Annotated in this window: 35 protein-coding genes and 2 tRNA genes (1 of these 37 running past the window's edge); 10 read left to right on the top strand and 27 right to left on the bottom strand. The window is 57.4% G+C overall.

Features of this window, described 5'->3' with window-relative positions; genetic code table 11:
* Positions 1–1,037, bottom strand: partial view of an NUDIX domain-containing protein gene (locus tag VL688_02660; protein ID HTL46946.1) — the 5' portion only. Its footprint begins 802 nt before the window's first position; 1,037 of the gene's 1,839 nt are visible here — the first part of the coding sequence; it begins with the start codon at positions 1,035–1,037; the stop codon falls past the left edge of the window.
* Positions 1,038–1,336: 299 nt separating this feature from the next.
* On the opposite strand from VL688_02660, the gene VL688_02655 reads away from it, so the two are divergent.
* Entirely contained in the window at positions 1,337–2,065 is a 729-nt protein-coding gene (locus VL688_02655) for a cytidylate kinase-like family protein (GenBank protein ID HTL46945.1), read from the top strand.
* A 59-nt stretch (positions 2,066–2,124) separates the two neighbouring features.
* Here VL688_02655 and VL688_02650 read toward each other — a convergent pair whose 3' ends face one another.
* The 4 genes from VL688_02650 to VL688_02635 form a co-directional block, all read right to left on the bottom strand.
* Positions 2,125–3,198: an EamA family transporter gene (locus VL688_02650; GenBank protein HTL46944.1), complete on the bottom strand. Its 1,074-nt coding sequence runs from the start codon at positions 3,196–3,198 to the stop codon at positions 2,125–2,127.
* Positions 3,171–4,070, bottom strand: a complete 900-nt coding sequence (locus VL688_02645; GenBank protein HTL46943.1) for a cation diffusion facilitator family transporter — start codon at positions 4,068–4,070, stop codon at positions 3,171–3,173. Before VL688_02645 ends, VL688_02650 begins: the two co-directional genes overlap by 28 nt.
* Positions 4,071–4,149: 79 nt before the next feature.
* Entirely contained in the window at positions 4,150–5,247 is a 1,098-nt protein-coding gene (locus VL688_02640) for a Rieske 2Fe-2S domain-containing protein (protein ID HTL46942.1), read from the bottom strand.
* A gap of 101 nt (positions 5,248–5,348) precedes the next feature.
* A complete protein-coding gene (locus VL688_02635; GenBank protein HTL46941.1) occupies positions 5,349–5,519 on the bottom strand; it encodes a hypothetical protein in 171 nt (56 codons plus the stop codon).
* 133 nt (positions 5,520–5,652) lie between these two features.
* On the opposite strand from VL688_02635, the gene VL688_02630 reads away from it, so the two are divergent.
* The 4 genes from VL688_02630 to VL688_02615 all read left to right on the top strand — a co-directional run bounded on the left by VL688_02630 (position 5,653) and on the right by VL688_02615 (position 10,618).
* The gene (locus VL688_02630) at positions 5,653–6,849 is read left to right on the top strand and encodes an arabinose transporter (GenBank protein HTL46940.1); all 1,197 of its coding nucleotides are present in this window, start codon (positions 5,653–5,655) and stop codon (positions 6,847–6,849) included.
* Between the two features lie 234 nt (positions 6,850–7,083).
* Complete coding sequence (locus VL688_02625; GenBank protein ID HTL46939.1) at positions 7,084–7,938, top strand: fatty acid desaturase; 855 nt, start codon at positions 7,084–7,086, stop codon at positions 7,936–7,938.
* 214 nt (positions 7,939–8,152) lie between these two features.
* On the top strand, positions 8,153–8,446 hold the full coding sequence (locus tag VL688_02620) for a cupin domain-containing protein (GenBank protein HTL46938.1): 294 nt from the start codon (positions 8,153–8,155) through the stop codon (positions 8,444–8,446).
* Between the two features lie 24 nt (positions 8,447–8,470).
* The gene (locus VL688_02615; GenBank protein HTL46937.1) at positions 8,471–10,618 is read left to right on the top strand and encodes an acetate--CoA ligase family protein; all 2,148 of its coding nucleotides are present in this window, start codon (positions 8,471–8,473) and stop codon (positions 10,616–10,618) included.
* 33 nt (positions 10,619–10,651) lie between these two features.
* Here the strand turns inward: VL688_02615 and VL688_02610 are convergent, their stop codons facing one another.
* From VL688_02610 to VL688_02590, 5 genes are all read right to left on the bottom strand, one after another.
* A complete protein-coding gene (locus VL688_02610; GenBank protein ID HTL46936.1) occupies positions 10,652–11,260 on the bottom strand; it encodes a dihydrofolate reductase family protein in 609 nt (202 codons plus the stop codon).
* Between the two features lie 3 nt (positions 11,261–11,263).
* Positions 11,264–11,542, bottom strand: coding sequence for a DUF1232 domain-containing protein (locus VL688_02605; protein HTL46935.1), 279 nt, complete (start codon positions 11,540–11,542; stop codon positions 11,264–11,266).
* Between the two features lie 12 nt (positions 11,543–11,554).
* Positions 11,555–12,466: a DUF1259 domain-containing protein gene (locus VL688_02600; GenBank protein ID HTL46934.1), complete on the bottom strand. Its 912-nt coding sequence runs from the start codon at positions 12,464–12,466 to the stop codon at positions 11,555–11,557.
* 264 nt (positions 12,467–12,730) lie between these two features.
* A complete protein-coding gene (locus tag VL688_02595; GenBank protein HTL46933.1) occupies positions 12,731–13,819 on the bottom strand; it encodes a diguanylate cyclase in 1,089 nt (362 codons plus the stop codon).
* Positions 13,820–14,080: 261 nt separating this feature from the next.
* The gene (locus tag VL688_02590) at positions 14,081–15,175 is read right to left on the bottom strand and encodes a HAMP domain-containing sensor histidine kinase (protein HTL46932.1); all 1,095 of its coding nucleotides are present in this window, start codon (positions 15,173–15,175) and stop codon (positions 14,081–14,083) included.
* A gap of 152 nt (positions 15,176–15,327) precedes the next feature.
* Here VL688_02590 and VL688_02585 point away from each other — a divergent pair, with 152 nt between their 5' ends.
* From VL688_02585 to VL688_02575, 3 genes are all read left to right on the top strand, one after another.
* Complete coding sequence (locus VL688_02585) at positions 15,328–16,515, top strand: fatty acid desaturase (GenBank protein ID HTL46931.1); 1,188 nt, start codon at positions 15,328–15,330, stop codon at positions 16,513–16,515.
* A 158-nt stretch (positions 16,516–16,673) separates the two neighbouring features.
* Entirely contained in the window at positions 16,674–17,405 is a 732-nt protein-coding gene (locus VL688_02580; protein ID HTL46930.1) for a sensor histidine kinase, read from the top strand.
* Positions 17,406–17,436: 31 nt separating this feature from the next.
* Positions 17,437–18,054: a response regulator transcription factor gene (locus VL688_02575; GenBank protein HTL46929.1), complete on the top strand. Its 618-nt coding sequence runs from the start codon at positions 17,437–17,439 to the stop codon at positions 18,052–18,054.
* A gap of 39 nt (positions 18,055–18,093) precedes the next feature.
* Here VL688_02575 and VL688_02570 read toward each other — a convergent pair whose 3' ends face one another.
* A complete protein-coding gene (locus VL688_02570; GenBank protein HTL46928.1) occupies positions 18,094–18,387 on the bottom strand; it encodes an HPr family phosphocarrier protein in 294 nt (97 codons plus the stop codon).
* A gap of 107 nt (positions 18,388–18,494) precedes the next feature.
* On the opposite strand from VL688_02570, the gene VL688_02565 reads away from it, so the two are divergent.
* Positions 18,495–18,890, top strand: a complete 396-nt coding sequence (locus tag VL688_02565) for a DUF488 family protein (GenBank protein HTL46927.1) — start codon at positions 18,495–18,497, stop codon at positions 18,888–18,890.
* A gap of 148 nt (positions 18,891–19,038) precedes the next feature.
* Here the strand turns inward: VL688_02565 and VL688_02560 are convergent, their stop codons facing one another.
* The 14 genes from VL688_02560 to nusA all read right to left on the bottom strand — a co-directional run bounded on the left by VL688_02560 (position 19,039) and on the right by nusA (position 32,557).
* On the bottom strand, positions 19,039–19,458 hold the full coding sequence (locus VL688_02560) for an arsenate reductase ArsC (protein HTL46926.1): 420 nt from the start codon (positions 19,456–19,458) through the stop codon (positions 19,039–19,041).
* The gene (locus VL688_02555) at positions 19,455–19,766 is read right to left on the bottom strand and encodes an aquaporin (GenBank protein ID HTL46925.1); all 312 of its coding nucleotides are present in this window, start codon (positions 19,764–19,766) and stop codon (positions 19,455–19,457) included. Before VL688_02555 ends, VL688_02560 begins: the two co-directional genes overlap by 4 nt.
* Positions 19,767–19,848: 82 nt before the next feature.
* Positions 19,849–20,199, bottom strand: a complete 351-nt coding sequence (locus tag VL688_02550; GenBank protein ID HTL46924.1) for a metalloregulator ArsR/SmtB family transcription factor — start codon at positions 20,197–20,199, stop codon at positions 19,849–19,851.
* Between the two features lie 79 nt (positions 20,200–20,278).
* Positions 20,279–20,351: transfer RNA gene (locus VL688_02545), tRNA-Asn, on the bottom strand.
* 187 nt (positions 20,352–20,538) lie between these two features.
* Positions 20,539–22,944, bottom strand: coding sequence for a DNA translocase FtsK 4TM domain-containing protein (locus VL688_02540; protein ID HTL46923.1), 2,406 nt, complete (start codon positions 22,942–22,944; stop codon positions 20,539–20,541).
* Positions 22,945–22,988: 44 nt separating this feature from the next.
* A complete protein-coding gene (dut, locus tag VL688_02535) occupies positions 22,989–23,438 on the bottom strand; it encodes a dUTP diphosphatase (protein HTL46922.1) in 450 nt (149 codons plus the stop codon).
* Between the two features lie 3 nt (positions 23,439–23,441).
* Positions 23,442–25,634: a polyribonucleotide nucleotidyltransferase gene (pnp, locus tag VL688_02530; protein ID HTL46921.1), complete on the bottom strand. Its 2,193-nt coding sequence runs from the start codon at positions 25,632–25,634 to the stop codon at positions 23,442–23,444.
* A gap of 38 nt (positions 25,635–25,672) precedes the next feature.
* A complete protein-coding gene (rpsO, locus tag VL688_02525; protein ID HTL46920.1) occupies positions 25,673–25,942 on the bottom strand; it encodes a 30S ribosomal protein S15 in 270 nt (89 codons plus the stop codon).
* Positions 25,943–26,058: 116 nt separating this feature from the next.
* Positions 26,059–27,057, bottom strand: a complete 999-nt coding sequence (ribF, locus tag VL688_02520) for a riboflavin biosynthesis protein RibF (protein ID HTL46919.1) — start codon at positions 27,055–27,057, stop codon at positions 26,059–26,061.
* Complete coding sequence (truB, locus tag VL688_02515; GenBank protein ID HTL46918.1) at positions 27,041–27,772, bottom strand: tRNA pseudouridine(55) synthase TruB; 732 nt, start codon at positions 27,770–27,772, stop codon at positions 27,041–27,043. The genes ribF and truB overlap by 17 nt, the downstream gene beginning before the upstream one ends.
* Complete coding sequence (locus VL688_02510; protein HTL46917.1) at positions 27,769–28,761, bottom strand: bifunctional oligoribonuclease/PAP phosphatase NrnA; 993 nt, start codon at positions 28,759–28,761, stop codon at positions 27,769–27,771. The genes truB and VL688_02510 overlap by 4 nt, the downstream gene beginning before the upstream one ends.
* On the bottom strand, positions 28,751–29,146 hold the full coding sequence (rbfA, locus tag VL688_02505; protein ID HTL46916.1) for a 30S ribosome-binding factor RbfA: 396 nt from the start codon (positions 29,144–29,146) through the stop codon (positions 28,751–28,753). The genes VL688_02510 and rbfA overlap by 11 nt, the downstream gene beginning before the upstream one ends.
* A 60-nt stretch (positions 29,147–29,206) precedes the next feature.
* Entirely contained in the window at positions 29,207–31,258 is a 2,052-nt protein-coding gene (gene infB / locus VL688_02500) for a translation initiation factor IF-2 (protein HTL46915.1), read from the bottom strand.
* Between the two features lie 3 nt (positions 31,259–31,261).
* The gene (nusA, locus tag VL688_02495) at positions 31,262–32,557 is read right to left on the bottom strand and encodes a transcription termination factor NusA (GenBank protein ID HTL46914.1); all 1,296 of its coding nucleotides are present in this window, start codon (positions 32,555–32,557) and stop codon (positions 31,262–31,264) included.
* Positions 32,558–33,055: 498 nt separating this feature from the next.
* Here nusA and VL688_02490 point away from each other — a divergent pair, with 498 nt between their 5' ends.
* Positions 33,056–33,886 (top strand): fatty acid desaturase, encoded by an 831-nt coding sequence (locus VL688_02490; protein ID HTL46913.1) that lies wholly within the window; start codon positions 33,056–33,058, stop codon positions 33,884–33,886.
* Between the two features lie 403 nt (positions 33,887–34,289).
* On the opposite strand, the gene VL688_02485 is transcribed toward VL688_02490, so the two are convergent.
* A tRNA-Gly gene (locus VL688_02485) sits at positions 34,290–34,363 on the bottom strand.
* A 142-nt stretch (positions 34,364–34,505) separates the two neighbouring features.
* Positions 34,506–57,626, bottom strand: a complete 23,121-nt coding sequence (locus VL688_02480) for a proline dehydrogenase family protein (GenBank protein HTL46912.1) — start codon at positions 57,624–57,626, stop codon at positions 34,506–34,508.
* Between the last annotated feature and the right edge of the window lie 45 nt (positions 57,627–57,671).

The following is a 57,671-nucleotide window of genomic DNA, read 5'->3' as shown; positions in this document are numbered from 1 at the left end:
CCCGAGAGCACCCGCGTGCGCAGGATGTCGAAGATGTAATTGAATTTCCGCTTGAGCGCCCAAGCCAGTTTCAAGTCCTGGTCGCTGGCGGCCTCTTCCTCGAGGCGCGCGATGTCCTTCAGGATCTGGGCGGTCATCTTCGCCAGGCACCGTTTGGAATGCGTGTCCGCCTGGCGATGGATCCGCTTCATGTCGCCGTTCAGCCAAAGGAAATTTTCCCCGCTCTTTTTGGTAATGTAGACCGCGACGTGCCGGTGGTTTTTCCCTTCGCAGGGATCCACGCTCCGGATGTCGTCGAAGCGCGCGATTTTTTTCGTCTTGTGGTCGAAGACGTGCATGAAAACGCGCTTGTCCTTGTACACGGAGATCGTGATGTCGTAGCGCCCGGGATAGCTGTAAAAATAAGCTTTTTCGAGCGGGCACAGGAGCGGCTTCGTGGAGGCTTTGTTGATGAACCGTTCGAGCTCCTGTTCGGTCTGATGCAGGATGTCCGGATTCATGATGTAGAACCATGCGGTTTTCGTGAAGTTCTCCGGAGACTCCTTCATGCGGCGGACGTATTCCGCCCACGAAACCCATTCGAGATCGGCCACCTTGGGGTTCTTGGACCGGATGTCCCTTCTTTTGATCTGCACGAAGCTGAGGTAGATGAATTCGCGGTTGTACAAATCGGGATCCGCGGCGTATTTTTTGTAAATTTTGAGCTCCGAATGGAGGCCGAGCGGCACCGCCTCAATTTCCTCCTCGTCGATATCCAGCTCTTCCTTCAGGCCGCGGATGAGCGCGGCTCTCAAGCCTCCGCCGTCTTTGGCGAGAATCTGCGTGGCCAGGCTCTGGTCGAGCTGCCCTTTGGCGATGTCGACGACGCCCGACCGTTTTTGGACGAGCACCTCGATTTGCCCCTCTTCGTTGGTGCATACAATATAGGCCTGGATGCCGACGTGAAAATCGCCTTCGGAATGGACGAGGCGGCGGTCTTTATAGCCGATCACGTGGCCAAGGGCGGGATCAACAATGGGAATCAAGTCGCTGTTCAAAGAACGGAGAGCTCCGGTCCCCGGAACCATACCGTTAAAATGGGCATCAAAATTGGCTTTCAACGATTCCTCCCTTTTGCCCCTTCTGCCACGCGCGGACTGATCGTTTCAGACACCTGAATTATGGCCGTCCGGGAAGGGTTGAGAAATAGGGAGATTCGTAATTGGACGTAAGAAAAGCGGCCATTCTGAATTAATAAAAAGGAAGGCGCCGCCTCACACCGCTTTTATTTCGCGCCTGCGGGAAAAGTCTCTCAAAATCGGCCTGCAATGCCCGCTGAAAAATGATATTCTAGAGCATGACAGAACTGGAAAAGTGGAGGCCTTTTTTAAACAGCGTCTCCTACAAAGAAAAGAAATTCGACTCCCTCAATCTCTCCGAAAGCGCTTATCCGTTCGTGACCATTTCCAGCCAGGAAGGCGCGGGCGCTAACGAGCTCGTCGACGCCATCCTCGATCTTTTGCGCACAAGGCAGGGGGCGCTTTACCAGGGATGGACGCGGTTCAACCAGGAACTGCAGCGTGAAACCGCCAAGATCCCGGCCTTAAAACATTCGACGAAAATCGTGGTGCACGGCGAATACCTCACCGAAATCGAAGACATCTTCGATCAGCTGATTTTGGGGCATCCTTCGCAGCACACGGTTTATAAAAAAATTTTCCAAATCATCCGCGCGCTGGCATCCAAAGGAAAATTCATCGCAGTCAAAAGAGGCGGCGCCTTCATTACCTTCGGTCATCCGCTCGGCATCCACGTCAGGCTCGTGGCCCCGCTCGATTACCGCATCGCGGCAACTAGGGTCAAACTGGGCATGTCTGCTGAAAAAGCGAAGAAGTGGGTCCTTCAGAAGGACCGCGGGCTGGCAAAATTCGCGAAAGACTATTTTAACCGCAGGATTGACGACCCGCTTTCTTACGACGTGGTCTGGAACACGAAGAATACGCCGGTCAGTCAGATTGCGTGGAGTGTCGTGGCGCTGATCGAGAAAAAAGCCGAAAATTCCAGGGCGCTTTCCAAAGGCGCATAAGGTCCGGGCCCTTCCAGGCGTCTTCCCCCAAATGCCGGGCTTTCCCGCTTCCGTTCGCTCTATTTGTGATCGTGCCGATGATGGATATCTGGCGAATGGGGATGAGAATGCGTCAGCCGGCTGTGGTGATGGACATGGTCATGCGGTTCCGGGCCCTCGGTTCCATCATGCTCGTGCTGATGGTGTTCGTCGTGCACGTGCATATGCCGGTGCGTCATTTCTTCATGCGTGTGCTCATGTTCATGGGTTTCCCGGTACAAAACGCAGACTCCGATGAGCATGAAAAGCCCGGCGATCCAATGCATGAAGGGCGGACGCTCCGCCAAAAATGCGATGGAAGCCAGCATTCCGACAAAAGGGGCTGTCGCGAAATAGGTCGCTGTCCTTGAAGTGCCGATCTTGCGAAGCGCATAAACAAAGAAAACCAGACTTAGTCCGTAGCTCACAAACCCCACCGCAAAGGCAACGGTAATCGCCGGTAGATCATTCGAAGTTTGCTTCAGCAAAAGGGCAAGCGCGATGTTAAACAGCCCGGCCGCCCATCCTTTAATCCCCGCCAGTAAGGACGGTGGAATATCTTCGATGTTCCGAGTCAGATTATTGTCGATTCCCCAGAAAGTGCACGCCCCGATGATCCAGAAGCCCGAAAGGGAGAATCCCATCCCCGATTTGCCCTGCGCACCTATTAAAACGGCACCGAAGACAATGGCGGCTTTTCCGAGCCACACCCGCCTGCCGACGTGCTCATGGAAGACAAGCCACGCGATAAGGGTACTGGCCACCGTTTCTAAATTGAGAAGCGCGGAAACCTGGAATGCCGAGGAATAGAAAATTCCATAAGTGAGGCAAATGGGCGCCAGCACTCCGCCCGAAAGAACGGCAAGGGCAAGCTGTGCTTTTTGCGGTTTGGGAAGGCTTTTAAGAGGGCTGACGATCGCTTCACGGCGCGCGGCGCGCAGCGCGAGAAGGCCGATTCCCGAACCCAAATAAAGAATTCCCGCCATCAGCACAGGAGGCATTGTCCCGCCGAACACTTTGATGAGGACGGGAGAGATTCCGAAGAGCACCGCGGCCAGAAGCGCAAAAACCGGGCCGGAAACAAAAATCATATCTGGCATCCCGGCTCCTTGCATTGCTCGGACTCCGCTTCGAGCTGGATGGTCGAATGGTGGATTTTGAATTTATCCCGCAGTAATTCCCGCAAGACCGAAAGGACCCTCTCGCCGGGAACCGTATTGTCGATCGCGATATGGCTGCTCATGGCGTCAACGCCTGAAGTGATCGTCCACACGTGAAGATCGTGGATGCTTTTTACCCCTTTCACTCCCTGAATGGCCGCCTGTAATTCTCTCAAGTCAATGTGAGCCGGCGTTCCTTCCATCAAAATGTGGGCCGCTTCGTTCAATAAATTCCAGGTCCGCGGCAGAATAAAGATTCCGATTCCCGCACTGATCAAAGGATCAGCATAATACCAATGCGTCAAAAGCATGATGACGCTTGCGAGAATGACTCCGATCGAACCCAACATATCGCTTAACACTTCAAGATATGCCCCTTTGACATTCAAACTATGTTCCGAATGCTCATGCAGAATCGCCATGCTCACGAGATTCACTGCCAAACCGAAAGCCGCAACGATCAGCATCTGCTTGCTTTGAATTTCCGGCGGATTTTCAAACCGCCGCCAGGCCTCATAGAGGATAAAGAAAGAAATCCCCAAAAGCACAAGTGCATTGATAAAAGCCGCGAGAATCTCCATCCGGTAAAAACCGTAGGTTTTCTTCTCGGTGGCGGGCCGGCCGGCAAACCAGATCGCCAGCAGCGCAAGCCCGAGCGCCGCCGCGTCCGTCAACATGTGTCCCGCATCGGCCAGCAGCGCAAGGCTCTTCGTTAAAATTCCCCCGATAATTTCGGCAAGCATGTAGACGCTTGTCAGAGAAAAGACAAGGAGCAGCCTTTTGCCTTTTCCGGCAGCGTGTAAACCGTGCGAATGCGAATGTGACATTATTTATCCGTTCCTTTCTTAGAATCCGATAGAGAACCAGAAAAGACATCAAAGAAGGGTTTGGCTCCCCGAACGGTGCCTAAATATTTTCCAGTTTGTGGGCTTTGCGGCCGCCGCGTTCGATTTTTTCTGGGGAAACATCCGAGAGAAGCAGTCTTTTGGCCATGTCCACCGAACGCCGGGCAAGTTCCCTGGCGCCGTTCCGGAGTTCCCGGCTATTCTCGACGTAATCGATATTCCTTTCCATGTCTTCGGCGGACCAGCCGCGCGAGTGGGCAATGAAAGGAAAAGCAGGCGCCTGAAAGCCAAGCTCCGAAAAAAACATCAGGAGCTGGCCCGCGACGGCCTGGATGTTGTCTTGGCCGCCGGTGATGATGAAGGACGCGACTTTGTTCTGAATCAGGACCCGGTTGTTGATCGTGATCTGATTTTGAATGCAGTTGAGGCGTTCGGCCATTTTGTAATAAAGCGAGCTTGCGGATCCCCAGCGGATGGGCGTTCCGATCAGGATGACGTCCGCCCAATGGACAAGCGCTTCGTAGACAGGTGTGAGCTCGTCTTTCTTGTCCATCTGCGTAATGGAACACGGCCAAGTGCAGGCGTGCGCGCTTTTAGAATAGTAGCCTTCGCAGCTGCGGAAGTGAAGTTCATCGAGCCGGATCATTTTCGTTTCGCAGCCGAGCTCCGCGGCGGAAAAGTCCAGGGCAATTTGAAGAAGCGCTTCCGAGGTCGAGTAACGCGGGTTCTTGCGGTCCATGACCGTCGTCGAAATTCCGGCGACGCGGATCCCTCCTTTTTCCCGCTGGACCGGACGCGCGAGGGGATGGGCGGCGTGCGGCAGCCTGTTGCGCTTCGTCAGAGGCTCAGGATTCAGGAACAAATGCCCGTTTTCGACGCGGACCTCATAACTCGGGACACATTCGTCTTCGTAGCCGGGCTCTCCTTTTCCGGTCCGGCATTGGTATTTCCAATTGTGCCAGGGACAGACGATGTAGCCGTTTTCGAGGCGCCCTTTGCCGAGCGGCCCGCCTGCATGATTGCAGACGCCCGAAATCGCTCCGAATTTTCCGTCCTGATAAGAAACCGCGAATTTCTTGCCGCGGACATGGACTTCGTTCAACGGCTTCTTTTGGAAGTTCTCAACAAGCCCGAGGTCTTCCCAATTGTTTTGAGTCATAAATTACCCCTGTCCTTGCTTGGTTCGGCATTTCCGCCGGACGAATCCTGCTCCTTTTCCCGACAGTCCGTGATTTCACCCTATGCTAGTATAAAATTATATTACGCGACAAAAATAATTACGCCATTCCCGACATTGATTCGGAGCCCGCCCGGCTTTATAAGACTTTGTTCTTCGAAGATAAACGGCCGCGCATCGATTTCCCCATGCAGGGCACGCCACAAAGCCACGCGGACAGCCGTGCTTTCCGGCGCCGGATTTTGTTCGGTCATCGTTGATCCTCCGGCGGATAAACTATCACAATTTCCCGCAATTTTCTTATGAGAGAAGATGCTTTCCCGGATGCCTCCGGCTGGGATTTCGGGTAAGATGCTGGACTTTGACCTGCCTCTGGGAGCGAAGAATATGGCATCTGAAAATAAAAGAGACGCTGATCGGCAAACGCCGTCGGGTTCTGTCGTCGGCGTGCTCATTCCGATCATGGGCGCGGTCTTTACCGCGTTTCTTGTCACGGGCCTTGCTTTGCCTGTGCTTCCCCTGCACGTGAATCAAGGCCTGGGCTTCGGCGCCTTTGTCGTGGGGCTTGTCTCCGGCGCGCAATTCACCGCGTCGCTGCTCTCGCGATTCTGGTCCGGCCATTACGCGGACAGCCAGGGCAGTAAAAAAGCAGTGGTCGCGGGCCTGTGGATCGCCGTGGCCGCCGGATTTCTTTATCTTCTCTCGATGGCTTTTCACAGTTCCCCGGCCGCGGCGGTGACTATTCTCATCGCGGGACGCGGCGTCCTGGGCGCGGCGGAAAGCTGCATCGTGACAGGAGCCTTAAGCTGGGGCCTGGTGCTGGCGGGCCACCAAAACACCGGCAAAGTGATTGCCTGGATCGGGACGGCCATGTACGTAGCCTTTGCTCTGGGCGCGCCGGTAGGCTCGGCCTTGTACGGGCTTTATGATTTCACGGCCATCGCGCTGGCGACCATCCTGCTGCCGCTCCTCACGCTCGCGCTCGTGGCCTGGCAGCCCGCGGTCCCTCCGTCGGCCCGCGAACATCCCGGGTTTGCAAGCGTGGTCCGCGCGGTCTGGATGCCGGGTTTCGGCATGGCTCTCAGCAGCATTGGTTTCTGCACCATCACGACCTTCCTGGTCCTTCTTTTTGCGGAGCGGGGATGGGGCCTGGGATGGCTGGCCCTGACCATTTTTGCCGGGGCTTTCATTCTGGCGAGAATTTTTTTCGGACATCTGGCGGATCACATCGGCGGCGCGAAAGTCGCGCTCGTCTGCGTGTTGATCGAAGCCGTGGGGCAGGCCGTGATCTGGCTTTCGCCCTGGCCGGCGGCGGCGTTCGCCGGCGCGGCGATCACCGGCTTCGGTTACTCCCTCGTTTATCCCGGATTCGGCGTCGAAGCCGTGAAACGCGTGCCCGCGGAAAACCGCGGCCTTGCCATGGGCGCTTACAGCGCGTTTCTCGACGTGGCGCTCGGCTTTGCCAATCCCGCACTTGGGCTCATCGCGCACGGATTCAGCCTGAAAGCCGTTTTTTTGGTGAGTACGCTTGTCGTCATTTCGGCAGTGGGCGTCGCCGCGCGCCTTCTCAGCGACGCGGGCTGATGGCCGATCTCATCCCGCCGCTTTTGCTCCATTTTCTCTCCTGTTTTTAAGGCTGATTTTCCCGCCGATGGCCTTTTCTTTTCCCCAATCATCAGGTAGCTTTTCCTTAAGTCATTGTCTTAAGAGCAATGGGTTATAGGACTAAAGGATTTCGAGTTAATGCCCGGCATTCTTCAAAAAGACGCAGACACTCACCTTTCGGCTCTCTCCCGAAGCAAGAACGTGCCGCGATGGATGCTGGCCGTTTTAATCGATTGGTCCCTTATTGCCGCGGCCCTCGCCCTCGGAATTCATACGCGCAATGCCGGGATCTGGCTTCTCGTGCTGCTTGTCGTCGGAAACCGGCAGCATGCCTTGAGCGTGCTGGGTCATGACGGCGCCCATTTTTTAATCTGCAAAAACCGCGCTTTAAATGATTGGCTCGCCTGCCTTTTTTCCTGGTGGCCTTTAGGAGTAGGCCTTCATGGGTATCGAAAATTCCATTTCCAGCATCACCGCTATTCCGGCACGGTCCTCGATCCGGAACTGGACATCAAACGGAAAGAAAAACCGGAGTGGGACCTTCCTTTAAAGAAAAGGACGATGGGACTTTATTTTTTAAAAGATTTGCTGGGACTAAGCGCGCCGAACGTGGTGCATCTTTTCGAAGCGACGAAACCGATCAAAAAAAGCGACTGGCTGGGGCCGATTGTCGTGTGGGCCATATTTGCCGGGGCGCTTTATCACGTGCATCATCTGCGCGTGCTGCTTTTCTGGTTTGCGGCCATGCCCACGACCTTCTGGGCGATGTTCCGAGTGCGCGTGTATCATGAGCATCACGGAACCTCAAAAACGCACCGCGTTCATTTGCCTTTATGGTACCGCGAACTCTTCGCGCCCCATAATATCTGGGTCCATTACGAACATCATAAATGGCCGCACCTGCCCTATTATTTCCTTCATAAAGTGCGGCATCTCGATGCATCGGTCCCCATTATTTCCGTTTTTGAACTTTTATCGGGTTACAAGAACAGCGAAAAAATGGAATCCGGGACCGTGCTGGAGCAAGACATTCAGGCTTCACACCCCCTCGAACTCCTCCCGGAATAACTCCAAAAACCAATCTATTTTCGGCGGCTAAAAGCGGCCCTCTCCATCCAGGGCTGATAAAACCGCGGGGCCTCGCTGCCGGAATACGGCCGCCCGTCAGAGATTTTTGCCGTGAGACAGGCCTTTTGATTTTAGGCCCGTTTAGGTAGAATGATCTTCCGGCCTACCCTTAAGAGCGCGGCCGCACCTCATTCAAAACCTAAGGACGAAAGCCATGCAGCTTGCCAGCGAAATCCAGTTCAGAGAAGGCGGGATCTACAGCAAAGTCCTTGCACACGGCAAACATTTCAGCTGTACGCTGATGTGCCTTGCGAAAGGAACAGGGATGGACGAGCATTCCACGCCGCGGGCGGGAGTGCTGCACGTTATCCAGGGCCGTGGATCTTTTGCCCTCGAAGGCACTGCCCTGCGCATGGAGCCCGGCACGATTATCTGCATGAAAGCGTCCGCCCCTCATGCGCTGACGGCCGAAGAGAACGTGGCCTTTTTGCTTTATTTATACGAATAGACCTGACTGAAGACCGGAGAGTTTATGAGCACCCTTACTGAGAAAAAGACCGACCTCTCCAAGATAGCGTCCCTCTTTTCTCCCCATTCCATCGCTGTCATCGGAGCGTCGCGCAATCCCGAAACCGTGGGCCATGCCATGGTGGACAATCTCCGGCGCGGCGGGTTCAAAGGGCAGCTCCATCTCGTCAATCCGAAAGCCGACGAGATTTGCGGTCTTCCCTGCTTTCATTCGGTTGAAGCCATTCCTTCGCCGTTCGATCTCGCGGTCATCATCGTCCCGCCCGCCGCGGCCGCGGAAACCCTGCGCGCCTGCGGGGAAAAAGGGGCCAAAGCGGCCATCGTGATCACGGCGGGCTTCCGCGAAATCGGCGAAGACGGCCGCAGGCGTGAAGAGGAACTGCTGGCCGCGGCCCAGGATTACGGCATCGCGATGCTGGGCCCGAATTGCCTGGGCCTGATCAATACGGACCCTGACTTTCTCGTCAATGCAAGCTTCGCCCGCGCGATGCCCGCCGCCGGAAACATCGCTTTTGTTTCGCAGAGCGGGGCGCTTTGCACCGCCGTCCTCGACTACGCCAAAGGCGCCGGCATCGGCTTTTCGAAATTCGTCAGCCTGGGAAACAAGTCGGGACTCAACGAAATCGACATGCTGAATTACCTGAAGACGGATTCCGGGACCGACGTGATCCTCATGTACGTCGAAGACCTGGTGAACGCCCGGCGGTTCATCGATACCAGCAGCGAAATTACGGGTGACCTGGAGAAATCCAAACCCATCCTCGTCATCAAATCGGGACGTACTGCGCAAGGCGCGAAAGCAGCGCAATCCCATACCGGCTCGCTGATGGGCGCCGACGAAGTTTACGACGCGATTTTCGCGCAGGCCGGGGTGCTGCGGATGGACAGCATCCAGGAGATGTTCGATCTTGCCATCGCCTTCTCCAAGCAGCCCTTTCCCAAAGGGCCGCGCGTGGCCATCGTGACCAATGCCGGCGGCCCCGGGATCCTTGCCACCGACACCTGCATCCGCGGCGGGCTGAGCCTTTCTTCCTTTTCGCCGGAAACAAAAGCGGCCCTGGCTAAAGCGCTTCCGCCCACGGCCAATATCCACAACCCGATCGACGTCATCGGGGATGCCCGCGCCGGCCGCTATGAAGAAGCCCTGCGCATCGTAGCGCAGGACACGGAAGTCGACAGCCTGCTCGTCATCCTGACGCCGCAGGCCATGACCGCGATCGAGGAAACCGCGCGCGTGATCGTAAAGGCCGCCGCCGCGAGCAAGGTGCCCATCATCGCGTGTTTTATGGGCATTGCCGACGTTTCTGCCGGCGTAAGAATCCTGGAAGAGAACGGTATTCCCCATTACCGTTTTCCGGAAAATGCCGGGCAAGTCCTCGGCCGGATGTACCGGTACCACCAATGGATCCAGCGCCCGCGGACCACGATCAAATCCTTTGACGTGGACAAAGGCGCCGTCCAAAAGATCATTCGCGAAACCGCCGAAAGCGGCCAGACGATGGTGCCGATCGACCGGGCCATGGAAATCCTCAAAATCTACGGCTTCCCGGTTCTCCCGTTCGGCTTCGCGTCTTCGGAAGAAGATGCGGGCAAGACCGCTCGCGGCATAGGTTTCCCCGTCGTCATCAAGGCGATTTCGCCGCAAATCGTGCATAAATTCGATTTCGGCGCGGTCCGCCTGGATCTCCGGAATGAAGGGGATGTCCTCGCGGCCTGCCGCGAAATAAAAGAGAAATTCGCCAAAGTGTTTCCCAAAGGGCGCCTGGAGGGTTTCTTCGTGCAGCGGATGTCCGGCAAGGGGACAGAAGTCATCCTCGGCATGAACCGCGATCCGGCGCTCGGTCCCACGGTGATGTTCGGTCTGGGGGGGATCTATGTGGAGGTGCTGAAAGATGTGACTTTCCGGCTCGCGCCGCTGCGCAAGCGCAGCGCCGAGCTGATGGTGCAATCCATCCGCAGTTATAAAATCCTTCAGGGCGTGCGCGGCGAAAAAAAATCCGACATCGCGAAAGTGGTGGAATGCATCGAACGCCTTTCCCAGCTCACCATGGACCACCCGCAAATCAAGGAAATCGACGTCAATCCCCTGATGGTCCACACGGAAGGCGCCGGCGCATCCGTTCTCGACGCGCGGATCATTATAGGCCGATAATTCCCGCTAAGCCCGGCGCCGCCTGAATCCTGTTCAGCCGGCCGCGAACGATCCCGTTTTGACCTCTCCCGCCCGTTTGTAATTGGCAAAGATCACGCCGCTCGGAGAAACTTTGCAGTCCGTCAAAGTAAACTCTGCGGGGATGGCGCCTTCGGCAAAGAGGCGTTTACCCTTCCCCAAAGTGACGGGAAAGATCTTGAGCCAAAGCTCATCGATGAGATCGTGTTTCAAAAGAGTTTGAATGAAATCGCCGCTGCCGTACACATGCAGCTCGGGACCGTTTTGTTTTCTGAGCTTCTGCACTTCTTCTGCGATGTCGCCTTTCAGGAGGACCGAATTCTTCCATTCAAGTTTGAGCGAGCTGTTCCTTGAGGCAACATACTTGGGCGCGTCGTTAACCCCCGGCCACTTGTCTCCATGATGCGGCCAGTACCCGGCAAAAATATCGTAAGTTTTTCTGCCGAGAAGCAGGTTAAACGGCCGGGACATCTGTTCAGCCATAATCTCTCCCGACACGCCATCGAAATAAGGAAAAGTCCAGCCGCCGTATTTGAAACCGTCCGAAGTATCTTCTTCCGGGCCTCCGGGGGCTTGGATGACGCCATCAAGCGATATAAAGGAAAGAACGATCAGTTTTCTCATGCGTCAATTCTCCTGGTTGTTTGCTTGGTTTCGGCAATCCTCTAAAATCTTTTTGGGAATGGAGCGAATGCCAAGCCAAATGAGCAAGGGAACAATAATCAGATCGTCTAACACTCCAAGAAGGGGTATAAAGTCCGGAATAAGGTCGATGGGAGAAAGGGCGTAGGCAACCGCCATTCCTAAGAACCATTTCGAAATTCCCGGCGTCCGGGAATCCTTCAAAATAAGCTGGTAAATTCTCAGCTCTTTTTTAAATTTTTCTGTTAAGCGTTTTCCGAACAAGGGCCCTCCCGGTCATTGTTTCTGTAAGTCCAATGCGGCCTTTAAGGCTTTGGCGAGATCGACTGTTGCGCCAATCCCCCAATAATGCAGAAAAATGATTCTCGGATTTTCCATCGTCATATGGTTGTGAATCGCGACGATATTGATTCCCGCGCCGCGCAAAGCCTTCAATACGGGCTGCACTTCGGATTCGAGCATGGCAAAATCGCCGTCAACCAACGCCTTTTCATCGCTCCCGATAAAAGCGGCCCAGGTATTCACGCCCATCGCGTTACCCATTTCGTGACCGCCCATTTGAGTGGTCCGGCCAATGGTAATCTTATAAACGCCGTCGTTCATTTTTCCAGTTTTACCCATGATTTCTTCGATGTTCTTGGGGTCGAGAGATGTCTTTGAGGGATCAATTTCAAGATAAGGCTTTTCGCCTTTGCCGCCGCTTGTCTCTCTGATTTTTTCAAAAACCTTTCCGACCGCTTGGGCTAAAGCTTCCGTATCCCGCATTCCGCCAATATGCATGAACATTATTTTCGGAGAATCCCAAAAGAAATGATTGTGGAGCGCCGTAACCTCCAAACCATTTTCAAGCGCAACGCTCATGACCGGGTTGACCTGGTCTTCGGTCATCACCATGTCGCCCATCATCATGGTATGATCGCCCATCAGCTTGAAAGCAGCCCAGGCGGTAAGTCCCATTGGTGGAGTTATTTTGGCCCCGGCCGCATTAACTTCTAAATCTTTACGAGGAAAGCTGACTTTGAAGACTTGCTCCTTTTCGTCGTAAGCGCCTTTGGCACCCGTCAGCTCTTCGATTCGCTTAAAGGTCTCCTGCTGAGAGGCTTGAGGGATGTCGGCGGCAAAAGAGCCGGTGTGGATTAATAAAAAACAAGCAAAGAATGAGCATAAAAAAGAATTTGTTTTATTCATGTCCCCACCTCCAAGCTTCGGATTAAATAAAAAGGCGTTGTGAGATTATACCCACACAACGCCTTTTGCAAAACTCCCCCTGTTGGACGCGTTTCGGAACCCTACTCACGCCCTGAAAATTGAGTTTTCGTCGGTCCGTATCCTCTTGGAAAGTGCCCGAATTAGCTTGGCCGCCTAAAAACTCCCTGTCTCGCCCACCTTCTTAAATCGTGCATGGATGAGATCGTGGGCTTTCTTGAGTTCTGAAGCGCGGGCCTGTGCAAATTAAAGAGATTCGGGATTATTTTTTCTTTTCTCTTCATACATCATTTGATCACTTTGATGAAGCAGCTTACGCAGATCGATTGTGTCGTCTGAGTTGCAGCAGGCGACGCCGACACTAAGCTCGATGGGGTAAGCCTCCCGGGAATTTCGGTTGTACGCTTCTATATTTTTCTTTAACCGGCCTTTTGCTAAATCCAGATTTTCCTTCCCGCAATCCACCATCGCCACCGCAAATTCGTCTCCGCCGATTCTGGCGATAATATCCGATTCGCGAAAACTCTTCTTCAAGATCCGCGCAATTTCCACGAGCGTTTGATCCCCCTTTGCATGGCCGAAGGTATCATTAATCCGTTTCAAATGATCCACATCTGAAAATATAAAAAAACTGTCCTTTTTCTGCCGCTTGGCAATCTTTAATTGCTGCTCCACAAGGACGATAAAACCACGCTGATTGTAAAGTCCCGTAAGGTTGTCTTGCATTGCGGCGACTTCAAACATATCTGAGCTTGCTTTATAGGAATCTCTGGAGACTTCCATCTCCCGCCCGTCCTCTTTTTGTTTCTCGACGACTTTTTGAAGATCGTCGATCCGCAGCTGTAAAGCCGCTATTTTACCTATCGGATAAGCACTGGGATGCCGGATCACGGCGTGTTTCATTTTCTCTGCAGAAAACTTGATGAATACGTAATCCTCACTGAGCACGATTTCTCCAACCCTGCCCGAAACAACCCCCGTAACCCGTTCGATGATCCGCTCCGCATGATAACCATTGACGATCTTGGCCCATTTGTCCTTAACGGTCTTGAGCTCTTTGCTGGACTGTATGGTTTCGCAACGCCCGTTGATTTTAAAGCTTACGAGATTTCTTTCGTCCATAAAAGCCAGAGAGACTTTCTTGGTCGAGCAAATGTTCGCATAGCTTTGTGATGACTTGAAATCAACGTAAAAGATGTGGTTGGGCTCCGTGATATCGATAAGCAATCTTGGCGCGCAATTGGGCTGGCCGGTTTCGTCACAAGTCGCCACGTAGATGGTCTTGAGCTGCCTTCGATGTTCAATAAATGGTTTGAATCTTTCCTTAAAATTCACAGATGCCCTTTCTTTATAAATCGAAGCACAATAGGAGTCTACGCCTCATTCGATGAGAGAGCTAGCGGAACCTATAAGCCCTATAGAAAGCGAAACAGGCACTTCTTCCAACCTAAAAGGGTTTCTTCGCTGAAGGGCCGGGTTCAAATAAAAAAGCCAGCACCCTCATGGGCACTGGCTTTTTTAATGCCTCCCCGTCCAGGACGACTTTCGCAACTGGGCACTATCTAGCGCCATGGACTTTCAAAGTCTTGATGGAAACTATTTCTCGATCTTCGGGAGGTCGATTGTAAAGACGCATCCTTTTCCCGGGATATTATGCGCCGTCAGTTTGCCGCGATTTAATTCGATGGCTTTACGACTGAGGGAGAGCCCCAAACCTAAACCGGATTTATCCTCTCCTTTTTGGACGAAAGGATCGAATAACTCCTCCACATTATCTTCTTCCTGCCAGCCCCCACATTCGTCTTCTACTTCAATCAAGATGCGCCCCGCCGATTCTTTGCCGCGTACGAAGACACGCCCATTTCTCTTTGTGAATTTCATGGCATTGTTCACCAAATTCGAGAGCGCGGAAAAAACCAGATGGCGGTCAGCGGTTAATTCAATGGAAGGATCGATATGAAATTCCAAATGGATTTTTTTAGTCTCATACATGATCATCGTAACGGCTTCTATCTCGCTTATAATATCAATAAGACGGATTTGTTCTGCTTCCAATGGGGCTTTCGTCCGCAAACGAATTTCAGTGAGCGAAACATCCAGGATGTGGCGCATGCGCTTGAGCGCCCCCCTCAACACATCGCTGGTTTTGCCCGCGCTTGCCACTCGCCCCGATTGAATCAAATCAGAAGAGATCGATGCTGCCGCAAGCGAATTCCCCAGTTCATGAATGAGGGAGCCTAGGCGTTCAGATTCGCTTCGGGCGACATTTTCGCTTTGTGTTTTCTCAAATTCGGTTACAGCCTCGGCGATGGCGCAATCAAGGGCAAGGTTAAGAGTTTGAAACTCGAGAGGAGTGATTTGATACGATTTAGCTTGGACAAATTCTGTGATGGATTGGCAAACAGCGCCGTAAGCATGAACAACTTGGGAGATTGTGTAGCCAAGCCGCAACGACTCTTTTCCATGCACGGCAGCTTCGCCATCCTGTTTAATGAGGTCGATAAAGGCCAGGGAACCGGCGCGTTTTAATACCTCGATGAGCTCATCATAGAAGAAAGGCAGCCCTCGTTCTAACAGGGTTGAAGTTGGCTTGGACTCTCCCGCGGCAAGCACCTTGTCTCTACATAGCTGAATAATCTCATTTTTATTTTGGGTTAAAAAATCAGACAGAATCATGGACGTCGATTTCATACCACCCCCCATACCTTCTCTATAACTTCGCCGATCGAGCTGTCAGGTTAAACCTTATCGGATACAATAACTATGGGGTATTGACCCCACCTCCGGTCCATGGGCTGAATACCCCATATTGCGCGGCCTTGAATTGAATTATCATTGAAGCCATGAGACAAAAAGCAATGGGACAACGATTTGGGAACAAAGAGGTTACGGCGGCGCAACAGCAGGTCCCGGTAAAAAAGGTGATCTGGACCAATGTCATTTTTTTCTTCATCACGACCCTTTTAGGGACGCTTGGAACTTGCCTCTATCTTCTCCGTTTTGGCATTTCAGTCTCGGAGCTTTTGCTCTTTTTGTTTTACATGGCGGTTACGAGCACCAGCATCACCCTGGGTTACCACCGGCTCTTTGCCCACTGCACTTTTAAAGCCCATGCCCTTGTCCGTTTTCTCGTGCTCTTTTTCGGGGCCGCCGCTTTCGAGCAATCCGCCCTCCGCTGGGCCTCGCAGCACCGCGATCATCACCGCTTAGTCGACTCCGAGCTTGACCCCTACAGCATTAAAAAAGGGTTCTTTTACGCGCACATTGGATGGCTCATTTTTTGGCAGCATCCCCTCCATTATGAGAATGCAAGAGACCTGCGAAAAAGCCGGCTTCTCGCGCATCAGCATCGTTATTACACGGCATGGTCAATCACGGCGGGGATTCTCACTCCCCTCGTCGTTGGCGCGCTTACAGGGCATCTGCTTGGAGCCTTCCTCTTAAGCGTCTGCACCCGGCTTACCTTGGTCTACCACGCCACCTTCTGCATCAATTCGGTTTGCCATAAGTTTGGGAAAGCCACCTACGACATTTATTCTTCGGCGAAGGACCACTGGCTGGCGGCCTTGATCACAAATGGAGAGGGCTATCATAATTATCACCATCATTTCCCGGGAGATTACCGGAATGGCGTGCGCTGGTACCAATGGGACCCAACCAAATGGATAATTGCTCTACTCTCCGGGCTGGGGCTTGCGTGGGATTTAAGAAAGATGTCCAAGTTCCGTATTATTGCCGCCCAACTGGCCGCCGAAAAACAAAGTCTTGAAGACCGGCTTCTCGAAAGACTCGAAAATCCGGGCGCCTTGACTTTCCGAGAAATGCTTCAGGCTCAATATGAAAAACTCAAGCAAACCCTGGGCGATTGGGAGCATGCCGCCAGGGATTATCAGCAGATTCTCTGTCAGCGCATTGCACGGCATTCCAATGCAACGAAGGAAGCCGCTGTTAGAAGCCTAGAGGCCCGCCGCCGATTTCATCAAATGCTCACCCAGTGGAAATCGGTGTACTTGCAGCTTCAGGCCGCCTAAGCAGCATTTCATTACCCATGGACGGATCAAAGTAACTATTCGATAATAGTGAAGGGAATCCGATGAACGATCCTAGGAACGATAAACTCAAACAAGAGATCCACCGGCGCAAGATCGCGGAGGCCGCGCTTAAAAAAAATAAGCAGCACTATAACCAAGTGCTGGGCGAGTCGCGCGAGATGCAAAAGCGTTTGCGGCGCCTGTCTCATCAGATCCTGCTCGCGCAGGAGGAAGAACGGAGGCAGATCAGCCGCGAGCTTCACGATGAAATCGCTCAGACCCTGGCCGGAATCAATGTCCATCTGGGCGGGTTAAAAAAAGAAGCTGCAACCAACACGAAGGGCCTCAAGAAAAAAATAGTCCATACGCAGCGCCTTGTAGAAAATTCGGTGAACATTGTGCACCGGTTCGCCCGGGAATTGCGCCCAACGATCTTGGACGACCTGGGGCTTATTCCGGCTTTGACTTCCTACATAAAAGACTTCACAAAAAGAACTCGCATTCCCGTCCGCTTTACGGTCTTTCGCGGTGTGGAAAGATTAAGCGGCTCCAAGCGTACGATGCTTTATCGAGTGGCCCAATCGGCGCTCACGAATGTCGCGCAGCATGCGAAAGCAAGCAAAGCGAGCTTGAGCATCCTGAAACTGCGGAATTCCATTCGCATGGAAATAAAAGACAATGGCAAATCTTTTCGAGTGGACCGCGTGCTTTTCGCCAAAAGGCACAAAAGATTAGGCGTCATCGGGATGCGGGAACGGGTAGAAATGGTTAATGGCAGCTTTACGATCGAGTCCACGGCCGGCAAAGGCACTTTGGTCCGGGTGGAGATTCCTTTCATCAACGGAGCAAGACGAAGCAATGGCAAATCGAATCACCGTCCTCCTGGCTGAGGACCATAAAATTCTCCGGCAAGGGCTTCGGATGCTGCTCGAGGCTGAAGGCGATATCGAAGTGGTCGGTGAGGCGCAAACCGGCCGCCAGGCCGTGCAGCTCGCCAAGGCGCTTCGTCCTGCGGTAATTGTGATGGATATCGCGATGCCGCTTTTGAACGGATTTGAAGCCACGCGGCAAATCCTGAAGTCTATGCCAGCGGCACGAATCATCATTCTCTCCGCGTATAGTGACGAAGAATACGTCAAGCGGGTGCTGTTACTCGGCGCCTCAGGATATATCATCAAGCAGACTTCTTACGAGGTTTTGTCGAAAGCCATCCGGGAAGTCCAAAAGGGAAATCGATTTTTCAGCCCCTCCATCGCCAAACGATTGCCCGAACTTTATCAGAAACTGCGCCGCCGGGAAGCTCTTCCTCGAGGGAAAAAGATCAGCCTAAGCTCGCGCGAGGTCGAGGTGCTTCAATTAATTGCCGAAGGGAACGCCAACAAGCAGATCGCCGCGGAACTTGATATCAGCATCAAAACGGTTGAAAAACACCGGCAGCATCTCATGGAAAAGTTAAACATCCATGACACCGCGGGCCTGACCCGCTATGCCATTGCCGCGGGAATCATTGAAAGCAGCATCCACAAAACCCCAGAATAGAGAAAACAAATGCGCCGTCGGGCAAACGCCGCTTTCAGTCTATCTATTTTCTTGCATCAAAAAAAACTCGTTAATACGCTCGACGACCTGATCAGCATCATCACCGCAAACTTCGATTTCCATCTTTGACTTCCACGCAGCTCCCAGCGTGAGAAGACCAAGGATGCTTTTACCGTCAGCAACGAGCTTTCCTTTTCGAATTTTAATAGAAGAACGAAATCTGAGGGCAAGCTGCACGAACCGCGCGATAATGCGGAGGTGAAATCCGAGGTGGGCCGGCATAACGAGTTCCATTGTCCGCATCTTAGAGCCGCCTTGTTGGACTGCTGCCATAGCAATCACCTCCCCCCCTATAAATTCAGCATACTCCTCAATAGGGGGGTTGTCCATGAACAGTATTTCGCGGGATTCCCCGCTTCTGAACAGAAAGAGAGGAAAAAATGCCCCTTAAATTGAAAAGCGCTTATGAAACTTATGAACCGGCTGATGGCGAAAGATATCTCGTGGAAACTTTGTGGCCGGAGGGAATGGATGCTTATACGCTCGCGCCTTATACTTGGATGCATGAGCTCGCGCCCTCTTATGAGTTGAAGGAAATGAGAATTTGGAAACATTGGACTCATGATCGATTTCTAGAGGAATACGAGAAGGAGCTTCGAGAGCCGGACCGGAGGGCGTGTTTTGAAAAAATGGCCCATAAGGCAAAGACCGGAATTGTGACGCTTCTGCACCATAGCAGAAAAAAAGAATGGGAGATCGGGCCCGAACATACTACTGCTTATGACCTCAGAGAATTTCTTCGAAAAGAATCAGCCCCCCAAAGCGTCAAAGACTAAAAAAAAGGCCGCAGCGATTGGACTCGAAGCGGCCTTTTCTTATAAAACTCCCCCTGTTGGACGCGTTTCGCAACCTTTCCGAAGCCTTAAAAATTGAACTTTCTTCGATCCGTATCCTCTTGGAAAGCGCCCAAATCAGCTTAGTCGCCTAAAAGTTTCCCGTTTCGGCCACTTTCTTAAAGCGGGTATGAATGAGATCGCGGACCTTGCGGAACTCCTTTCGGACTTCTTCGGTAATCGTCTTCTCATGCGGCGGGTCAGGAAATGCCCAATGGAGTTGGGTGCTATTCCCCGGGAAAATAGGACAGGACTCCTTGGCATTATCACAAACAGTTATGACATAGTGAAAATGCTGCCCCAACAACTCGCTGACGCTCTTAGAACGTTGGCCGGATATATCAATACCAAGTTCGCGCATGACCTCAATGGCTATTTTGTTGACTGTGGAAGGCTTGGTTCCAGCACTGAAAACCTCGAATTTATCTGCTCCATAATGCCTCAATATCCCTTCAGCCATTTGAGAACGGCAGGAATTTCCAGTACATAGGATAAGCACTTTTGTTTTCATTTGTTCAAAGCCCCTAAAAGGCTGGCGGCAATAATCCCGCCTATCATCTGACTCGTCCAATAAAACCAGATTTCGCTAAACGGAATGCGTTTCGTTATCGCGAAAGCAAGAGTAACCGCCGGATTAAAATGCGCTCCCGATATATGGCCTACCGCGATAATCATCAGAGAAACCATGAGACCCCACGCGAGAGGAATACAAAAAGCCGGGACAATATGCTTTTCGGAAAGCATAATACTTCCGGCGCCAACGAAGATGAGAGCAAACGCGCCTCCCATCTCCGCCAGGGCTTTTGAAACCATGTTCATTAGCAGCACCCTCCATTGCAACAATCCATTGGAACCCCTCCTTCCATATCTGCTTATGCAGATGTATTTTGACCAAAAAATTTTACTTACAACAGGCTACCAGACAGCTTTTGCTTCTATTAAATTCCCGCAGGTCTTCTTTCAGCTCTTCGCAGTCATTTTGGGCTAATTTCAAAGCCTCAAAAACGCCCTGAATTGTTTTCCCGCTCGGCTTAGCTAAACGGTAATACATCCAAAGACCCTGCTTGCGCGCTTCAACTAATCCCGATTTCCGGAGATAGCCAAGATGGCGCGACACCTTGGATTGAGGTTCTTTAAGAACGCTCATCACGTCGCATACGCATAGCTCTCCTTCTTGAAGGAGGTTCATGATTCTAAGCCGCGTAGGATCGGCAATGGCAGCCAGCGCGATTTGCAAATTGGTCAGTTTCATGACCAAACTATATCTGCTTATGCAGATACTGTCAAGGCATGAAAAAGCCCTGCGGGAAAACTCCCGCAGGGCTTATAAACTCCCCCGCCTGGGCTCGAACCAGGGACAAAGTGATTAACAGTCACTTGCTCTACCAACTGAGCTACAGGGGAATGTCTTTTATTCCCGCACGCGGAACGGAAACTATCGGCTCCGCCAGCGCAGTCCAGCGTCATCAACGCGGGACAGGGAAAAATCGTTACAACTGCTTACCCGGCAAGGACCGGGGATAATTCCTTAAAAACGGCCCATTATTATAAAAAATGGGGCATTCCGGGTCAATGAATCATTCGGGTGTTTTTAGGCGGATTCGGACTCGGCGGACGGGTGGGCAACGGCCGCGGGCTGGTGCTGGGCGATGAGGATTTCGCGCGGCTTGGCGCCCTGGGTGGGGCCGATAATGCCTTCGGCTTCCATCTGGTCGATGATGCGGGCCGCGCGCGTGTAGCCGAGGCGCAGGCGGCGCTGCAGGTTCGAGGTCGAGGCCTGCCCTGTTTCCAGGACCACGGCCACGGCTTCGTCGAACAGTTCGTCTTTTTCTCCGCCGCCTTCGAGGGAAGACTTGCCCTCCTGCGCGGTCGCGATTTCCGGATGATATTCGGGCTTGGCCTGGTTCGACCAGAAATCCACCACCCCGTTGATTTCTTCGTCCACGACGAGCGGGGCCTGGCCGCGCGTGGGCTTTTCGTCGCCGGGCTTCATGAAAAGCATGTCGCCCCTGCCGAGCAATTTATCCGCGCCGTTCGCATCCAGCACCGTGCGAGAATCGACCTTTGATGCGACCTTAAACGAAATGCGCGCGGGAAAGTTGGCCTTGATCACGCCCGTGATGACGTCCACCGAAGGGCGCTGCGTCGCAAGGATCAAATGAATGCCGACAGCGCGCGCAAGCTGGGCGAGGCGCGCAATCGCGGGCTCGACCTTGTCGGCCGCGGTCAGCATGAGGTCGGCGAGCTCGTCAATGATCACGACGATGTACGGCAGCTTCGCGGGAATCACGTTCTCGGACTCTTCCTTGCCCTGGATTGCCTGCAGAGCCTCTTCGCTCATGGGGCGGGCATTAAACGTCTGGATGTTGCGCACGCCGCAGGTCGCCAGCAGCTTGTAACGGTTTTCCATTTCATTCACGACCCAGTTGAGCGTGTGCGCGGCTTTTTTCACGTTCGTGACCACCGGCGTCAGCATGTGCGGAATCTTGTTGTAGACCGCGAGCTCCACCATTTTCGGATCGATCATGACGAGCTTAAGCTGCTCGGGCGTGGAATTATAAAGAAGGCCGGTGATGATGGAGTTCACGCAAACGGTCTTGCCGCTGCCCGTCGTCCCCGCGATCAGGATGTGCGGCATGACGGACAGGTCCGCGATGAGGGTCTTGCCGCTTGTGTCTTTGCCGAGCACCAGCGGAAGCTCCGCTTTCTTCGCGCGAAAATGCGCGGAATCGATCAGCTCGCGCAGGCTGACCACGCTGGAAACGAGGTTCGGGACTTCCACGCCCACGGCAGATTTCCCGGGGATCGGAACAATGAGGCGGATGCTGCGCGCCTTCAAGGCGAGCGCCAGGTCGTCCTGCAGCGCCGTGATGGAATTGACTTTGACGCCTGGCGCGGGGAGAAGCTCATAGCGCGTGATGACCGGGCCCTGTTCGACTTCCACGACTTTGACTTCAATGCCAAAGCGCATGAGCGTCTCTTCGAGGAGCCTGGAATTGCCCTGAAGGTCATCGTTCTTCGCCTGGCCGGCGGACGGGCGCTTCAAGAGTTCGATGGACGGAAACTTGTATTCGGCCGCGGCCTTGGAACCGACCACGCCTTCGTGGCGGTTTTCGGATTCTTCCTTGGGCTTGGACGGCGCGGCAGGAAGAGCGGCCGCGGGAGCGGAAAGCGGCGCGGCCGGCTGCTGCTTTTTCGCCGCGGGCGCTTCGATGTCTTTTTCTTTGGATTTCTTTGACTTGTCTTCGGCCTGAGCGTCTTCCTCGGGCACGTCCGGCTGGTAGCGTTTCACTTTCATTTCGATCGGCGGCAGTTTCGGCGCGGGCGGCTCTTTTTCCTTCGCGGCGGCGGGAGCCTTGGCGGCTTTCGCAGCCGGAGCGGACTTAGCCGCGGCCGACGCCGGTTTGAACGCATGCGTCAGATCGGAAATCTCTTCTTTGATCTCGCTGATTTTTTCCGCGGAGAAATGGATCGTGGCGCGGCCCTTCTGGAAAATCTTTTTGACCACGGGATAAATCAGGAAGTCTGTCGCCAGAAGCAGCGACAGCAGGAGACACGAACCCGCGACGATGTAGCTGCCGACCGGACCGAAATATTTTAGGAGATGGCTGCCCGCGAGATAGCCGATGGCGCCGCCCTCGTCAAAGCGCGCCTCGGCCGCCACGGAAATCGCGACGAGCGTTGCCGTGGAAAAAAGCGCGATGGCCAGGCCCAGGAATTTGAAGACTTTGCGCTCGGGGACTTTCTGGAGGAAGAAGCACCCCGACCACAGCAGGAAAAGCATGGGAATGAGATAAGCGCTGATGCCGAACGTGATGACGAGGCCGAACGCGGCGTACGCGCCGATGACGCCCGTGTAATTCTGGATCGGGGCAAAGGGATGCGAGGTATAAAACGGGATGTCTTTAGGCTCGAAAGAAAGCAGGCTCGCGAGCGTAAAAAGCCCCAGCAAAAGGAAAAAGACTCCCCAGATTTCGTTGATTCGCTCTTTTCGCATGTCGAGTGAAGCCGGATTTGCCTAAGTTGTGGCGTTACAGAAAGTTAATGGCCGGTATGGCCGAAGCCGCCGCTGCCGCGAGCGGTAGTGCTTAAATTATCGGCAACAACCAGCTTGGCCTTGATGACTTCCGCCATCACCATTTGGGCGATGCGCATGCCGCGGGTGACCGTGAAGGTTTCCTGCCCCAGATTGATGGCAATGACCTTGATTTCACCGCGGTAATCGGCGTCGATCGTGCCCGGGGAGTTGAGCAGGGTAACGCCATGCTTGATGGCAAGCCCGCTGCGAGGGCGGACCTGGGCCTCGGTTCCTTGAGGCAGGGAAATGGAAATCCCGGTGGGGATCAGGGCGCGCTCGCCGGGACGCAGGACAATGTCCGCGTCGCAAGCGGCCAGTAAATCCAGCCCGCTGGAACCCGCGGTCTGGTACTGAGGAAGCTCCAGCCCCTCGAAATGGGGCTGGAGCTTAATCTGGACTTCGTATTCCTTCATGTCTTAACGGCGCGAACGGCTGCGATCGCGGCCGCCGCCCCTGCTGCGTTCCGACGGCGGGCTGATCGTATCGCGCTCAGCGCCCTCGGGAAGCTTGGGCCAGCCGCCTTCTTTCGCCTGCTTGATGCTCAGGCTGATCTTGCCGTTTTCAACGCCGACGACTTTCACGGGAACGACGTCGCCGACACGAAGGTACTCGGTCACGTCTTTCACGAAACCGTCCGCGACTTCGGAGACGTGGCAGAGCCCGTCCTGGCCGGGAAGAATTTCGCAGAAGGCGCCGAAAGCCATGAGCTTGCGGACCGTGCCCTGATAGATGGCGCCGACTTCGGCTTCGGCCGTAATCTCACGCACACGCTGCGCGGCGAGTTCGGCGGCCTTGGCTTCGGTCGATGCGATCATGACAAGACCGCTGTCGTCGATTTCAACCTTGGCGCCGGTTTCATCGCAAATCCCGCGGATGACTTTGCCGCCGGGGCCGATGAGCGCGCCGATTTTCTCGGGATTGATCTGGATCGTGGTGATGCGCGGAGCGAATTCGGAAATCTCCGTGCGCGGCTGCTTGATCGTCTGGGCAATGATGTCCAGGATCTTGAAGCGCGCTTTCTTCGCGTGATCAAACGCTTCGAGCATGATCTCTTCCGAGATGCCCGCGATCTTGAGGTCCATCTGCAGCGCGGTCAGGCCCTTGGCCGTTCCGGCGGCTTTGAAGTCCATGTCGCCGAGGTGGTCTTCGATGCCGGCGATGTCCGTCAGGACCTTAAAACGTTTTTCGTCCGTGATCAGGCCGATCGCCATGCCGGCAACCGGGGCCTTCAGCGGCACGCCCGCATCCATGAGCGCCAGCGTCCCGCCGCAAACCGTGGCCATGGAGCTGGAACCGTTGGATTCGAGAATGTCGGAGACAAGGCGGACAACGTACGGAAAATCTTCGCTCGTGGGAACGACGGGCTTCAGCGCGCGTTCGGCCAAAGCGCCGTGGCCGATTTCGCGGCGTCCGGTGCCGCCGGTGCGGCCCGTTTCGCCGACAGAAGACGGCGGGAAATTGTAGTGAAGCATGAAACGCTTCTTCACTTCGCCTTCCAGCGCTTCGATCCTCTGCTCGTCGTCGCCCGTACCGAGCGTCGTGACGCAGAGCGCCTGGGTCTGGCCGCGCGTAAACACCGCGGAGCCATGCGTGCGAGGAAGTACTCCCACGTCGCAGGTCACTTCGCGGATGTCGTAAGCGCCGCGGCCGTCGACTCGCTTGCCTTCGCCGAGGATGAGCACGTCGCGGACATATTCCTTTTCGAGCTTTTCAAAAGCGGTCTTCACGGGCTTTTCGTCGAACTCTTCTTCGCCCGCGGGCTTGAGCTGGGCCAGGACCTTGTCCTTGTAAAGCGACTGCACCGCGGCTTCGCGCCCTTCCTTGGAGCCTGCGGAGAAAGCCTGCTTGAAGGCCTGGTGCGACGCGATGGCGGCCACTTTCTTCTTCACTTCGTCGCAAACCTGCGGCTTCACGAACTCACGCTTGGGCTTGTTCACCTTTTTGCCGAGCTCGCTCTGAAGGTCGCAGAGCTTTTTGATTTCGTCATGGCCGAACTTGAGCGCCTTGATCATCTGCTCTTCGGGGACTTCGTTCGCACCGGCTTCGATCATGATGATCTTCTGCTTGTTACCGGCCACGACGAGGTCGAGGTCGCTCTGTTCCATGTCGCCCATCGGCGGGTTGATGACAAGCTGGCCGCCGATCAGGCCCACGCGGACCGCGCTGATGGGGTCTGTGAACGGCACGTCGGAGACGATGAGCGCCGCGGAGGCCGCATTGATCGCGAGGACGTCCGGATCATTTTCCCCGTCGAATGAAAGCACGTTCACGAGGATCTGGGTTTCATTGTAATAATCCTTGCCGAACGCCGAACGGATCGGACGGTCGATGAGGCGTGAGGTCAGGGTTTCTTTTTCCGTGGGGCGCCCTTCGCGCTTGAAGTAGCCGCCGGGAATCTTGCCCGCGGCATAAAGCTTTTCACGGTAATCCACGGTGAGCGGGAAAAAATCCTTTTCAGGATCCACTTCCCTTTCGGAAACGGCCGTGGCCATGACGACGGTGCCGCCATGCTGCACGGTCACGGCGCCGTGGGCCTGCTTGGCCCATTTGCCGGTTTCGATAATGAAGTCACTATTAGAAAGGGGACGAGAGACTCTTTCGATTGCCATATGATTATCCTTGATTCCGAGTAGTTTGAGAGGGACTGTTATTTCCTGAGTTCAAGGCGGGTAATGATGTCCTTATAACGCTCAGGATTTTCGTTGCGAACATACGTCAAAAGCTTTTTCCTGCGGCTGACCATCTTGATAAGGCCGTACCGGGAATGGTGGTCTTTCGCATTTGCCGTAAAATGCTGTTCCAGCGAATTGATGCGCTCGGTGAGGAGGGCAATCTGAACCTCGGCGGAGCCGGTGTCGGTCTTGGATTTCTGATACTTCGTCACAACTTTCTTTTTATTCTCTTTCGTCAATGCCATAACGATCTTCTCTAACTCCTTGTCTCATTTTCTTTTGTGTCTATTTTTGACCCATCAATATAGTCAATTTGTCCTGATTTGTAAAGACTTTCTTTTGAAACGCCGGGGAACGTCTGTTACCTGCCGGAAAGTTTGCGGAAACAGCTGCGGGCTTTCTGAATATCGGTCGCAATCTGCTTTTTTAAAGCCTCCGGCCCCTTAAAAGCCTTTTCTTCCCGGATCCTCGGATAAAAAGCGATCTCAAAGCTCCGGCCGTAGATCTTCTTCCGGAAATCCAGGATGAAGACTTCCGGCACGGCCCGCCTTCCCTGCTCGAACGTCGGACGGTACCCGTAATTCAGGATGCCTTTCAGCCACGGCCCTTTGCGCACCCGGACCTCCTGCGCCCTGGACCTTCCGGCGCCGGAAAAGCGCAGCGTGATTTCCCGCAGCCGCACCGGATACACTCCAAAAGGCGGCAGGATCTCGCTCGAGACCTCGAAATTGGCCGTGGGAAACCCGAGCTTCGTTCCCCGCCCGGCCCCATGAACCACTTTGCCGAACACGCTGAACGGCCGGCCGTATTTTCTTTCGACCTTTGCCAGCCTGCCTTCGCGGACCAGCTCCCGGATCGCGGTGCTGGAAACAAGGCCCCCGGCTTTTTTGACCGGCTCGAGTTCGCCGAAACGAAACCCGGACTCCTGGGCCAGTTTCGCCATCAGGTGCGCGTCGCCCTTGCGGTCCTTGCCGAAGCGGGCGTTGTAACCGAGATAAACTTCCCGCACGCCCAGCTTCCGCACGAGAACGTCACGGACAAACGCCTCGGGCTCCATGCGGGAAAGCGCCGGCGTAAAATCCAGCAGAAAGCAGATGTCCACACCCGCTTCGCTCAAAAGGAAGATCTTGTGCTCGGGCGACGTGAGCAGCGGCGGCTTCGAGCTCGGATGCAGCACGTGCTGCGGATGCTCCCGGAACGTGAACACCGCGGCGCGCCCATTCTGCCGGCGCGCGCTCTTGATCACGCGGTCGAGCAGTTTCTGATGCCCGAGGTGCAGCCCGTCAAAATTTCCGATGGCGAGAATCAGCGGCTTCCTGGGATCGGGGACAAACGCGGCAATGTCATTGAGAATAAGCATACGTCTTGAGCGTGCTCATGGGCAGGACTTTCGCGGCAAAATCCTGCGGCGTCAGGTTCCGAAGCTCGTCGATCGTCGTGCTTTTGGAAACGTCGAACTGCCCGCTGCGCAGGCGGCGCAATTCGGCCAGCGTTCCCAGGCAGCCAAGGCTTTGGCCGAAATCGTTGACAAGCGTGCGAACGTACGTGCCCTTGGAAACCTGGACGAGAAAAGGAACGAACTTCCCTTCCCTTTTGCGGATCTGGAACGTGTGCACCATGACGGGCCGCCCCTCGCGCGGGACTTCCTGTCCCTGCCGCGCAAGTTTATAGAGCCGCACCCCCTTGTGCTTGAGCGCGGAAACCATGGGCGGCACCTGGATAATCTCGCCGGTAAATTCTTTGGCCTTGTCGAGGAGCGCCTGGTCGGAAATCTCGCCGACTTCGCATTCCTTGATCACCTTGCCGAGCCTGTCGTGCGAATCGGTCTGAACGCCCAGTTCCATCACGCCTTCATATTCCTTGTCGCAGCCGGTAAACACGATCGACTGCTTGGTGGCCTTGCCGAGCAGGATGACAAGAAGCCCGGTCGCAAGCGGATCGAGCGTGCCCGCGTGCCCGACTTTCTTCACGTGGAATCTCTTGCGGATGAAGGCGCACACATCATGCGAGGTCCAGTCGCGCGGCTTGTCGACGAGAATAATGCCGTTCACGAGCGCTTCCTGCTTGAAGTTCATGAGAAGTGGAATTCCTTTCGCAGGGTTTCGACGATGCGGCGCTCCGCCTCTTTCATGGGCGCGTGGATCGTACAGCCCGCGGCCTTCTTGTGTCCGCCGCCGTTGAAATGCGTCGCGACTTTGTTGACGTCGTACGGCCCTTTGGCCCGGAACGAAACCCGGATGGCCTTGTCGTTTTTCCCGCTGCCGAGCTCGCTCATGAAAAACGCGACTTTCACGGGCTTAATGTAACGGAGAAAATCGATGAAGCCTTCCGCGTCTTCATGCGTGGCACCGGATTCTTTCAGGTCTTCGCGCTTCATTCCGACCCAGCCGATGCTGCCGCCGCCGGCCGTGCGCACGCGCCCGAGAAGCCGGCTGTAGAGCTTCATCGTGCTCAGCGAATACGTGCCGTGAAGGTCGTCGTTGATCTTCTCGATGTTGATGCCGGTCGCGATGAGCCGCGCCGCGACTTCGTGTGAACGCGCGGTCGTGTTGCTGTATTTGAAGGAACCGGTGTCAGTCGCAAGACCCACGTACAAATTCTTCGCGGTCTCTTTGTTGATCGGGACCTTCAGCTCTTCATAGATATCATAGACCACTTCCGCGGTGGCCGCGGCGTCCGGACGGATGTAGTTAAAATGGCCGAAGTTGGAATTGCTGATGTGATGGTCGATGTTGAAAATCACCGTGGACGGCCGCAGAACCGACTTCACACTGCCGATTCTCGGAAGCGTGGGACAGTCGGTCAGGACCATGGCTTCGAATTCGGGGCGGCTTTTCAGGTGCCGCACTTCCTGCCAGCCTTTATTCGAAAGGCAGGACAGGCGTTCCGGGAAAGAGTCCTGGCAGACCAGCATGGTTTTTTTGCCGAGCTTCTGGAGCAGCGTCTGCATGGCCAGCATGCTTCCGATCGCGTCGCCTTCGGGAATCACGTGGCAGGAAAGAAGGAACCGGTCGTATTTCTTCAACGCGGCGGCGAGAGGTTTCAATCCGTCTTTACGCTTCACTCGGGTCCTGGCTTTCCGACGGTTCTCCGTCTTCTGTGTCGTCTGTCGACTTGATCTGTTTCAGAATGCCGTCGATTTCCATGCCCTTTTCAAGCGACTCGTCCAGCTTGAATACGAGCTTCGGGGTGTTTCTCAGCTTGATCGCGCCGGACACTTCCCGCTGCAGGAATCCCGCGGCCCGCTCCAGCGCGGTCTGCGAATTCTTTTTGGCCTCCGGCGTGCCGAGCACGCTGAAATAAACGCAGGCCGAACGCAGGTCCGGCGCCACGTCCACGTGCGTAATCGTGACAAAGCCCAAACGCGGGTCTTTGATTTTCGTCAGGACGAGCTGGCTGAGTTCCATCTGCATGAGATGGGCCACACGGTCCGTGCGCTTGCCTTGCATTCCAATCTCCTGAAAAAAATTTGCTCCCGGACTGTGGAAGGGATAACTCTTGAGGAACTGCTACCGGAGCTTCGTGGCCGTCTTCTCAATACGGTAGGATTCTATGATGTCGCCTTCACGGATGTCGTCGAACCCGTTCAGCGAAATACCGCACTCAAAGCCTTCGTTCACGTCCCGGACGTCGTCCTTGAAACGCTTCAATGCCGCGATCTTCCCTTCGAAAACAACGATGTGGTCCCGGATCACCCGCACGGGATTGTTTCTCGCCACTTTTCCTTTGATGACCATGCCGCCGCCGATGTTGCCGACCTTCGAGGACTTGAAGAGCTTGCGCAGCTCAATTTGGCCTTCGATCACTTCTTCCAGCGTCGGCGCGAGGAGTCCTTCCATGGCCAGCCTGATGTTCTCCACGGCTTCGTAAATGATGTGGTAATAATGGATGTCCACGCCTTCTTTTTTGCTGAGCTGATCGGCCTTGGGATCGGTCTTCACGTGAAAGGCGATGATGATGGCGTCGGACGCCGCGGCCAGCATGACGTCGGATTCGTTGATGCCGCCGACGCCGCCGTGAATGACGCGCACACGGCACTGGTCGTTGCTGGCTTTCTCCAACGACTGCGTGAGCGCTTCCACCGAGCCCTGCACGTCGGCCTTGATGATGAGTTTCAGCTCGCGGAAATTGCCTTCGGAAATTCTCTGGTAAAGGGTCTCGAGCGAAAGGTGCTTGGAGGCGCTGCTTTCGCGCTCGCGCTTTTCGAGCAGGCGGCGTTCGTTGATCTGGCGTGCCTTCTTTTCGTCTTCGACGACCATGAAAGGTTCACCGGCTTCCGGAACGCCGTTCAAACCGCTGAGCTGCACGGCAAACGACGGGCCCGCGTCTTTCACGGTCTTGCCCTGGTCGGTTTTCAGCGAACGCACGCGGCCGATCTGCGTGCCGCAGAGCACGGTATCACCGATTTTCAGCGTGCCGCGCTGCACGATCACGGTTGCTACCGGGCCGGAGCCTTTGGAAAGACGCGCTTCGATCACGGTGCCCGACGCGGGCGCGCTGGGATTGGCCTTGAGTTCCAGCACTTCGGTTTCGAGAAGCAGCATTTCGAGAAGCTGGTCGAGGCCTTTGCCGGTTTTCGCGGAGACTTTCACGCAAATGGTTTTGCCGCCCCATTCTTCGGGAACGAGGTCACGCTTCTGCAATTCGCCCAAAACTTTTTCCGGGTTCGCCGCGGGAAGGTCGCATTTGTTGATCGCGACGACGATTGGGCATCCGGCTTCGCGCGCATGGTCAATGGCTTCGACGGTCTGAGGCATGATGCCGTCGTCGGCCGCTACGACGAGCACGACCACGTCGGTCACATTCGCGCCGCGGGCGCGCATGGCCGTGAAGGCTTCATGGCCCGGAGTATCCAGAAACGTGACAAAGCCTTTGCCAGGAATCGAAACGTTGTAAGCGCCGATGTGCTGCGTGATGGCGCCGTGCTCCCCCGCCGCGACCTTCGTCTTGCGGATGGCGTCGAGCAAGCTTGTTTTACCGTGGTCGACGTGGCCCATCATGGTCACCACCGGCGGGCGGGGTTTGAGGTTTTCCGGCTTTTCCACCGCGGCCTTTTTGACTTCTTCCTCTTCTTCTTTCACGGGCTCGATGGGGATCTCGACTTTTTCCGCCACCGCCATGCCGATCTCGTCGTTCAAAAGCTGGTTCACGTTGGCGAAGATGCCGATTTCCATGAGCGCCTTGATCATCTGCGGAATCCTGATGTTCAAGAGCGCCGCCAGGTTTCCCACCGTGATCGGAAAGCGGACTTTCACCGCGGCTTTTTCCGCGGGCGCGCCCGGCGCGGCCGGTTCGGCTTCAGGCTCTTCTTCCGCCGCGGCGTCAACGGGCGCGGCTTCGGGCTCGGCTTCTTTCGGCTTGGCTTTCGCGGACTTGGCCGGGGCCTTTTCGCCTTCTTCTTTTTTGCCTTTGGCAGGGCCGATCTTGCCCTGGATAAGCATGAGAAGATTCACGTCCACGACAGCCATGTGGCTGCTGACGTCGCCGCCGAGCTCGCGGATGCGGGCCATCAGGTCCTTGCTCGACATTCCCAGTTCTTTGGCGAGTTCGTGAACGCGCATGGTTTACGGCTTCTCCGTGCCTTCGGGTTTCCCGGGGTTCTCAGGATTTTCTTCGGTCTTGGGCGCTTCCGCGTTTTCGGGACTTTCCGCACCCTCTGCGCTTTCGGCGCTTTCGCTTTCCGGAGTTTCTTCACCGACTTCGGGAAGCACGGTGCGGGAAGAAGGCGCCGGAGGACCATCGCCCTTTTCCAGGATGACGCGGTGCGCCGCGATGATGATTTTCTCGGCGGTCTTTTCGCCGATGCCGGGGAGCTTCTGCAAATCTTCGGCCGTGATCTTGAGAATGTCCTTGATGGACTGGATGCCGGCCGCCTTCAGGATTTCTTCGGTCTTTTCGCCGATGCCTTCGAGCGACGAAAGCGGGATCTTCTGGTGCACGCTGCGCACATCGAGGTTCCAGCCGAGCAGCTTCGACGCAAGGCGCACGTTCTGGCCCTTCTTGCCGATCGCAAGCGAAAGCTGGTCGTCTTCGACGAGCACTTCGGCGGACTTCTCGGCGCGGTTCAGTTTAATCTCGGCGATCTCGGCCGGCGCCATGGAATTACGGATGTAGGACTCGATTTCATCGCTATAGCGGATGATGTCGATCTTTTCGCCGCCGAGCTCGCGCACGATGTTCTTCACGCGCTGGCCGCGGACACCGACGCAGGAACCCACGCAGTCGATTTTGTCGTCATTGGAGAACACGGCGATCTTGGTCCTGGAGCCGGCTTCGCGCGCGGCGCCCTTGATCTGCACGATGCCGTCATGAATTTCCGGCACTTCGAGCTCGAACAGGCGGCGCACAAGTCCTTCATGCGCGCGCGACAAAATGATCTCCGGGCCCTTCGGCGTCTTCTTCACTTCGAGCACGTAGGCGCGGATCAGGTTGCCCTGGCGGAATTCGTCGACCGGCGACTGTTCGCGCGCGGGGAGAATGCCTTCCGACTTTCCAAAGTCCACGAAAATGGCCTTCTTCTCGATCTGATGCACGGTGCCGGAAACAATGTCGCCCATCTTCTGCGTGTAATCTTCGAAAATGGTGTCGCGCTCGGCTTCGCGGATCTTCTGAATGATGACCTGCTTGGCGGTCTGCGCGGCAATACGGCCGAAATTCGCGTCCTGAATATCCCGGCCCTGATGCATGAGCCGGATCTTATAAGTCATCGGATCGATCTGAATTTCGACGTCCTCGATGTGGGGATAAGTCTTGCGGCACGCGGAAAGAAGCGCCTGCTTGAGCGCCTCGAGAAGGACTTCGCGGCTGACGCCCTTCTCTTTTTCGATATATTCTAATGAAGTTAAAAGGTCCTGATTCACGTGAACTCTCCTGAAAATAAAAAAGTGGGCTGAAAAATCTGCCCACTTCTGTGCCTGCACTACTCTGAATTGGGTCCCTATTATAACAAAAAACCCCGGGGTGTCAATGCCAGGGCATCGATCATGAATGATATTTTAAGTTATATATTGATATTTAAAATTTCTGATAAGCTTTAAAATTTATTCGGAGCGTCCCGTCCTTGCTTCCTCGTTCGCACAATATTATCGGCGCTATTGTATGTTGCGCGGGCACGGCTATTTAGACCGTTCGGGGCATACTTTTTTCAGGGAAAATCAGAAAAACCGCTGGTAAAACCCGCTTTTATTGATTAAGCTATACAGAATTCTTCGCCCTCCGTCGAAATACCTAGGTAACTTCCACGGAAAAAATTACGTCAATTCCTAAAGAAAGAAGGCCAAATCTTGTCCCCTGATCTCTTAGAAGCACCTGTCGCCGCACCCCAAACTCGTCCTTTGGCCAAAAAGACGTTTCGGGAAATGCTGGCCAATATCAAAATCATTCCGGCTTTCTTCATTATAGGCGTGCACATCGGCGCCTTGGCGGCCTTCTTTACCCCGTTCCGGTGGGACGCAGTTCTGCTTTGCGTCGTACTTCACTGGGTGACCGGCGGTCTGGGCATTACCCTGACGTACCACCGCCTCTTGACCCATCGCAGCTTTGAAGTTCCGAAGCCTCTGGAATATGTTCTTTCGGCCATTGCCTCGCTTGCCTGCCAGGGCGGCCCGGTTTCCTGGGTGGCGGCTCACCGCCTCCATCACACGCGCTCCGACATGGAAGGCGATCCGCACAGCCCGCTTCAGGGTTTTTTCTGGGCGCACATGGGCTGGTGCATGAACAAAAGCAAGGACATCGATAATTTCGCCCTCTATTCCAAGCACGCTCCGGACCTGGCCAAAGACAAAGGCCTTGTGTTCCTTGACCGCATCCACATTCTCTGGACCTTCCTTCTCGCCGCCGGCCTGTATGCCTGGGGCGGATGGCCCTATGTGATCTGGGGCGTTTTCGTGCGCCTGGTCCTGGTTTATCACTCCACCTGGCTCGTGAATTCCGCAGCCCATGTGTGGGGCTACAAGACCTACGACAGCAAAGATGATTCGAGAAACCTCTGGTGGGTTGCCCTGATCACCTACGGTGAAGGCTGGCACAACAACCATCACGCTTTTCAACACTCCGCGCGCCACGGCCTCAAGTGGTGGGAATTTGATTCCACTTATCTCGCGATCCAGATCCTCGAAAAGCTGGGGCTGGCGAAAGCGATCAAGCTTCCTTCGCAGGATCTTCTGAACAAGAAGATTATGGCGGCGTAAACTTCTTCTCTTCCTGATTTAAATCACACACGAATCCTTTCAAGGGATTCGTGTGTTTATTTAAAAGCCGCCGCATTTCTACGTGATCTCGCTCTTAACGTACGGGAATCGGCGCCTCCAGCCTCATAAGCGCCCTCCAGATTTGCTTCTCGCAAATCTTCCGGGCATTTCTGGGGCGCTCACCTTCTCGCGCCCATCGCCAAGCGTGCGCGACTTATTCGTCGCGCGGCGATTGGTCGGCCACTCGACCCTTTCGAAGGAAGTCGCTGCTCCCATAAGGTCGCAGCTCCGTCGATCAAGGGCAAAAGGGTCTCTCTTCGATTCCCGCTGACCGCTCATCCTGCATTCGTGAGGCATTTCGCGAAACAAATTTCATGAGAGTGCGTGAAAGCGGTGGGGATATTGGAGCGGGCAGCGGGAATCGAACCCGCATGACCAGCTTGGAAGGCTGGGACATTACCATTATGCTATGCCCGCGTAAGAAGAAGTAGAGCGGTGAGGCGGTGTATTATAGAAGCTGCGTTCCGGCGTGTCAAAGCAACAAAGGCCGGGGGATAGCGCCGAGAATATTTCTCGGTGACCGGCAGAAGCATCCGGTCATGCGGCCGGGGTACCTAGCTTACGCGGAAGCCGTGAAGCTTTCGATGGCCTGGATCATCTGGCTGACGCGCGCGACGAGCGTGTCCGCGTCCAGGCCTTTTTCGCGCATCCACTGGTCGAGCTCGACGATGGAGTACGTGTCCGGCAGCTGGCTGCGCAGCAGCGCAGCCGTGATCACGACCGCGACTTCGCGGCGCAGCTGCTCGGGATTGAGAAGAAGCTTCGAGCCGCGGAAACCCACTTCCTGCAGAAACGCCTTGTCCGTATCCAGCACGCCGCTTTCTCCGGCAAACGAATGATCCGCGGCAAAACGCTGAATGGCGCGCAGCACTTCGGCGCGGCCGGCGGGCGTGGGAACGATGCGGATATTGCGGTCCGCGGCAAGCGCGGTTCCGAAAACTTTTTCGAGCGGCCCCAGGAATGCCCGGCGCGCGGCTTCGGTCTGAGCTTCATCCATGCCCGGCGCCACGAAAGAAATCCTGTCCCCGCGCCCCAGCGCCAGAACGATCGATGCGCGATAAGCGGCATAATCTTCTCCCGCGGGCAGACGCATGATGAGCTGAACGTGCGAAGACGCATCGCCGTCCAAGAGCCACGCATATTCGCCCATGGCCTTGCGCGCGGCCTGGAAGAGCGGATGGCTTTGATCCAGGACCTGATCCCGCGCCGAAGGAGCATACAGGTTCAGGAAGGCTTCCAGCACCCAGCGCGGATGAACATTGCTCAAAGTCTGCCGCGCGACTTCATCATAAACCGAGCGCACGGCTTCCAAAGACGCCGGATACTGCGCTGCAAAATACAAATTGAGATTCTCCGGAGCCGCTTCCCGTAACTCCGCGCGGTCGGGCGTCACACTCGCGGGCACCGGGAAGTCGACTACGACCCGGCCTTCCCCGCGCGCCTGCGCCTGGGCTTTTTCCCAAAGGCCGCGCAAAGCCGCGAGAAGTTCGCGGTGGATGTCTTCGATCGGACGCACCGTGGACATCAATCCCATTTCCACACCCGAATCAAATTGGGTGACGAAGGGCACTTTAGCCCAGCCTTTCCACTTCGACGCGATCCGCGCTTCCACGCCTGACGCGTCGGTTTCATCCGTCAATTCGCCGGGCTTCACCAAACGCAGCATGGCAACGGCGTTCGTGTGCGCATCCAAGACTACGACATGGATTTCGCCCACAAGCTTCTTCTTGTTGTCGTACACCGGCAAAGCCAGGGATTCTTCGGCCCGGGGTTCCGGCTGGAAATCGTGGAAGAGGCCGTGCGTCGATTCGGCGAAAAAACTCACTTTGCGGACATCGTCGGTGCCCGCGTATTTTTTCCATAATGCCTCGAGATACTCTTTCCAGTTGGTGGTCCAATCGTCTTTTTTACCCCAGGTAAAGCGCGGCACATACACTTGCCGCGGCGCGGATGCCACCCTCAACTCCGCCTTTGGAAGATATTCGCCGATGTCCGCAACGCGCAGCTTGACGAAATTTCCCTGCCGTCGCACGAGCTGCAGGCGTCCGGTCTTGATCTGTTCTTTCAAAAAGTCCATGCCCTTCCACGAAAACGCGTCGGCAAACTCCTCGTAATTCTCCTTCTTGAGCTGGGTCCCATGGGTGTCAACGGCCAGCGCGCCTTTGCGGATTTCGTTGGTGACGGCGATGAGCGTGTGATCCAGGAACAGGTGCAGAGCTTCTTCCGGCGAAAGCGCGACCTCCGTGTTGAGGTCCTCGGGCTCGAAGCCGAGATAGATGCGGAAGGCCGCCCCATGCCGTCCCGCGCCGTAGCTGGCCCCGTAGATTTTTTCTTCCCGGACGGCCTGTTCGATTTCGCTGAGATAAAACGGGAACTGTTTGTTGGTCACGGTTTTCTTGTGATTCTTGCGCTGCGTCATGAATGTGATGACGTCGTAAGGCCGGGCCGTTTCCGCCCCGAACTGCCGGCGCATTTCGCCGATCAAGGCGAGTGACTGCTCGCGGCGGGCATCCCTCAGCTTTTGCTCTTCCTGCTCATAATATTTTTTGTAGCTGTCGATGCTCGCCCTGGAATCCGCCACATATCTGAGAATTTCCACAGCGACTTCTTCGTCAATGCCCATTTCATCCTGCCAGCCCTGGACCTTGCTGGCCTCACGGATAAAAATCCTGAAAACGCCGCGCAGGATCAGGATGGCGAGCGCCGCGGGATCATGATTGTCCATCATGGCTTTGAACGTCCCTTCGCGGATACGGATGGCGTAGCGGCCCATGGAGCTCACATTGGAAATCGCAAAGTTCCTGTCCTTGCCGCGCCAGACGATGTAATGCGAAGCGTCCGGCGTGTTGCCCAGCAGCACGATCGAGATCTTCCCTTCCGGATTCGCGATCTCGTCAAGCCACAGCGGCGACTCGAACAGCTGTTGGAAAAGCTTCTGATACCGCTTTGCATCGAATTGTTCGTCTTCCCGCCTCCAATGCTCGATTTCGACCAGGCTGATCGCCTGGGCCAGCGCCATGGGATGGCTTCCCTTCTGGTCGATGAGCCGGGTGCGAAGATGGTCGATCGCCTGCCTCACGAAGGCCGGCGCCTGCGCCAGGCTTTCCGGCGGCAAGTCGTAAGGAAGGTCCGGCGACAGGAAGAACTGTTTCCCCCAGACCTGGTACCGCGGCGCGCGGCGCACGGCTTCCTTCACGTAATTCCCAAGCCCGCCGGCCCTGTCGATTTTGCGGGGTTCGGCCATGCGCAATTCGGATTTCAAAGCGGCCGGCTCTTCATGCAGGAGCGCTTCCGCCGCACGGAAGGCGCGCAGATGTTCCTTCACGTCGGTTTTATTGCCGTGCGCGTCCCAGCGCAGCATGATCTGCTTGGCGCGCGGGAAAAGCTTCCGCACTTCGCTTGTGTCGCCGTCGCGCACGGAACGCACGGCGTCGCGCAGGTCCCTCATGTGGCCGCGCGGGTCTTTTTTGCCGTCCAGTTTTTTCGCGGCTTTTTCGGCACGGTCGCGTTTCTTCGGAGCCTCTTCACCGGGCGAGGGCTGCGGGGCCGTGATCTCTTCGGGTGCTTCGCCGCGTCTTGCCCTGCCGCCTTTTTTCACGGGCTCCGCTGCTTCTTCCGCGTTTTCTCCGCCGGCCAGCTTTTTCCGGACCTCTTCAATCGCGGTCACAAGCTGCGCCACGGCCTTGGCCGTGATCTCCGGGCTTTTCAGGAGTTTCAATTCCGGATCCGTGAGTCCCGCCGAAACAATGCCGTGCCGTTTCTGCGCCCGGCCTTCCTGGCGGACAAGAAAGGCTTCCAGGTCCGCGAGCTCCGCGAAATCGCCTTTGGCCTGATTCAGATCATGCAGAACTTTCGCCGCGATCGTGCCCGCGATTTCGCGCGTGAGTTCCTTTTTCTGGGGCTCGCGGGAACGCACCGGTTCGCTCCGGACCTCTTCAGCCGGTTTCTTCGCCGCGGGCGGCGCTTGCCTGACCGCGGGAGGAACCGCGGCCGGAGCCGCGCCCGCCGGTTTCGCGAGGGTTGTCACGGCCGCCATGGATTTGCCGTCAGCGGGAGCCGGGACGGTTTCGCGTACCGCCTGAACTTCGGTGAAAAAGCGCTGCCTTAATTGGCGCGCCCTTTCCTGCCAGAGCGCAAGAAAATCATGGTATTTGGGCTGGAGCTTCTGACGCTGCAGGAAAAGATCGTGGACGCGAAGCTCCCCTTCCGCCAGTTCGAGCCAGGCCTTTGCCTGCGCTTTTCTCGCCTCGGCATCGTCGCCTTCGAGATTCTTCATGAGTTTTTCCGCGGCCGCGACATGGGCGGCGGCAAAGTCGGCGCTCACGAGATTAAAATAAAACTGGGCCCGCGAATGCCATTCGGTCTCGCGGTGTTTGGGATGCTTCAGGATGTCGCGCCCTTCCTGGTTGAGGCGTTCCAGGCGCTCGACCAGGCGCGCCGCGCGTTCCCGGCCTTCCCGTCCCTCAAATTCATCGGTGCTGGTCCGAAGCTGTTCACCGCGGATGCCGACCAGTTTGGAATACCCCGAAGTCACGTAACTCCCCGTCGAGATCTGAATGACCGGCAGGTCGTGGGAATCGGTCAAATATTGCCGCATGAGCGGGCCGATCTTGTCCAGGAGCAGTGCTTCGGCTTCATCGGGCATTCCGCCGCTCAGTTGTTGGTGCATGATTTTGACCATGGCCGGCAAGTTAGGCTCGGCCGCGATAACGGATTTCGCCGCGGGCGCGGGGGGCTTTTCGGTGAAGGCTGTTTCCCTCAAGGCGCGGGCCCGGCTCTGAACCGTCCTGAATTCATCAAAAAAGGAAGGGGCCATGCGATATCGCCGCAAAAAGACTTCATAAAAACCGAGATCTTTGTCCGCCCGCGTGAGCCAGGTTTCAGCCGCGGCCTTTCGCGCGGACGCGTCGTCATTGTCCAGGCTCTTCATCAGTTTTTCCGCAGCCGAGAGATAAGCCTGAGCAACGCCCAGGGAATTGCGGTGGAAATTGAAGGTCGCCTCATCAAACCAGGGCGCCGTCCGATGTTTGGGATGATTCAAGAAGAAACCGGTTTCGGCAATTAAAGCATCGAGATGCTGAAGCCATTCCGCGGCCCATTCCCGGCCCTGGGTTCCGTTCAGGTCCGGTTCGGCGGTGATGAAAAGAGCCGTGCCGCGCACCAGACGGTTGTAACCCGCGACCACATAGCTCCCGGCCTTGATGGGAAGCTCCGGCAATCCCGTGGAATCCTCGAGATAGCGCCTCATCAGCGGAGCCGCTTCGGTGGTAAGAACGCGCTCCGCCTCTTCCCGTTTTTGCTGATTCAAAAGGTCATGCACCTGCCGCGTGAGATCGGTCAGAAGCGGTCCCGCAGCGGGCAAGACCGCGGGCTTTGCCGCGGCAGCCGTTTCAGGTTCTCCGGCGGGAGCCGCGGGAAGCAGCCGGCGCGCGGCCGCCAGCCGGGCCTGCCACTCCGTCAGCATCCGGAAAGGTTCTCCGTACAGGCTGTTGGCGCGCACATACTTTTCGTAAGCCTGCAGATCGCCCTCGGCATGATCCAGCCAGGCCCGCGCGGCGGCCTGCCGGGACGCAGCCTCATCGCCTTCGGGGGCGGCAAGGAGTTTTTCGGCCGCCGCAATGTAGGCGCCCGCGAGGCCGGCGGAAAGGTATTCAAACTCGGCTTGGACGGCCGCGCTCCAGCGTTCGCGGCGCAGCTTTTCATGGCGAAGAAATTCCACGGATTCTTTCACGCGCTCTTCCAGAGCGGCGAGCATCTTCGCGCCCCGTTCGCGTCCTTCGGTTCCTTCCAGAGCCGTGACCGCCTGGATTTCGCCCGCGCGCGCGCCGATCAGTTTCGAATAGGCGTAGAGAACCTCGCGCCCGGCCGCGATATTCTCGGGAGCCGTGGCCGAATCGCCTAGAGAGCGCCGCAAGAGAGGCGCAATCTGCTGGGTCAAGAGAGTCTCGGCTTCATCCGGCCTGCCGCCGTCCAGATATTCGTTCGCCGCTTCCGCCAGCTGCGGCAGAGGCACGGCCCGCAGTTCCGCGTGCATGGGTTCCGCCAGCGCCGCCGCCAAAGGCCTGCCGCGCATTTCAAAGGAAACCAGGAACGACGTGTTCACGCGGCGGCCGTCACGGCGCACGGTCATCTTGTGGCCGTCGAGGACGACTTCCGCGTCCGAGACATTGCTGTCGACTTTGTATCCCGTGCCGTTTCTCGAGGCCTTGATGGAGCCGTCGTGGAAATCGAGGCTGACCGGACCGTAAGCGCGGTAGAGGTCGAATCCGGGCTCCGACGGCTTGCGCCATTTCTCTTCGATCGCGTGGTAGACTTCCACGCTTTCCGGCTCGAAAACTTCTTCGGCGATGCGCATCATTTCCGTCGTCTGAACGCCCGTGATCTCGAGCGGATGTTCCGCGTCCGGATAATATTTCCGCGCTTCCCGCAGAAGCCATCTCAGGATGCTGACCGCCACCGCATTGCCGTCTTCCAGATCATTTTCCGGGAACTTGAGATTCGAGACGACCAGGCGCTTCTTGGTGAACTGCACGGTCACGCCTTCGTATTCGACATGCGGTCCGACAATGCCCCAGTAAAAACGGCCCGGCTCATGGGTGCTGACCTGCACGAGCTGCACCTCTTCGCCCGGGTGTTTGGCGTTCGGCAGCACCACGCGATAGGGATAATCCACTTTCGGCACCGCGGGTGCGGCTTTCCGAGGCGCCGCATCCGGATCCTCGCCGAGCTTGTGGCTCTGGTACTGCTCGCCGACGATTTGCTGCGCCTCTTCCAGCACTTCCACGGCGCGCGTCGTGGCCTGCATGCGGAAATCGCGTTCGGACTGCTTCACCTGCCCCAGCCCCTGCGCCTCGTCGAAAATTTTTCCGACCGTTCCATAATAACCGATGTCCGGGCCGTAATCCTGATGGTAGACCACGCGGCCGCGCAAATCGCGCAGCTCGAGGAAAGGCGGCGTTTTTTCCGTGCCGAGATTGATTTCCAAAGTGCCCTTCGTGCCTTCCAGGATCATGTAGTACGCGGACGTGTGAGCTCCCTTGCCCGCGCCGAGATCGACCAGAACGCCTTTGACGTGACCGGCCACGCGCGCGTAAGTTTCGGTTTCTTCCGGCGCGCCTTCGTAGCGCGACAAAAAGCTTTCGTCCGGATGCAGCTCCAGGTCTTTCAAGCTGAGCCCGAATTTGCTGAGGAGCAGATCGCCGAGCGCGGACAAATGCACGAGCATGTCCATGCCCAGGCCGCCGCCGCTTACACGCGGGTTGACCAGCCACTCGCGGCCTTTTTCGATTCCGTTGGATTCGATCATGCGGCCGTTCACAGACTTGAGCGCGCCGAAATTCTTGGCCTTCAAGAGTTCGAAGCCGTCGAGCGCGGATTTGTTGTCGAAGAAAAAGTCGATGGCGAAAACCTTGTCCGGATGCTGGCGGTAGACTTCCCGCAGCGCCGGGACGTGTCCCGGAAGCACGACGGGCTTTTCCACGAACACGTTCATGTCGTTTTCCGTGGCCCAGCGCACGAAATCCAGGTGCGAATTCGGGCGCGTGACCAGCAGCACGCCCGTGGGATCTTCGGCCAGCAGCGCTTTCAAGAATTCGCCGAGCTGCCCGAAGAGCGGGCTGCCCTGCGGCACCTGGAAGTACGTGGAATAAGGAAGCCCCTGAGATTCGATCCTCTGCCGCGCGAGATCATCGGGCATGAGGTCCAGCGCCACGAGCTCGACGTTGTAGCGCCTGGCCAGTTTCTCGATGTGTTCTTTATAAAAACGCGGAATCACCGCGCCCAGGCCGCCGTAGACCAGGATGTTTTTCTTCGGAAGCGTGCCTTCGTCGGGAATCTTGAACTGCGCGAAATCCGCGATCGGCGACACGGTGATGGCCGTGGGACGGCGGGGATCGGTTTTCTGCAGGATCGACGCGGCATAAGGGCGCAGGGCCGGATCGCGAAGCGCGGCCATGAGCGCCGGCACGGCGGCGCGCTTCATGCCGGACAATGCCTTAAGAAGGTCCGCGCGGGTTTCTTCATCGCGCGCGCGCTTCAACGCGTCGATCAGCTGCGGCGCGGCCGGAGCTCCGATCATCCTCAGCGCGCGCACGGCGACGCGAAGGGCCGCGTTTCTATCCTGCGCTTCATGCGCGAATTCCACGAGATCCACGAGCGCGGGCGCGGCATTCAGGCCGAGCGCCGCGAATTCCCCGGCAAGCCGTTCTTCATCCGCGGGCAGCACGCCGTTCGCTTTGAACCGGTCGAGCAGCCGGTCGGCTTTTTCATAAAGCGGGTGAAGGCTCGAAAGCGCGGGAAAATCAGTATTGGACCGGTCGAATTTCTTTCCCTTCTGAGACTTGAGCCAACGGACCAGTGAGGCTTCGAGCCACGGGAAGGCCGCGCGGCGGCGCCCGCTGATGTCGATCCGCCAGCTTTCGAGGCGCCCTTCGCCGTCGAACTGCAGCGCCGCATGCCCCTTGTAGCCGGACTGGTCGATAAGCCGGTCGCGGTCCGCGGGATAAGGTTTGTCCGTGACGAAGAAATCGTACACGATGGTCTGATCGCGGTAGTCTTCGGAGTAATGGCCGGGCCCGAGCCGGAGCGTGATGGCATGATGTGTAAATTTGTCGCGGGCCGGATTGATCCGGGGATCCAGAAGATAAACCGAGTGCACGCTCCCATGCGGCCCAAAGCCGGTTTCGAGGAAGAATTGGGGCGATGCCGGCTTCGGAGCGGCCGTGGCGCGCATTTCCGGCCGCGGCGCCGCGCGAAGTTCGCCGTGGTATTCTCCGAAAGTCGGAGGATACGGGATGACGCGCATGTCTTCGGTGAAAGGCAGCGTGCCTTCGATGCCTTTGTTGCGGAGCAGGCCGGCCAGATAAATGTCTTTCATGATGAAACCGATGTCGACCATCGGGAATTGGCGCACCCGCGCGAGGATCTGGGCTTCGAAGGCTTCGTAGCGCTGCAATTCGCCGCGCATGGGTTCGGGAAGCAGCGGCAGGATGCGCTGCATGGGGATCTGGATCACAACAGGCACCCCTCCCGTGCGCTGGGTCTTGTATTTTTCATGAAGGCCACGGATTCTTTCCATGTCGCCGCGCGTCACGGAAGGGTCCACCTGGCCGCGGTCGTAATAGTCGATCAGGGTCGACAGGAATCTCTCGAGCAGCATGACCCGTTCCGGGCCGCGCTGGGCATAGGAGAAGGCCGTCCGGAAATCGTCGGTGATATAAAAACCGCTCCAGCTCGGAAAATCCACGATGGCGTGCTGCCGGTAATCCCCCTGCGCGTCCGGACGGCTGGCGCGCGCCGCGAGCTCCCTCAGGAACCGGTAATCTTCTTCGTCGTACGGTTTGGACTTTTCGTCGGAGGTGAGCCCGTGCTCGCGGATGGACGGCAGGTAGCGCTCGTCGGTGCCGGTATAAACGACGCCGTTCAAAATGTAGTCTTCCCAGAACGCGTGGATCCTTCTCTTCAGGTCCGTTTCGTCCGGAAATTGCGCGCTCTCCCCTATCCTCAACTCCGCGCGTTCTTCCGCGTGCAGGAATTCCGGCACTGCGCTTTGCTGGATGGCGCCCTCCACCAGCAAGGTCTCGATATGAAAGACCGTTCCAAGGAGGAAAGAACCGCCGAAGACCACGGCCACCGCGATACCCATGACGGGAACTTTCAGAACGGCCATGACGGCGACGGCGGCGATGCCCAGAACGAGGCCGCCGAAGAGATTCCACGGCACGTAACGGTTGAGCAGCACATTCCTGAGCGACTTTTCCAGAGCCTGGAGCCGCGCCAATTTCGCCTTGCGGCTTTGCTCGTAGCCGGCCCAATCCACGGCCGGGGTTTTGAATTCCATGGCTCTCAGGACCGCCTGGAGCGTCCGGATGCCTTTCACTAAAGAGCGGAGGCTTTCCGGAGACGCGTTCGGCCATCCCTGCGCCGCGCTGTTCAGGAGGTCGATCCGCGACTGAACATATTCCAGTTCAGGCCACTGCTCATCGGACCGAAGTTCGCTTTTGGGCAATTCAGGACTCGCATACAAACGGTTTTGGCCGGCGAGATAGGCCGCAAATTCCGCGTCCCAGAAAACAAAGCGCTCGTCTTCTTTGACTTCGTAATTTTCCGTCACGCTGCCGAACGCGGCCTTAATGCCGAAATAATCCAAGGGCCCGGTGATTTCGACGCGGGAAGAATCCGGCCAATCGTTCGGGTACTGGAGCCGGACCTGGAGTTCCGGGTTTGCGGCGAGATAATCCAGGATGCGAAGAAGCCGCGGATTCGCGCTTCTTAATTCCGTCTTGGTCTCGTTCCGCCCCAGCGCCGCGTTGATTTCGGCGGCAATGTCCGCGCCCTTGCCCTTGGTTTTGAAATTCAGGCGCGCCTCTCGGAAGGCATTGTTCACATCCGAAGGCTGGATCGGACCGCTGACCGCCGCGAGTTTTTTTGCGATGCCCGAGAGCTCTTTGCCTCTCTTGAATTGCGCGGGGACGATGACTTCAGGACCGCCCACCCATTTTTCCAAGATTCCGCGGATCACGGCTTCGGCATCCGCATCCGGCGCGAGCAGGACAAGCGGGTTCTGCAAAACGCCGGGCTGGACGCCGGGAATGACGAGCTGAAATTCCGGCAGGCGACGTTCCATGCCCCGCCGCGAAAGCAGGCGCGGTTTTCCGTCGTCGGAGACGACAAAGGCGGAGTCCAGGTCCTGGTTCTCACCGGGGAGCACATCCATGACATAAAAAGTTTTCCATGAGGCGGGCTCGTCTTTTTGGACGCGCTTGTAGTGTTTCAGGATCGTGCCGGGCCGGATCTGGCCCCAGGATTCCAGCGGGCGCTCCCGCAGGCCGAGCGGATTGCGGTGGAAGTCCCCGTGCAGGATCCCCAGCATGCGCCTCATGGCCTCCAGGGCGCGTCTGCCTGTTTCTCCGAAAACCACTTCCACGTAATCGTTCGCGACGTCCACGTTCCGGATGCCGAGATTCCCCCCCTTCAAAATCTGCACCTGGCGCTGCAGCCGGGCCTCGAAATCAGGCCACGAGATCAAAAATTCCGGTTTTGTTTTTTCCGCGAGCCGCGCGGGAACGTCGGCAAGGGACGGCGCCGTATGAAGCGCTTCCTCGAGCGCCTGATAGGGGCCGACCCTGAACTGACTGGTGGCATTGAGCATGAGCAGGTTGGATTCAGATTCCTTGGCCAGCGCATCGAGAGATTCCTGGGGCATGTGCATGAGCTGTTCCATGCCGCTGCCCAGCGCGAGAATTCCGGCCGCGATGAGCCGCATCCGCGGATTGGCCCCGTCCCAAATATATTCGGGCCGTCCCGCGGACACGTCCCGGCCGCGCATCTCGAGGATTTCCTGCAAAAGCGCCTTCATCTCCGCTTCCGGAGCAGCGGCCAGCATCGGCTTCAAGAAATATGGAATCGATTCGGCCGGGCCTCCGGGGAAAAATTCTTTCGGGTCCCGCAGGTACTCGAAGCGCTTGTTGCGCCGTTCGCGGTCGTTGCTGCTCGCGTAGGAAAAGGCGAGGCTTTCCGAATCGTAGATGCGGTAATCGAAAACCGAGCCGAGCATCCACAGCATGGCGCGGTAAGTCCTGTGCTCCGCCGTTCCTTCACGGGCGATTTCGGCCGCTTTCTCTTTCCGCCATTTCAAGAATTCCGGCATGAAATATTCGACCATGATCTTCTGGATGAGCTGCTGGTCCACGACGACGAGCTTGTTGTTATCCTGGCGCGCTTCCACGTGCAGCCCGAAATAGCGGAGATGGTACGTACTCGCCGCGAGATAAACCCACCAGGCCCAGAGCCGGTCTTCGGGTTCGCCGGCCTGGCTGACCAGGCGGAAAACGTCTTCCTGCAGGTCCTGGTATTGCCCGACTTCCATGAACATTTTCTGGGACAGGATGAAATGCTGGAGGAAGCGGCCGAACTGCGGCTCCCAGCCTTCTTGTTTCCAGAGCTGCTCCGCGAGATTCATGGCCGCGACCGTTTCTTTCCAGTTCCGGCCCGACCGGTAAAGCTCGCCCATCAATTTTTCCAGATCGATCTGGTATTGCTTCATCACGTTCAGTTTTTCATGATATTCGTGAGCATCCGCGAGCTTGCGCTTGGCTTCCGCGTGCAGGGCCTTCAGTTTTCCGGGAAGCGCGGTCATGTCGATGCCGGACCTCATCTCCGGACGGGACGCGCCGGTATCTTCCCAGTGCATGAACTGCATCAGGTAATCGCGGCCGCCGGCTTTGGAGCCGATGCCGGATTGCTTGTAGCCGCCGAAGGGGTGCCAGCCCACGAGGGCGCCGGTGGAACCGCGCTCGATGTAGGCATTGCCGACGAGCACTTCGTCGCGGTAACGTTCGATGTGGCTGGGGATGCGCGAATAAAGGCTGCCGGTGAGGCCGAACGCCGTATCGTTGGCAATGCTGAGGGCCTCGTCAAAAGTCTCGGCGGGCATCACGACGAGCACAGGCCCGAAAATTTCTTCACGAGCGAGCTTGGAATCGCGCTTCACGTCCAGGTAGATGATGGGATCAACGTAGGAACCGGCCGGATCAATGCGGCCTTCGGGCACGAGCTTTCTTTCCGCGAGGACGGCCAGGTGCTCGGTGTCGCGCGCATGCTCCTTGAACTGCCGCTCGATCGTCTGCCGGGCCGCGGGATCGATGACCGGGCCGAACAGCGTGTCCGGCTCTTCCGGGGACCCGATGTTGAGGGCTTCGAATTTGGCGCGCAGCTTTGCCGTGAACTTGTCGTAGACTTCACGCATCACGATGACGCGCGAGCCCGCGGAGCATTTCTGGCCGCAGTAGGAAAAGGCGCTGTTGATCACGCCGTCGACGGCCTGGTCCAGGTCCGCGCTCTCGTCCACGATGACGGCGTTCTTGCCGCCCATTTCCGCGATCACGTTTTTCGGGCGCTTGCCCGCGCGGTCCGAGGCCGCGGCCTGTTCGACCATGCCGAGCCCGACTTCGCGGGAACCCGTGAACACCACCGTGTCCACGTCTTCGTGCCCGACAAGCCTTCCGCCCACTTCGCGGCCCGGTCCGGGAACAAAATTGACGACGCCCGCGGGAAAACCCGCGTCGCGGTAAATTTCCATGAGTTTCGCCGCGATGACCATGGACTGTCCGGCCGGCTTCAGGATCACGGTGTTGCCGGCCGCGAGAGCGCCGGAAGCCATACCCGTCAAAATCGCGAGCGGAAAATTCCACGGCGCCACGACCGCGGTCACACCGTTCGGCGCGCGCTTGAAATTCGCCCAGCGCGGGTCGCTTGCGGCGAGCGCCTGATCTTCCTGCTCGAGGGTCAGGATGTTCGCGGCATAATAATTAAGGAAGTCGATGGCCTCGTCCACGTCCGCGAGCGATTCCCGCCAGGTCTTGCCGACTTCCAGGACGATGACGGCGGCAAGATCGAATTTCCGTTCGGCCATGATGTGCGCGGCCTTGCGCAGGTACGCGGCGCGTTCCTCGGCGCTTTTCTTGCCCCAGCCCTGGACGCCTTCGGTTCCTTCGAAAGCGGCCTTCGCGGCTTTCACCGCGGCGGCCGCGTGCGCGGCCGTGCCTTTGGAAACGCGGCCGATCACCTGATCGGGATGCGCGGGATTGGTGGAATTCATGAACTCGGTCAGTATGACTTCTTCGCCGCCGATGAAGAGCGGATATTCTTTGCCGAACGCGGCGCGGGCGCGCGCCAGCGCTTCTTCCATGAGCCGCTGGTTTTCCGGCCGGAAAAGCGGGACGGGCGATTCGTTGGTGAACCCGGGCTCGCCGCCGGTTTTCTGCAGCGTCGTGGCAAAGCCCATGGCCATGGTGTTCTGCGATTCGGATTTGCCCATGACGAATTCCGCGGCGTAATCGGGCGTCACCTGCGTGACAAAACGCTTGGGCGTGTTCTGATCGAGGAGATGGGAATAGACGATGCGGCGGAACTGGTTTTCCCTTTCCGGAGGGCCGCGGTACGAAATCCACGTCAGCTCCGGCTGCGCGGCAAGCTGTTCCGCCCTGCCGGGCACGCCGTCCAGGATTTCGATTTCGCCGCGCGTGAAGCCCGCGGAATCAAAAACGTTCGCGATAAGCTGCCGCGTGGACGGCGAGACGCCGGTGGGCAGCGAGACCTTGACCTGATTGCCGCCCGCCAGAGGCGCGGCCAGCATCTCCACGAGGTCCGGGATATTCAGCGCGTCTTCGATGATGACGGCGCCGGGGCCTCGGGGAATGTAACGGTAACGGTTGGCTTCGCCGGGAACGGTCAGCACGCTGGCCGCGGCTTTCTGCTCGAGCGCGCGGCGCTCGCGGACAAGCGCGTGGATCCTGCGCGCGGCTTCGGGCTCGCCTTCCCAGAGATTTGCGAGACGCTCCAGAGCCGCCAGGCGCTTTTCAAGCGCGGCCGGAATAACAACGGGTTCCTCGGGTTTCGGGGCGGGAGGCACGGCCACGAGCGCGCGCGGGTCGCGGAGCTGGGCCTCGATGTCTTTCTTTTTGAAGGAAAGATTTTTCAAAAACGACGCGTTCGCGGAGTTTTCCAGGATGCGGCGCACGAGATAGCCCAGGCCCGGAAGCAGCTCGCCGTACGGCGTGTAGATGCGCACGCGGTAGCCCATCTCGAGCAGCGTGGCCACGACTTCGTCGGGAATCATGCCGTAAAGCGCCTGGAACTCGAACTGGTCCTTGGGAATGCCCAGGCGCTCGGCCTCGGCCATGACGACCGCCATGCTGCGGATGTTGTGCGTCGCGAAAGCCGGCTGGATGCCGTCGATGTTCTGCAGGATCAGGCGGACGGACTCTTCGTAGTTGATGTCGGTCTCGTGCTTATGCTCGAAGACCGGGACGGGCCAGTCGTTGCGCCGCGCGATCGCGACTTCCTGATCCCAGTAAGCGCCCTTCACGAGCCGCACCACGGGACGGAAGCCGTTTTGGCGGCCGAACTCCGCGATGCCGCGCAGGTCGCGCTGAGTCTCGTTGTCCTGCGGGTCCGTGCCCTTCAGGTAGGCCTGGATGGCAATGCCTATATTATGGAAGCCTGTTTCCTGGGCGGCTTCCTTGAAGATCTGGATGATGAGGTCCTTGTCCTTGTATTCCTCCATGTCCACGGTCAGGAAAATGGGCTCGCCCGAGAGCGTGGTCCCGGTTTCCTGGATCCTGCGGATGACTTTCTTCAGCTCTTCCTTGACCCGCGCCTTGGTTTTCTCCGGCGCGGCGGAATTGAACTCCGAATAAAGCGACGACAATTTGATGGAGACGTTCTCGATTTCGCGCGTTCCGACGAGGCGTTCGTATTCGGCGATGTAGGCGTCGGTGCCGTCCTGCGACAGGACTTTTTCGCCCAGCACGTCGACCGTGACGCCCGGGCCCTTTCCGTGGATTTTTTTGATCGAGACGCGCGCCTGGTCCAGGTTCTCACCCGCGAAAAAGCGCTTGGCCACGAACGTCTTCACGCTCCAGAAGATAAACGAAGACACCGCACGAGGGAAAACACCGCCGAGCACGCGCGCAAGCGCGGTGCCGAAGCGCACGGACAAAAGGATCTTCCGGTCGGAGAAGGGAAAATATTCCGCGAGGCCTTTCAGCACGGCCTGCGGGTTCTGTCCCACGTTGGAGAGCAGGCCGATGAAATTCAGGAGCTGGACCTTCGTGTATTCGTCCCGCGAGGAAAGGCGCATCATGAACTGCGAAGGGCTGGCGTTGCGGACAAGGCGCGTGAGCCGGTGCGCTTTCGCGTGCGCGAAGATTTCCTGGCCGTAATGCTGCACGCGCGCCTCAAGAGCCGGATCCTGTGCCGCGCGGAGCTCGGCTCTTTCCATTTTTTCCGAGCCCGCGGCGTTCACGAGCCAAAGCGTCTTGCTGTCCTTGAAAATCTGCCGGGTGCTCCAAAGTTTCAGGTACTGTTCGGTCGTGGGCGGATGAGACTCGTGAAATTGCGGCGCACCGTAACCGCGCCCTGCAAGTTCGAGGGCGATGCGTTCCTTGATGGTGTCCCACGCGTGAAAGATCCGCGCACGTTCCCGCTCTTTGACCTCCTCGCCCAGGAAAAGCGCGAGCTCGAGCTTTCTTTCCGGCGATCTCTGGTCCTGCGCATACGGCCCGCCGAGAAGCACCTGGAGTCCGGGCACGCCGAGCTCGCCGAGGATGAAGCGCAGGTCGGACACGGCCTGCGCGGCCGCGCCTTGATGGTAGCGTGAAGTCTGCGTGAAAAATTGTGTGAGGATGTCCGGATAAAGCGCGTTGCCGCCCTGCTTGCTGACGACGGGAATGCCGTTGGCCAGGCCGCCGTAGAAAATGCCCCAGGGCACGCGGTCCGCGAATTCGCCTTCGAGCGTGATGCCGGAAGGCGTCATGACGCTGGTCAGCGCGCCGAGCGTTTCGCCGCCGGAAACAAAAAGCGCGGTGATCTTGGAACGCACTTCGTCGCCGTTCAGGATCTGGCCGAGCGACTGCGCCACGAAAATGGCATCGGCGCGGCTGAGCTCCTGCGAAACGCGCGAGGTGCGAAGAATGACGGGCCGGCCTTCCTGCAGGGCCTGGAACAACGCGCGCCGGAGTCGCAGGAATTCGTCGCGCAACTTCGGGCCGCGTTCCAGCACCGCAGCAACGTCCATCTCGAGAAGGAGAAGCTGGTCGCCGAAATGCCGGCGCGCTTCGTCGACTTGCTGGTCGGTCACCGCGTTCAGTGTGCCGAGAAGCGCGACCGGAGCGCCCTGGCGCTTGAGCGGCGCAAGAGGTTCGGAAGCCTTGGCCGGCTTGCGGCCGCCGTTACCGGCTTCCATGAGAGCGCGGATGAAGTCGGAGCTGCCCGCGCGCAAAACGGTTTTGCCTTCGCGTTCCAGGCGCACCGCCGCCAAAGCCACGCTTTGAAAATCCGCCTGGCCGGCCTCGCGTTCCCCGCGGATGTCGGGAATCACGATCGTCCCGGGTGCGAGCGTCTGCGCGGCCAGAAAAGCTGAAACTGCGTCCGCGCCTTGGGCCACGACCGCGCCGGGAACCGTCACGATTTTTTCGGGCGCGATCCCGAGTTCGGATGCCACATAAGCCTTCACGTCGGACGTGGTCACGGGCCGCGTGGACTTTTGCGCGGTTGAGCTCTGATGCGTGGGAATCCAGGCGCCGTCCTGCAGAAGGAAATGCCGGCCGTTTTCGATTTTGGAGCCGAGGTTCGGCATGGCGGGCACGAAAAACAAAACGTCGAACGCGAAAGCGTCGTAAAGGCCTTCCATGGCCTGCTTCAAATTGCGGAGCGCGTAATCGACTTTGATGTCGGGCGTCTTGCCCATGGCCTTCAGCGCCTTGGCAAGAAACGCGTTGCGCTCTTTGGCCTGCGCCGCGGTAAGCGCGCCGGCCTTGGTGTTGATGACGATTTCATGGTCCGCGGGAACGCGTCCCTGGTCCAGATCTTCCACGTCGTCGATGACGAGCGATTTTTTTCCGTAGGCTTTCAGGATACCCGAGGCCACGTTGTGCGCGCCGGTCAAATCGTCGGCCACCGTGACGCGCGGGGAAATCAGCTGCGCGGGATGGCGCGCGAGGACGGTCAGACGGGAATCGTCGCTGGCCCGGACGCCCTCGACTTCGATCAAGGCCCTGGCGTCGTGAGGCACTTCGATGGAAACAAGGCCGTTGCCGAGGTGCGTGAGCTTGACCGGCGCGAGCGGCACGGTTTCGGGATCCACGCCGCGCGGGAAATGCGTGCCTTCGCTCATGCCTTCGCCGTCCATGACGAGCATGGAGCCTGCGCCGAAGCGTTCCTGGAAAAAGGCGGCCGACAAGATGTGTTTCAGGGCCGCGAGCGCTTCGGTGCTCGGGCCTTGGTCGGGGTTGGAATAAACGCGGCGGTAAGAACGCCACCGGCCTGCTTCCAGATAAGTCGTGACGCGGTCATGCAGGATCTCGATGTTGTCGCCGCGGTCCGAGCGGGAGAGTTCAAGCTCGAGCTGGCCGATGCGCAGCACCGCGGGAGCGCTTTCCGCGCCGAGGTCGAGCACCACGCGGTCGCCGGGAAGAAGCCGCCGTGTTTCCGGGGCTCCGGCCTCGGATTCGCCGCCGGGCAAAGGAAAGGTGATCTGGAAAGCCGTGACCGGCTGCCCGGTCGCGTCTTCTCGCATGGAAGGAAGATATTCGAGGTCGCCGCCGTGCAGGCGCGCGAGAAGCCGCGCGCGGAAAAGGCCGATGCCCTGGCCCGTGAAAGGCCCGGTGTGATCGCCGGCACGGCCGATGTCGATCTCGCTTTCGGCGCGCGACGAACGGTGCGGCAGGAAAATCTTTTCCGCGTCCAGCTCCGGATCCGGATGTCCGGGGTTGAGCACCAGGATTTTGACCCGTCCCGCTTCTTTCTTGAAAATCACGCGGACCGTGCCGCTCCGGAACAAGGTGCCGGTTTCACGCGGAAGCGCGGTCAGAGCGTTCTTCAAGGGTTCTCCGAAGATGCGGAAAAAGCCGTCCAGCGACGATTCGAGAGCCACGATCGGCTCCGCCACATCGCCTTCGAATTGATAGTTCACATGGGAGAGAAACGGCGTGCCGTCCGTCGTCTGCCAGCGCGTCTTCATGTTGTCGACGAGCTCACGGGCCGCTTCGACAAGATCCACTTCCCGCAGGCGCGGCTGCGTGGCGTCGGCCAGGAAATGCGCCAAAGTAATGCCGATAATTTTCCGCTGCGCGATTTCGCTCATGAGCGGCACGACCGTCATCCGGACCGCGGTTTCCTGAGTCATGATTTCCGGGCGCGATTCGAGAAAAGCGTTGGCGGCCCTTTCCATCGCGGAGAAAAGCATTTCCGCGGCAATAAAGGGAAGCATCAACTCCCCCCGTTCCCGCTGGCCGAGCTCATGCAAGGGCCTCGTGACGGACGCGGCCCGCAGAGGACCTTCCTGAATAATGCCCCGCAGGCGGGCAAGATCGGTTTGCTGGGTACGAAGATAAGCGTGGACGTTCGCCATGATGCCCGCATTCGCGGCCCGGTCGAGCTCCGCCGCGGCGGCGATCATCCGGTTGAGAGTTTTCAAATCGCGCTGATAAAGGGCGGTGGCGGCCTGGACCTCGCGGCCCTGCCCCGCTTCTGAGGACATGGCCAGCAGCCGGAGCAGCGTTTCGACCTCCGGCACGGTCCAGAAATGATTTTCGTCCGCGATTTCGCGCTCGAGGCGCTCCTGGCCTTCACGAATGGCGTTCAGCGCAAGCGCCCGGCCGCGGACTTCGGCGGGACTCTCGGCAAAATAGCGCAGCGATGCCAGAAGCTGCTGGCCGTTGAACGTAGAACCGGCCGCGGCGTTGAGCGCGTCGAGGCCGCGCGCATTCGCGTAATTGCCCGGCCGGTAATCCGCGAGCACGTCGTTCAGCGCGGTCTTTCCTTCGGCGTCGAGGCCGAAAACATCCGGCTCGGCTTCGATTCTGGCGCGCAGCCACTCCACGTTTTCCTGCGGACCTTTCATCTGAAGTTCGACGATGTTTCTCTGTTCCGCGGACTGGAAGAGGCCGTGGAGGTATTTCACGAGTTCATTCAGGCGCATCTCGGATTTGAGTCCACGCGCGCCCGCGCCGGAACCCACAAGGCCGGTATCATGGCCCACGCCCGGCATGGAAGTTTCACGTTCGCCGCTCCAGCCTCCGCTGTTGGTGCCGCCGAGCGGAGCTTTCGGCGGATTGCGCACGGGCTTGCCGCCGTCCGGGCCTTCGCCGGGGCCGCTGCCGCCGGGCTCGTAGCCGTAATAATCATCCGGGCCGCGGTCGTATCTCTTGATTTTTTCCAGCATTTTGAAGCTCACCACGCCGTCGCCGTTGCGCGTGATGAGGCCGTCCTGATACCAGAATTCCGGTTCCTTGTCTGAGGTCACCGTGTAAAGGCGGACAAGCAGCGTCGTGCCTTTCTCGCCTTTGGCGAGCGAGGTCACGCCGAAGGCCTTGTGCAGCCAGCGCGCGTTCGGCTTTTGCGCGGACTTGAATTGACGGAGAATCATCAGCCTGTCGGCAAGGCTCAGATCGAGACGTTCATGAAGGTCCTGGCCCGCGGTGCCGGGCGGATGGCCGTGAAGATAAAGGATGTCCCAGGCTTTGGATTGGTCGAACGATTCCCCGAATTCCTTATAAAGGAAGCGGGGGTATTCAGGCTCTTCCGGCTCCCATCCCCAGACCGGTTCCCCTTTTTTGAAACCGATTTTCATGCGGACCTGGGCGTCACTTTTCCAAACCGCTTTTTGCTCCCCGCTGCGCAGGACCACATAGGCGGGCTCGGCGTAACGCAGCGCATGCTGCAGGGCCGCGGCCAGCTCCTCGGTTTTCCGCGGCGCCGGCAGGTAACGCCACTGGATGCCAAGCTCGTCGTTGTAAGTGCCCCGAAGAAGCTTGCCCAGAAATTCCGCGAGGCTCCGGTCGAAAGTGCCCTGCGCGATGCGCAGGTTGGCGAGGCTTTTCGGCTCGCCGGGGCGCGTGTACGGTGCGAAAGATTCCACTTCGGGATTGATCACATCACCCGGGTGCAGCCCGAGCTTGTCCGGCGCGACCGTCAGCGAAAATTTCAGGTCTTCCCATTGAGGCGGATGAAATTCGTAGGCGCGGATCACGCCCGTCTGCGCGATGGCATCACCCGTGCCGGACAAAAACGGTTCGGCATGCGTCAAAACGTCTTCGGCTTCCGGCGCGAGCAGCGCGGCGGCCGCTTCGAGATTGCGGCGCACTTCTTCGGGAGCTGCCGGCGCGGGCGCTTCTTCGTGAGCTTCATCGGAACGCAATTCGTCCCGCCGGCCCAGATCGTCCGCTTCATCATCTTCGCCGATTTGCCGCAGGAAGCGGCGCGTGTTGTCTTCCAGCGCGTCGAAGGCCTCGAGCAAGAAACGTTTGAAAGGATCGTCATCGGGCAGGGCTTCGATCTCGGCGCGGTATTCCGCGATTTGTTCCCGCTGCATGGCGCGTTGAACGGCCATGCCGACCATCGTCCGGATGAATTCGCGGTTCTGGCTCCGGAGCGTCTGCCGGACGGCCGCAAGGCCCGTGACCCCGAAAGCTTTTTCCAGCACTTTCAAAGGAGCCTCATACCGGGCCTCGAGAGGCTCGGAAAGCTTTCCGAGGATGATCCAAAGCGCCATTTCAAGAGCATCGCGGTCTTTGATTTTCCGGATTTTATCCGTCAGGGAAAACATTTCGTCATACCGGCGCATCGTGCGCTGATGCTCGAACTCGAACGCCTTTTTCTGCAAAACGAGAAGAACTTCTTGCAGATCCTCGAGAACCCAGAGCTTAAATTCCGGATGAATGAATTCCAGCGCCATCACGGCCCGGTAATCTTTCAGGTCCTGAAGCCAGGCATGCTGCCGCATCAATTCTTCTTCGCGGGCGGAAAGCTGCGTATCCGCGATCAAAATTTTATTCGCAAGGTAATAGGTTTCTTCGTCTTGAACTTTCTCGGCGGCTTCAACGAGCTTTTGGATCCGCGGGCCCAGAATCTCCTGATAGCGTTTAAAGACCGCGCTCCTCACTGCCAGCCAGGAATTTTTCGTAAAAAACTTAAACCACCGGACCGCATTGATAGACGCCTCGATCTCGGCGGTGTCTTTTGCCGCGAACGCTTTTTTCAATTCCGGCTCCACAGCGGGAGGGGCTTTGGGAAGCACTTCCGAAAGAACGCCAAGGCCGTCGACGGCCAGCAGAAAATAAGCCAGCGCATCCAGCGTTTTGATGGCGGGGATGGCTTGCAATGCCTTGGTCCGCAGCTCGGCTTTGCCGTCTTTCCGGGCATCGTAAAGGCGGTACACGATGGTTTTGCCGCCGGGACCTCCAAAAGGCCCTATCTCTTCAGGCGCAAAATCGCGGCCCGTTTGCGGGCGCACCGTCATGCCGAGCGCTTCGAGTTTGTTCTGGATCGGGTCGCCTTCCGCCTCGCCGTCGACCAGCGCGCCCCAAAGCCAGAAACGCGAATCGGAACTCCCGACCGTCACCGCATCGCGCAAAAACCGTTCGATCATGGGCCACACGTACCCGTCCCATATCTGGCTGGGATGCGCGGCGGGCCCCTCCGGCATTTCGGCGGCAAGGCTGGGCACGTTGCCCAGGATGCGGTCGAAATGAACGCCGGGAAAACGCGGAGAACCGTTGTCGAGCACCAAGCTGTCGCCGGTGACCGCGTTTACGGCAAAGCCCGCGCGCCGCGCGAAGGATTTCAGCGTGGCCACGGCCAGGACGCTGGCATCCATGGCATAGAGCCGGGGGTTGTACTGCTCGAATTCTCCGGGCGGCAGATTTTTTTTCGCCGCGCGCATGAGGGCGAGGTAAGCGAGAAGAAGGTCCCAGCCGCTGCCCGCGAAATCCACAAGCACGGTATGCTGGGGCTGGAAATCCAGGACGTCGGCTTCGGTGCCGAGCTGCGCGGACGGAACGTAAATGCCGCGGTGGTATTTTTTATCCGTTACTTTGAATTCGGGGTTCGCGGGAGAATAAACGCCGGGATACAGCGGAACGACGATCTGGAACTTTCCTTCTTTGCGAATATTGAAGCGGGCCGCATCGAAAGTTTCCGGGTCGAACTCTTCGAGCACGCTCTCGCCGGTTTCGAGGTCGACCTCGGCATAAAGATACGCGCCCGTGTGCCCGGCGGTATAAGCGGATAAGGGCCAGCCCCGGTGGAGGCGAAGATAATCCTGGATCAAAGCCTCGTCTTCTTTGACCTCCTGGTCCAGCTTGCTCCAGGCGGCTTTCGCGTCCGCGGCGCCCAGTTCCGGAATGACGGCGTAATATTTTCTGAGGTCCAGGTAATAATGAACATCGTCGGGCGAAAGCCGCACTTCGTCGGCCATGGTGAAAGCGGGAAACGCGCCGATCAAGCGGCCTTTGCGGTTGTAGAGGAGGTCGAATTCCCGCACCGGCGCGAGGATGTTCTGCAGGATGCCGGCGCCGGGCTGGAGCTTCGCGGGATCTTCGATGGCGGGAAGCGTGATCCGCGCCGTTCCGTAGGCCGCCCCGTCCGCGAAAACGGGCTCGTATTTCAAAAGGTCCAATTCCTCCAGAAGCGGCCCTGCCGCCGTTTTTTCGAGCGTGGCGGTGGATTCCCGTTCCCCCGCGAAAACAGGGCGGGTAATGAGGGCCGCTGTGTGCAGATCTCCCCCCAGCGTGATTTCATGGTAGCTCAAACGGGTCTGGTTCTCGAAATGCTGCGCTCGGCCTTCTTTTTTGACCAGGAATCCTTTGAGTTCGTTCGGGAGATAAAAGGCGGGGCTGATAAAAAGCTGCCTGGGCTTGAGCTCTTTTTCCAGTTTATCGACGACCAGGCCGCCGAAACGGCCCTTGTATTTCTGCGGTTCCGTAAAATAGAAATAGATCAGGTCGTACTCGCCGATCGGGTGCTCGAGAAAGTCCGCGTTCACGAACGAAACGTTGAAGCGCAGGCCTTTGCCGGCGAGAAAACTTTCAAAGGCTTTGAGATATTCGAAACGGGCGGGATCGATTTCGATGGAGGTGACGTGCGCGCCCGAAGCAATGGCCATGAAATAAGAGCTCAGGCCGTCGCCGCCGCCGACATCGAGAATCTTCTGGCCGGCCTTCATCGGAAAAATCCTGAGCATTTCTTCGAGCGAAGTAAGAGGGCTTGCCAGCAAAACGCCCCCCTCGCCGTACGGCTTCAGCTTTTTATTCTCTTCAGGATAAAGGAATGCGAATTCCATTTTGGCCAGCGCCACTTCCAGCATGAGCGGATAACGCCGGTACAATTCTTCCTGCCCCAAGCGCTCCTTCGCCGCGGCAAGAACCCCGTCCAGGAAAGCCGGGCG

Source organism: Verrucomicrobiia bacterium (genome assembly GCA_035495615.1).
Lineage (GTDB): Bacteria > Omnitrophota > Omnitrophia > Omnitrophales > Aquincolibacteriaceae > DATJFP01.
This window is presented reverse-complemented; position numbering and strand designations above follow the sequence as displayed.

Bases quoted from the DNA above. Each gene is read 5' to 3' on its own strand.
- VL688_02655 (HTL46945.1), top strand. From the start codon at position 1,337: ATGACAGAACTGGAAAAGTGGAGGCCTTTTTTAAACAGCGTCTCCTAC.
- VL688_02650 (HTL46944.1), bottom strand. From the start codon at position 3,198: ATGCAAGGAGCCGGGATGCCAGATATGATTTTTGTTTCCGGCCCGGTT.
- VL688_02645 (HTL46943.1), bottom strand. From the start codon at position 4,070: ATGTCACATTCGCATTCGCACGGTTTACACGCTGCCGGAAAAGGCAAA.
- VL688_02640 (HTL46942.1), bottom strand. From the start codon at position 5,247: ATGACTCAAAACAATTGGGAAGACCTCGGGCTTGTTGAGAACTTCCAA.
- VL688_02635 (HTL46941.1), bottom strand. From the start codon at position 5,519: ATGACCGAACAAAATCCGGCGCCGGAAAGCACGGCTGTCCGCGTGGCT.
- VL688_02630 (HTL46940.1), top strand. From the start codon at position 5,653: ATGGCATCTGAAAATAAAAGAGACGCTGATCGGCAAACGCCGTCGGGT.
- VL688_02625 (HTL46939.1), top strand. From the start codon at position 7,084: ATGCTGGCCGTTTTAATCGATTGGTCCCTTATTGCCGCGGCCCTCGCC.
- VL688_02620 (HTL46938.1), top strand. From the start codon at position 8,153: ATGCAGCTTGCCAGCGAAATCCAGTTCAGAGAAGGCGGGATCTACAGC.
- VL688_02615 (HTL46937.1), top strand. From the start codon at position 8,471: ATGAGCACCCTTACTGAGAAAAAGACCGACCTCTCCAAGATAGCGTCC.
- VL688_02610 (HTL46936.1), bottom strand. From the start codon at position 11,260: ATGAGAAAACTGATCGTTCTTTCCTTTATATCGCTTGATGGCGTCATC.
- VL688_02600 (HTL46934.1), bottom strand. From the start codon at position 12,466: ATGAATAAAACAAATTCTTTTTTATGCTCATTCTTTGCTTGTTTTTTA.
- VL688_02590 (HTL46932.1), bottom strand. From the start codon at position 15,175: ATGAAATCGACGTCCATGATTCTGTCTGATTTTTTAACCCAAAATAAA.
- VL688_02585 (HTL46931.1), top strand. From the start codon at position 15,328: ATGAGACAAAAAGCAATGGGACAACGATTTGGGAACAAAGAGGTTACG.
- VL688_02575 (HTL46929.1), top strand. From the start codon at position 17,437: ATGCTGCTCGAGGCTGAAGGCGATATCGAAGTGGTCGGTGAGGCGCAA.
- VL688_02570 (HTL46928.1), bottom strand. From the start codon at position 18,387: ATGGCAGCAGTCCAACAAGGCGGCTCTAAGATGCGGACAATGGAACTC.
- VL688_02565 (HTL46927.1), top strand. From the start codon at position 18,495: ATGCCCCTTAAATTGAAAAGCGCTTATGAAACTTATGAACCGGCTGAT.
- VL688_02560 (HTL46926.1), bottom strand. From the start codon at position 19,458: ATGAAAACAAAAGTGCTTATCCTATGTACTGGAAATTCCTGCCGTTCT.
- VL688_02555 (HTL46925.1), bottom strand. From the start codon at position 19,766: ATGAACATGGTTTCAAAAGCCCTGGCGGAGATGGGAGGCGCGTTTGCT.
- VL688_02550 (HTL46924.1), bottom strand. From the start codon at position 20,199: ATGAAACTGACCAATTTGCAAATCGCGCTGGCTGCCATTGCCGATCCT.
- VL688_02540 (HTL46923.1), bottom strand. From the start codon at position 22,944: ATGCGAAAAGAGCGAATCAACGAAATCTGGGGAGTCTTTTTCCTTTTG.
- dut (HTL46922.1), bottom strand. From the start codon at position 23,438: ATGAAGGAATACGAAGTCCAGATTAAGCTCCAGCCCCATTTCGAGGGG.
- pnp (HTL46921.1), bottom strand. From the start codon at position 25,634: ATGGCAATCGAAAGAGTCTCTCGTCCCCTTTCTAATAGTGACTTCATT.
- rpsO (HTL46920.1), bottom strand. From the start codon at position 25,942: ATGGCATTGACGAAAGAGAATAAAAAGAAAGTTGTGACGAAGTATCAG.
- ribF (HTL46919.1), bottom strand. From the start codon at position 27,057: ATGCTTATTCTCAATGACATTGCCGCGTTTGTCCCCGATCCCAGGAAG.
- truB (HTL46918.1), bottom strand. From the start codon at position 27,772: ATGAACTTCAAGCAGGAAGCGCTCGTGAACGGCATTATTCTCGTCGAC.
- rbfA (HTL46916.1), bottom strand. From the start codon at position 29,146: ATGCAAGGCAAGCGCACGGACCGTGTGGCCCATCTCATGCAGATGGAA.
- infB (HTL46915.1), bottom strand. From the start codon at position 31,258: ATGCGCGTTCACGAACTCGCCAAAGAACTGGGAATGTCGAGCAAGGAC.
- VL688_02490 (HTL46913.1), top strand. From the start codon at position 33,056: ATGCTGGCCAATATCAAAATCATTCCGGCTTTCTTCATTATAGGCGTG.